The 55,609-nt window shown below is 61.0% G+C and carries 55 protein-coding genes and 1 pseudogene (1 of these 56 running past the window's edge); 23 read left to right on the forward strand and 33 right to left on the reverse strand.

Going from position 1 to position 55,609, the window contains the following annotated elements:
• Positions 1-307, reverse strand: partial view of a helix-turn-helix transcriptional regulator gene (locus IPF76_RS07995; protein ID WP_293842171.1) — the 5' portion only. 209 nt of this gene lie to the left of the window's left edge; only the first 307 of its 516 coding nucleotides appear in the window; it begins with the start codon at positions 305-307; the stop codon falls past the left edge of the window.
• Positions 308-515: 208 nt separating this feature from the next.
• Here IPF76_RS07995 and trbB point away from each other — a divergent pair, with 208 nt between their 5' ends.
• From trbB to IPF76_RS08050, 11 genes are read left to right on the forward strand one after another with little or no spacing between them, the layout of a single operon-like run.
• Entirely contained in the window at positions 516-1,499 is a 984-nt protein-coding gene (gene trbB / locus IPF76_RS08000) for a P-type conjugative transfer ATPase TrbB (protein WP_293842174.1), read from the forward strand.
• Positions 1,496-1,828 (forward strand): TrbC/VirB2 family protein, encoded by a 333-nt coding sequence (locus IPF76_RS08005; RefSeq protein ID WP_037557582.1) that lies wholly within the window; start codon positions 1,496-1,498, stop codon positions 1,826-1,828. The genes trbB and IPF76_RS08005 overlap by 4 nt, the downstream gene beginning before the upstream one ends.
• The gene (locus IPF76_RS08010; protein WP_037557583.1) at positions 1,828-2,097 is read left to right on the forward strand and encodes a VirB3 family type IV secretion system protein; all 270 of its coding nucleotides are present in this window, start codon (positions 1,828-1,830) and stop codon (positions 2,095-2,097) included. Before IPF76_RS08005 ends, IPF76_RS08010 begins: the two co-directional genes overlap by 1 nt.
• Positions 2,094-4,547, forward strand: a complete 2,454-nt coding sequence (trbE, locus tag IPF76_RS08015) for a conjugal transfer protein TrbE (RefSeq protein WP_293842180.1) — start codon at positions 2,094-2,096, stop codon at positions 4,545-4,547. The genes IPF76_RS08010 and trbE overlap by 4 nt, the downstream gene beginning before the upstream one ends.
• On the forward strand, positions 4,544-5,260 hold the full coding sequence (gene trbJ / locus IPF76_RS08020; protein WP_293842183.1) for a P-type conjugative transfer protein TrbJ: 717 nt from the start codon (positions 4,544-4,546) through the stop codon (positions 5,258-5,260). The genes trbE and trbJ overlap by 4 nt, the downstream gene beginning before the upstream one ends.
• A gap of 1 nt (position 5,261) precedes the next feature.
• Positions 5,262-5,504 (forward strand): putative entry exclusion protein TrbK-alt, encoded by a 243-nt coding sequence (gene trbK-alt / locus IPF76_RS08025; protein ID WP_293842185.1) that lies wholly within the window; start codon positions 5,262-5,264, stop codon positions 5,502-5,504.
• A gap of 4 nt (positions 5,505-5,508) precedes the next feature.
• On the forward strand, positions 5,509-6,789 hold the full coding sequence (gene trbL, locus IPF76_RS08030; RefSeq protein WP_293842187.1) for a P-type conjugative transfer protein TrbL: 1,281 nt from the start codon (positions 5,509-5,511) through the stop codon (positions 6,787-6,789).
• A 4-nt stretch (positions 6,790-6,793) separates the two neighbouring features.
• The gene (trbF, locus tag IPF76_RS08035) at positions 6,794-7,477 is read left to right on the forward strand and encodes a conjugal transfer protein TrbF (protein ID WP_293842190.1); all 684 of its coding nucleotides are present in this window, start codon (positions 6,794-6,796) and stop codon (positions 7,475-7,477) included.
• Positions 7,474-8,328, forward strand: a complete 855-nt coding sequence (trbG, locus tag IPF76_RS08040) for a P-type conjugative transfer protein TrbG (protein ID WP_293842193.1) — start codon at positions 7,474-7,476, stop codon at positions 8,326-8,328. Before trbF ends, trbG begins: the two co-directional genes overlap by 4 nt.
• A gap of 35 nt (positions 8,329-8,363) precedes the next feature.
• A complete protein-coding gene (locus IPF76_RS08045) occupies positions 8,364-9,557 on the forward strand; it encodes a TrbI/VirB10 family protein (protein WP_231732775.1) in 1,194 nt (397 codons plus the stop codon).
• Positions 9,554-9,775, forward strand: a complete 222-nt coding sequence (locus IPF76_RS08050; protein WP_293645110.1) for a DUF2274 domain-containing protein — start codon at positions 9,554-9,556, stop codon at positions 9,773-9,775. Before IPF76_RS08045 ends, IPF76_RS08050 begins: the two co-directional genes overlap by 4 nt.
• A 355-nt stretch (positions 9,776-10,130) precedes the next feature.
• Here IPF76_RS08050 and IPF76_RS08055 read toward each other — a convergent pair whose 3' ends face one another.
• Complete coding sequence (locus tag IPF76_RS08055; protein ID WP_293842196.1) at positions 10,131-10,889, reverse strand: alpha/beta hydrolase; 759 nt, start codon at positions 10,887-10,889, stop codon at positions 10,131-10,133.
• Between the two features lie 32 nt (positions 10,890-10,921).
• Between IPF76_RS08055 and IPF76_RS08060 the strand changes: the two genes are divergently transcribed.
• Together IPF76_RS08060 and IPF76_RS08065 are read left to right on the forward strand one after the other, a co-directional pair.
• Entirely contained in the window at positions 10,922-12,082 is a 1,161-nt protein-coding gene (locus IPF76_RS08060) for an IS30 family transposase (protein WP_293842199.1), read from the forward strand.
• Positions 12,083-13,306: 1,224 nt separating this feature from the next.
• On the forward strand, positions 13,307-14,134 hold the full coding sequence (locus IPF76_RS08065; RefSeq protein WP_052182482.1) for a VacJ family lipoprotein: 828 nt from the start codon (positions 13,307-13,309) through the stop codon (positions 14,132-14,134).
• 824 nt (positions 14,135-14,958) lie between these two features.
• On the opposite strand, the gene IPF76_RS08070 is transcribed toward IPF76_RS08065, so the two are convergent.
• The 10 genes from IPF76_RS08070 to IPF76_RS08115 form a co-directional block, all read right to left on the reverse strand.
• The gene (locus tag IPF76_RS08070) at positions 14,959-17,895 is read right to left on the reverse strand and encodes a TonB-dependent receptor (RefSeq protein ID WP_293842827.1); all 2,937 of its coding nucleotides are present in this window, start codon (positions 17,893-17,895) and stop codon (positions 14,959-14,961) included.
• 671 nt (positions 17,896-18,566) lie between these two features.
• Positions 18,567-19,544 (reverse strand): alpha/beta hydrolase, encoded by a 978-nt coding sequence (locus tag IPF76_RS08075; protein ID WP_037557592.1) that lies wholly within the window; start codon positions 19,542-19,544, stop codon positions 18,567-18,569.
• Positions 19,541-21,178, reverse strand: a complete 1,638-nt coding sequence (locus IPF76_RS08080; protein ID WP_052182483.1) for an NAD(P)/FAD-dependent oxidoreductase — start codon at positions 21,176-21,178, stop codon at positions 19,541-19,543. Before IPF76_RS08080 ends, IPF76_RS08075 begins: the two co-directional genes overlap by 4 nt.
• On the reverse strand, positions 21,175-22,788 hold the full coding sequence (locus IPF76_RS08085; RefSeq protein ID WP_037557593.1) for an acyl-CoA synthetase: 1,614 nt from the start codon (positions 22,786-22,788) through the stop codon (positions 21,175-21,177). Before IPF76_RS08085 ends, IPF76_RS08080 begins: the two co-directional genes overlap by 4 nt.
• Before the next feature lie 57 nt (positions 22,789-22,845).
• Positions 22,846-23,937, reverse strand: coding sequence for an acyl-CoA dehydrogenase family protein (locus IPF76_RS08090; RefSeq protein ID WP_037557595.1), 1,092 nt, complete (start codon positions 23,935-23,937; stop codon positions 22,846-22,848).
• Positions 23,937-25,187, reverse strand: a complete 1,251-nt coding sequence (locus tag IPF76_RS08095; protein ID WP_037557597.1) for an acyl-CoA dehydrogenase family protein — start codon at positions 25,185-25,187, stop codon at positions 23,937-23,939. Before IPF76_RS08095 ends, IPF76_RS08090 begins: the two co-directional genes overlap by 1 nt.
• A 7-nt stretch (positions 25,188-25,194) precedes the next feature.
• Positions 25,195-25,656, reverse strand: coding sequence for an OB-fold domain-containing protein (locus tag IPF76_RS08100; protein ID WP_037557599.1), 462 nt, complete (start codon positions 25,654-25,656; stop codon positions 25,195-25,197).
• Positions 25,653-26,744 carry a transporter gene (locus IPF76_RS08105; protein ID WP_293842212.1) on the reverse strand — a complete coding sequence of 364 codons (1,092 nt, stop codon included), beginning with the start codon at positions 26,742-26,744 and terminating at the stop codon, positions 25,653-25,655. The genes IPF76_RS08100 and IPF76_RS08105 overlap by 4 nt, the downstream gene beginning before the upstream one ends.
• A gap of 124 nt (positions 26,745-26,868) precedes the next feature.
• Positions 26,869-28,011, reverse strand: coding sequence for a nitronate monooxygenase (locus IPF76_RS08110; protein WP_037557602.1), 1,143 nt, complete (start codon positions 28,009-28,011; stop codon positions 26,869-26,871).
• A 42-nt stretch (positions 28,012-28,053) separates the two neighbouring features.
• Positions 28,054-28,794 (reverse strand): FCD domain-containing protein, encoded by a 741-nt coding sequence (locus IPF76_RS08115; protein ID WP_037557604.1) that lies wholly within the window; start codon positions 28,792-28,794, stop codon positions 28,054-28,056.
• Between the two features lie 186 nt (positions 28,795-28,980).
• Between IPF76_RS08115 and IPF76_RS08120 the strand changes: the two genes are divergently transcribed.
• Together IPF76_RS08120 and IPF76_RS08125 are read left to right on the forward strand one after the other, a co-directional pair.
• A complete protein-coding gene (locus tag IPF76_RS08120) occupies positions 28,981-30,243 on the forward strand; it encodes a cytochrome P450 (RefSeq protein ID WP_037557605.1) in 1,263 nt (420 codons plus the stop codon).
• Between the two features lie 30 nt (positions 30,244-30,273).
• Entirely contained in the window at positions 30,274-30,600 is a 327-nt protein-coding gene (locus IPF76_RS08125) for a 2Fe-2S iron-sulfur cluster-binding protein (RefSeq protein ID WP_293842220.1), read from the forward strand.
• A 171-nt stretch (positions 30,601-30,771) separates the two neighbouring features.
• Here IPF76_RS08125 and IPF76_RS08130 read toward each other — a convergent pair whose 3' ends face one another.
• From IPF76_RS08130 to IPF76_RS08140, 3 genes are read right to left on the reverse strand one after another with little or no spacing between them, the layout of a single operon-like run.
• Positions 30,772-31,545: an NUDIX domain-containing protein gene (locus IPF76_RS08130; RefSeq protein ID WP_197410089.1), complete on the reverse strand. Its 774-nt coding sequence runs from the start codon at positions 31,543-31,545 to the stop codon at positions 30,772-30,774.
• Positions 31,546-31,605: 60 nt separating this feature from the next.
• Positions 31,606-33,195, reverse strand: coding sequence for an AarF/UbiB family protein (locus tag IPF76_RS08135; protein ID WP_037557607.1), 1,590 nt, complete (start codon positions 33,193-33,195; stop codon positions 31,606-31,608).
• 5 nt (positions 33,196-33,200) lie between these two features.
• Entirely contained in the window at positions 33,201-33,689 is a 489-nt protein-coding gene (locus tag IPF76_RS08140; RefSeq protein ID WP_052182484.1) for a MarR family transcriptional regulator, read from the reverse strand.
• Between the two features lie 131 nt (positions 33,690-33,820).
• Between IPF76_RS08140 and IPF76_RS08145 the strand changes: the two genes are divergently transcribed.
• From IPF76_RS08145 to IPF76_RS08160, 4 genes are all read left to right on the forward strand, one after another.
• Positions 33,821-34,948 carry an HlyD family secretion protein gene (locus IPF76_RS08145; protein WP_037557697.1) on the forward strand — a complete coding sequence of 376 codons (1,128 nt, stop codon included), beginning with the start codon at positions 33,821-33,823 and terminating at the stop codon, positions 34,946-34,948.
• The gene (locus tag IPF76_RS08150) at positions 34,945-36,516 is read left to right on the forward strand and encodes an MDR family MFS transporter (protein ID WP_293842244.1); all 1,572 of its coding nucleotides are present in this window, start codon (positions 34,945-34,947) and stop codon (positions 36,514-36,516) included. Before IPF76_RS08145 ends, IPF76_RS08150 begins: the two co-directional genes overlap by 4 nt.
• Before the next feature lie 7 nt (positions 36,517-36,523).
• Positions 36,524-37,987: an efflux transporter outer membrane subunit gene (locus IPF76_RS08155; RefSeq protein ID WP_037557608.1), complete on the forward strand. Its 1,464-nt coding sequence runs from the start codon at positions 36,524-36,526 to the stop codon at positions 37,985-37,987.
• Positions 37,988-38,342: 355 nt separating this feature from the next.
• Positions 38,343-38,807 (forward strand): hypothetical protein, encoded by a 465-nt coding sequence (locus IPF76_RS08160; RefSeq protein ID WP_293842249.1) that lies wholly within the window; start codon positions 38,343-38,345, stop codon positions 38,805-38,807.
• Here IPF76_RS08160 and IPF76_RS08165 read toward each other — a convergent pair.
• The 4 genes from IPF76_RS08165 to IPF76_RS08180 form a co-directional block, all read right to left on the reverse strand.
• Positions 38,804-39,975, reverse strand: a protein-coding gene (locus tag IPF76_RS08165; RefSeq protein ID WP_088471655.1) for an IS3 family transposase whose coding sequence is annotated in 2 segments (ribosomal slippage) — positions 38,804-39,711 and positions 39,711-39,975 — 1,173 coding nt in all. Because the reading frame shifts where the segments join, the coding sequence is not laid out codon by codon here. The two genes, IPF76_RS08160 and IPF76_RS08165, sit on opposite strands and share 4 nt — an antisense overlap.
• Positions 39,976-40,064: 89 nt before the next feature.
• Entirely contained in the window at positions 40,065-40,232 is a 168-nt protein-coding gene (locus tag IPF76_RS08170) for a hypothetical protein (RefSeq protein WP_293702464.1), read from the reverse strand.
• 295 nt (positions 40,233-40,527) lie between these two features.
• Positions 40,528-41,154 (reverse strand): Arm DNA-binding domain-containing protein, encoded by a 627-nt coding sequence (locus tag IPF76_RS08175; protein ID WP_366499344.1) that lies wholly within the window; start codon positions 41,152-41,154, stop codon positions 40,528-40,530.
• A gap of 442 nt (positions 41,155-41,596) precedes the next feature.
• Positions 41,597-42,310: an EAL domain-containing protein gene (locus tag IPF76_RS08180; protein WP_293842256.1), complete on the reverse strand. Its 714-nt coding sequence runs from the start codon at positions 42,308-42,310 to the stop codon at positions 41,597-41,599.
• Positions 42,311-43,319: 1,009 nt separating this feature from the next.
• On the opposite strand from IPF76_RS08180, the gene IPF76_RS08190 reads away from it, so the two are divergent.
• From IPF76_RS08190 to IPF76_RS08200, 3 genes are all read left to right on the forward strand, one after another.
• The gene (locus tag IPF76_RS08190; protein ID WP_293842259.1) at positions 43,320-44,054 is read left to right on the forward strand and encodes an alternative oxidase; all 735 of its coding nucleotides are present in this window, start codon (positions 43,320-43,322) and stop codon (positions 44,052-44,054) included.
• A 57-nt stretch (positions 44,055-44,111) separates the two neighbouring features.
• Positions 44,112-44,405, forward strand: a complete 294-nt coding sequence (locus IPF76_RS08195; protein ID WP_293842262.1) for a DUF1971 domain-containing protein — start codon at positions 44,112-44,114, stop codon at positions 44,403-44,405.
• A 90-nt stretch (positions 44,406-44,495) separates the two neighbouring features.
• Complete coding sequence (locus tag IPF76_RS08200; RefSeq protein WP_293842265.1) at positions 44,496-44,867, forward strand: hypothetical protein; 372 nt, start codon at positions 44,496-44,498, stop codon at positions 44,865-44,867.
• Positions 44,868-45,062: 195 nt separating this feature from the next.
• Here IPF76_RS08200 and IPF76_RS08205 read toward each other — a convergent pair.
• The 4 genes and pseudogenes from IPF76_RS08205 to IPF76_RS08220 all read right to left on the reverse strand — a co-directional run.
• Positions 45,063-45,650, reverse strand: a pseudogene (locus IPF76_RS08205) (VIT1/CCC1 transporter family protein); the annotation flags it as partial.
• A gap of 97 nt (positions 45,651-45,747) precedes the next feature.
• A complete protein-coding gene (locus IPF76_RS08210; protein WP_293842267.1) occupies positions 45,748-46,272 on the reverse strand; it encodes a helix-turn-helix transcriptional regulator in 525 nt (174 codons plus the stop codon).
• A 9-nt stretch (positions 46,273-46,281) separates the two neighbouring features.
• Positions 46,282-46,941, reverse strand: coding sequence for a cytochrome b/b6 domain-containing protein (locus IPF76_RS08215; RefSeq protein ID WP_293842270.1), 660 nt, complete (start codon positions 46,939-46,941; stop codon positions 46,282-46,284).
• A 244-nt stretch (positions 46,942-47,185) separates the two neighbouring features.
• On the reverse strand, positions 47,186-47,389 hold the full coding sequence (locus IPF76_RS08220; protein ID WP_293842273.1) for a DUF2798 domain-containing protein: 204 nt from the start codon (positions 47,387-47,389) through the stop codon (positions 47,186-47,188).
• A gap of 8 nt (positions 47,390-47,397) precedes the next feature.
• On the opposite strand from IPF76_RS08220, the gene IPF76_RS20740 reads away from it, so the two are divergent.
• Positions 47,398-47,643, forward strand: a complete 246-nt coding sequence (locus tag IPF76_RS20740; protein WP_366499414.1) for a hypothetical protein — start codon at positions 47,398-47,400, stop codon at positions 47,641-47,643.
• Here IPF76_RS20740 and IPF76_RS08225 read toward each other — a convergent pair.
• From IPF76_RS08225 to IPF76_RS08270, 10 genes are all read right to left on the reverse strand, one after another.
• A complete protein-coding gene (locus IPF76_RS08225; protein WP_293842276.1) occupies positions 47,609-48,679 on the reverse strand; it encodes a response regulator in 1,071 nt (356 codons plus the stop codon). The genes IPF76_RS20740 and IPF76_RS08225 overlap by 35 nt on opposite strands.
• Before the next feature lie 2 nt (positions 48,680-48,681).
• A complete protein-coding gene (locus IPF76_RS08230; protein ID WP_293842279.1) occupies positions 48,682-49,128 on the reverse strand; it encodes a response regulator in 447 nt (148 codons plus the stop codon).
• The gene (locus IPF76_RS08235) at positions 49,121-50,623 is read right to left on the reverse strand and encodes a sensor histidine kinase (protein ID WP_293842282.1); all 1,503 of its coding nucleotides are present in this window, start codon (positions 50,621-50,623) and stop codon (positions 49,121-49,123) included. The genes IPF76_RS08230 and IPF76_RS08235 overlap by 8 nt, the downstream gene beginning before the upstream one ends.
• Positions 50,624-51,051: 428 nt before the next feature.
• Positions 51,052-51,213 (reverse strand): hypothetical protein, encoded by a 162-nt coding sequence (locus IPF76_RS08240; protein WP_293842285.1) that lies wholly within the window; start codon positions 51,211-51,213, stop codon positions 51,052-51,054.
• A gap of 243 nt (positions 51,214-51,456) precedes the next feature.
• Positions 51,457-51,975: a DUF1543 domain-containing protein gene (locus IPF76_RS08245; RefSeq protein ID WP_293842288.1), complete on the reverse strand. Its 519-nt coding sequence runs from the start codon at positions 51,973-51,975 to the stop codon at positions 51,457-51,459.
• Complete coding sequence (locus IPF76_RS08250) at positions 51,972-53,633, reverse strand: FAD/NAD(P)-binding protein (protein ID WP_293842291.1); 1,662 nt, start codon at positions 53,631-53,633, stop codon at positions 51,972-51,974. The genes IPF76_RS08245 and IPF76_RS08250 overlap by 4 nt, the downstream gene beginning before the upstream one ends.
• Positions 53,634-53,701: 68 nt before the next feature.
• Positions 53,702-54,067, reverse strand: coding sequence for a hypothetical protein (locus IPF76_RS08255; RefSeq protein WP_293842294.1), 366 nt, complete (start codon positions 54,065-54,067; stop codon positions 53,702-53,704).
• A gap of 12 nt (positions 54,068-54,079) precedes the next feature.
• Entirely contained in the window at positions 54,080-54,457 is a 378-nt protein-coding gene (locus IPF76_RS08260) for a lysozyme inhibitor LprI family protein (RefSeq protein ID WP_293842297.1), read from the reverse strand.
• Positions 54,458-54,505: 48 nt separating this feature from the next.
• On the reverse strand, positions 54,506-54,910 hold the full coding sequence (locus IPF76_RS08265; RefSeq protein ID WP_293842300.1) for a PRC-barrel domain containing protein: 405 nt from the start codon (positions 54,908-54,910) through the stop codon (positions 54,506-54,508).
• 30 nt (positions 54,911-54,940) lie between these two features.
• Complete coding sequence (locus tag IPF76_RS08270; RefSeq protein WP_293842303.1) at positions 54,941-55,111, reverse strand: DUF1328 family protein; 171 nt, start codon at positions 55,109-55,111, stop codon at positions 54,941-54,943.
• Positions 55,112-55,609 lie beyond the last annotated feature (498 nt).

Raw genomic sequence — 55,609 nt, forward strand, 5'->3', positions numbered from 1 at the left:
CGTCCGGGAAATCGGATGGCATCAATCTGGCGGGCGCCGGTAGTATGATCGGATCCCATGGTATTCGGTCATAGGTCCGCTTGAGACGCGCATAGCGGACGGCCGCCTCGGCTCTGCTGTCCGCTCCCAGAATATCGCGCGCGGTCGTGAGCCTGAGATCGACGGCCTGTTTCGAGATGTCGAGCCGCCGCGCAATCTGCTTTGAGGTCTGATGCTCAAGCACAAGATCGAGACAAGCGCGCTGCTTGTCCGTGAGCCGCGCCCAGCACAATTCATCCTCTGACGGCTGCGACACCGAATCAGTCATTGTTACACTGTTGTCAAAATCGGGCGTTTCACAAGTTCCACCATGATTTTTATCCGTTCCGATGCGGATCGACCTACGCCACGGCCTGTCTTTCTACGAGACGGTACGACGGCGCGAAAACCTTGTTGAATTTGGGTTTTCTCTGCGTCTCTTACTCATCCCCGTCGAGCCGGGCATCATCGCCAAGGCTCATGAAACGGGGTTCCCGATGGGCGCAGAACCAATCCGGCTGGAGGCACGTCACCGCAGCGCGCGCATGCTGCGCACCGCGATGGGCGGTGCGATCGCGGATTGGCTCGCCGACCGCGAGGTCATCGAAATCATGCTCAATCCCGACGGTCGGCTGTGGGTCGACCGCCTCGGCCAAGGGATCGAGGACAGCGGTGAAACACTGAGCGCCGCCGATGGCGAGCGCATCATTCGTCTCGTCGCGCATCATGTCGGCGCCGAAGTGCATGGCAGCGCGCCGCGCGTATCGGCCGAGCTGCCCGAAGGAGGCGAGCGTTTCGAGGGATTGTTGCCGCCGGTCGTTGCCGCGCCGACCTTTGCGATCCGCAAACCGGCAATCGCGGTCTTCACGCTCGGCGATTATGTGAACTCGGGCATCATGTCGGCGGAGGCTGCGGACATACTTCGCTGCGGCGTGCGCGACCGGCTCAACATCCTCGTTGCGGGCGGCACCGGGACCGGCAAGACGACGCTGACCAACGCGTTGCTCGCCGAAATTGCGGGCAGCCGCGACCGGATCGTGTTGATCGAGGACACGCGCGAACTGCAGTGCGCGGCGCCCAATCTCGTCGCGATGCGCACCAAGGACGGTGTCGCATCGCTGTCCGATCTCGTCCGCTCCTCGCTGCGCCTCCGGCCCGACCGCATTCCGATCGGCGAGGTGCGCGGCGCCGAAGCGCTGGATCTCCTGAAAGCATGGGGCACAGGTCATCCCGGCGGTGTCGGAACAATCCATGCCGGGAGTGCGCTTGGCGCGCTGCGCCGTATGGAGCAGCTCATCCAGGAAGCCGTGATCACCGTCCCGCGCGCTCTTCTCGCCGAGACGATCAATCTGGTCGCCGTGCTCGTCCGCGACGGAACGGGCCGGCGCCTCGCCGAACTCGCCCGCATCGACGGGTTCGACCGGCTGAACCTCGAATATCGGCTGACCCCGCTCATCACCCCTGAAGGAGAAAATCGATGATCCATGCTCTTCGGCATGGCGCACGGCGCGCCATGCTCTGTTCGACCGCGATGTTCGTTGCGCTTGCGGTATCCGCGCCGGCCTATGCCGGCGGCTCGTCGATGCCGTGGGAAGCGCCGCTGCAGTCGATCCTCGAGAGCATCGAGGGTCCGGTCGCAAAGATCGTCGCGGTGATCATCATCATCGTGACCGGTCTCAGCCTCGCCTTCGGCGACACGTCGGGTGGGTTCCGCCGGCTGGTCCAGATCGTGTTCGGCCTGTCGATCGCCTTTGCCGCCTCGAGCTTCTTCCTGTCGTTCTTCTCCTTCGGCGGCGGAGCGCTCGTGTGATGAGCCGGGAAGGGGAAGTGCCGGGCTTCTTTGCTCCGGTTCACCGGGCGCTCGCCGAGCCGATCCTCCTCGGCGGGGCGCCGCGCAGCCTCGCGATCGTCAACGGCACGCTCGCGGGCGCCGTCGGTCTCGGCCTCCGGCTCTGGATCGTCGGCGTCGCGATATGGGCGGTCGGCCACACCCTCTCGGTCTGGGCCGCCCGCCGCGACCCGCAGTTCGTCGACGTCGCCCGGCGTCACCTCAAATATCCCGTCTGGATGCGCTCATGATGAATCTCTCCGAATATCGCACGAAATCCGCCCGCCTCGCCGATTTTCTCCCTTGGGTCTGCCTGGTGGCGGAGGGCGTGGTGCTGAACAAGGACGGCGCGTTCCAGCGCACGGCGCGCTTCCGCGGCCCCGACCTCGACAGCGCCACGCCCGCCGAACTCGTGGCGGTCACCGCGCGCCTCAACAGCGCGCTGCGGCGCCTCGGGTCGGGCTGGGCAGTCTTCGTCGAAGCCCAGCGTGTGCCCGCGGTGACCTATCCGGTGTCCGAGTTCCCCGATGCGGTGTCCGAGCTGGTCGATGTCGAACGCCGCGAGCAGTTCCGCGAGGAAGGCGCCCATTTCGAGAGCTTCTATTATCTGACCCTCTTGTGGATGCCGCCGGCAGAGGAAGCGGCGCGCGCCGAGTACTGGCTCTATGAGGGCCGCTCGAAGACCGGCGTCGACCCCAAGGAATTGCTGAAAAGCTTCGTCGATCGCACGGGGCGCATGCTCCATCTCGTCGAGGGCTTCATGCCCGAGGCCGAATGGCTGGATGACGGCGAGACATTAACCTACCTCCACAGCTGTGTCTCGACCAAGGTCCAGCACGTCCGGGTGCCCGAGACGCCTGCCTATCTCGACGCGCTGCTCGCCGACGAAGCGCTCGTCGGCGGGCTCGAGCCGCGGCTCGGCGATCATCATCTGCGCACCCTCACCATCACCGGCTTCCCGAGCGTCACCTTCCCGGGCCTGCTCGACGAATTGAACCGCCAGGCGTTCGCCTATCGCTGGTCGTCGCGCGCCATCATGCTCGACAAGACCGACGCGACCAAGCTGCTGACCAAGATCCGGCGGCAATGGTTCGCCAAGCGCAAGTCGGTCGCCGCGATCCTCAAGGAGGTGATGACCAACGAGGCCTCTGTCCTGATGGACAGCGATGCCTCGAACAAGGCGGCCGACGCCGACATGGCACTGCAGGAGCTTGGCGCCGACGAGGCGGGCATCGCCTATGTCACCGCGACGATCACCGTCTGGGATCGCGATCCGGCGCTCGCGGCCGAGAAGCTGCGCCTCGTCGAGAAAATCGTTCAGAGCCGCGACTTCACCTGCACGGTGGAAGGCGTCAATGCGCTCGAGGCCTGGTTCGGGAGCCTCCCCGGCCATGTCTATGCCAATGTTCGCCAGCCCCCGATTTCCACCCTTAATCTTGCCCATCTCATTCCCTTGTCGGCGGTGTGGGCGGGGGCGGAGCGGGACGAGCATTTCGGTGATGCCCCCTTGCTTTACGGCAAGACCGAAGGCTCGACCCCGTTCCGCTTTTCGCTGCATGTCGGCGACGTCGGCCATTGCCTCGTGGTCGGCCCGACCGGTGCCGGGAAATCCGTCCTGCTCGCGCTGATGGCGCTCCAGTTCCGCCGCTACGAGGGCAACCAGATATTCGCCTTCGATTATGGCGGTTCGATCCGCGCCGCGGCGATTGCCATGGGCGGCGATTGGCAGGATCTTGGCGGGGCGCTGCACGATGCCGGCAGCGCCGGGTCGGTCGCTCTGCAACCGCTGGCGCGCATCGACGAGGCCGCGGAGCGCGCCTGGGCAGCCGAATGGCTCGCCGCCTTGCTCGCGGGCGAAGGGGTCGACGTCGATCCGGCCGCGAAGGAGCATCTCTGGTCGGCGCTCACGTCGCTCGCGACGGCGCCAATCCGCGAGCGCACGCTGACCGGTCTTGCCGTCCTGCTCCAATCGCAAGAGCTGAAGCTCGCGCTTTCGCCCTATCTCGTGGGCGGTCCCTGGGGACGGCTGCTCGACGCCGAGGCCGAGCATCTTGGCGATGCGCGTGTTCAGGCGCTCGAAACCGAAGGGCTGGTCGGCGCCTCGTCGGCGGCCTCGGTCCTCGCCTATCTGTTCCACCGCATCGAGGGCCGCCTCGACGGCTCACCGACGCTGATCATCATCGACGAAGGCTGGCTCGTGCTCGACAGCCCCGCCTTCGCGGCGCAGCTGCGCGAGTGGCTGAAGACGCTCCGCAAGAAAAATGCGAGCGTGATCTTCGCGACGCAAAGCCTCGCCGATATCGAGGGCTCGCGCATTGCGCCGGCGATCATCGAGAGCTGCCCGACACGCATTTTCCTGCCCAACGAACGCGCCGCCGAGCCTCAGATCGCGCGGGTCTATGAACGCTTCGGGCTCAACGATCGCCAGATCGAGATATTGAGCCGCGCAACGCCGAAGCGCGACTATTATTGCCAGTCGCGACGCGGCAACCGGCTGTTCGAACTCGGCCTCGGCGACATCGCACTCGCTTTCACCGCTGCCTCTTCAAAGACCGACCAGATCAAGATCGGCGAGCTGATCGAGACGCGCGGCCACGCCGATTTTGCCGAATTCTGGCTGCGTCACCGCGGCCTCTATTGGGCCGCCGATCTGCTCGCGAACCTCGAAACCCCCGACCAGCTGAAGGAGTCCTTTTTATGAAGAATGTGAAGAACCGCGTGCTGCTTGCTGCCCTGCTCGCCGGATCGACCTTGATCGCGAGCGGAGTGACTGTTCCCGCCGCGGCGCAGATCGGCGGCATCGTCCACGATCCGCGTAACTATGCGCAGAATATCCTGACCGCCGCGCGCACCCTCGAGCAGATCAACAATCAGATCTCCATGTTGCAAAACCAGGCGACGTCGCTGGCGAACGAGGCGCGCAATCTGACAAGCCTGCCCGTCTCGACGCTGCAGGAATTGCAGGGCCAGGTTGATCGCACCCGCCAATTGCTGAGCGAGGCGCAGCGCGTCGCTTATGACGTCGGCGATATCCAGACCGCTTTCGATGCCCGCTACAAGGGCGCAGCCTTGTCGGGGCCGCAGGCGGCGATGGTCGCCAATGCCGAGGCGCGTTGGAACGACAGCGTCGGCGCGTTCCAGGATGCGATGAAGGTGCAGGCCGGCGTCGTCACCAACATCGGCGGCACGCGCCAGTCGATCGGAACCCTCGTCTCGGCGAGCCAGTCGGCGACCGGCGCCTTGCAGGCGGCGCAGGCGGGCAACCAGATCCTCGCCGTCCAGTCGCAGCAGATCTCCGACCTCACCGCCGCTCTCGCCGCGCAGGGCCGGGCGCAGATGCTCGACGCGGCGCGCAGCGCCGCCGCCGAGGCCGAAGGCCGCGAGCGCTTCCGCCGCTTCCGCAAAGGCAATTGAGATGGGCCGGGCGGCGAAGATAGCGGCGGTCGCGGTGCTGGGCGGCCTGCTCATGACGCTGGCAATTCTGCATGCGTCTTCGCCGCCTACGCCTCGTGCGCCCGCCCCCCCGATCTCCGCGGCGGGCGCACACCCGGCAGCCGCCGACGTGGCCGAGCGCTGCCGCACGGTCACGGTCGCCGATGCGGACTGTGAAGCGGCCTGGGACGCCAGGCGCCGCCATTTCTTTGGACAGAAGGACTAGCCCGATGGAAGACACCGGCGTTATCGACCAGTTTCTGGCGGTCTTCTCGACTTATATCGACAGCGGCTTCGGGCTGCTCGGGGGCGAAGTCGGCTTTCTCTCCTCGACCCTCATCGTCATCGACGTGACGATTGCCGCGCTGTTCTGGGCGTGGGGCACCGACGAGGACATCATCCAGCGGCTCGTCAAGAAGACGCTCTACATCGGCGTCTTCGCCTTCATCATCGGCAACTTCCAGGCGCTTGCCGTCATCATGCTCGAAAGCTTCGCTGGCCTCGGCCTCAAGGCGAGCGGCGGCGCGATGGCGATCGGCGACTTCATGCGTCCGGGCGTGGTCGCCGCGACCGGGATCGATGCGGCGCAGCCATTGCTCGATGCGTCGGCGAACCTCGTCGGCCCGGTCGGTCTCTTCACCAACTTCGTGCAGATCATGATCCTGCTGATCGCCTGGGTGATCGTCGTCCTCGCCTTCTTCATTCTCGCGGTGCAGGTCTTCGTTACCATTTTGGAATTCAAGCTGGTGACGCTCGCGGGCTTCGTGTTGCTGCCGTTCGCCTTCTTCGGCCGCACCGCCTTCATGGCCGAACGCGTGCTTGGCCACATCATATCCTCGGGCATCAAGGTGCTCGTCCTCGCGGTGATCACCGGCATCGGGGTGACCCTGTTCGACCGCTTCATGCAAGCCGGCCTCGGTCCGGAGCCTGACATCGAACAGGTCATGGCGATCGCGCTCGGCGCACTGACGCTGCTCGGCCTCGGCATCTTCGGTCCCTCGATCGCCAACGGGATCGTCGCCGGCGGTCCGCAACTCGGAGCAGGGGCCGCCGCCGGCACCGCAGTCGCCGCAGGCGCAACGCTTGCCGCCGGGGCGGCTGGCGCGACCCTGGCCACCGGCGCGGCTGCAGCGGCGGCGCGCGGCACAGCTGCTGCCGGTGCCCGCGGAGCGGGGAGCGCGTCGACAGCTTATGCGGCGGGCGCGGCCGGGAAGAGCGGAGCGAAGGCCATCGGCGGGGGACTTGCGAATGTGGCACGTACCGCAGCCAGCGGCGCAGCTTCACCTGTTCGCAGCATGGCCGAACGGGTTCGCGCGAATTTCGCGTCGGGCCGCGACGGTCCCACCGATAGCGCGGCGCCAGCGCAAGCTGCCAGCGCGCCTCCGGCCTGGGCGGCGGCGATGCGGCGGCGCCAGACCATGACGCATGGCGCGACCATCGGCGCGCAGACGCTCAAGAGCGGCGACAGCCACGGGGCCGGCTCGGCGCCGAACATCAGCGAAAAGGACTGATCCCATGTTCAAAAGACCCACCAATCATTATGGCCGCGCGCCTGAGCCGGTCACGCCCTACCAGCGCGCCGCGCAAGTGTGGGACGATCGGATCGGATCGGCGCGCGTCCAGGCCAAGAACTGGCGGCTCGCCTTCTTCGGCTCGTTGATCATCTCCGCTGGTCTTGCCGGCGGCCTGGTCTGGCAGTCCGCCCGCGGGACGATCACGCCCTGGGTCGTCGAGGTCGACAAGCTGGGTGAAGCGCGCGCGGTCGCGCCGGCCGACGGCGATTATCAACCGACCGATCCGCAGGTCGCGTTCCATCTCGCGCGCTTCATCGAACATGTTCGCAGCATTCCCGCCGATCCGGTCGTGCTGCGGGCCGACTGGCTCAGCGCTTATGACTTTACCACCGCGACCGGAGCGCAGGCGCTCAATGACTATGCCCGCACCAACGATCCCTTTGCCGAGGTCGGCAAGGCCCAGGTCGCGGTCGATGTGTCGAGCGTCATTCGGGCTTCGAAAGACAGCTTCCGCATCGCCTGGAGCGAGCGCCGATATCAGGACGGCAGCCTAGTCGAGCGTTCGCGCTGGTCGGCGATCGTGACCGTCGCGATCCGGCCGCCACGCACGCCCGACGCGCTTCGCCGCAACCCGATCGGGCTGTTTGTCAATGCTATCAACTGGTCGAAGGAACTCAGCCAATGACGCGATATCCTCTGCTTCCGATCGCACTCGCAGCCATGCTTTCCTTGCTTGCGGCGCCCGCCGCGGCGAGCGAGGCCGCCGATCCCCGCCAGCGCGTCGGCCGCGCCAACGCCGAGGCGCGCGTGCAGCCCGACCGGCAAGGCTATCGGAACGCCATCCAGCAATATGCCTGGTCCGAAGGCGCGCTCTTTCAGGTCTATGCTGCGCCAGGGCAGGTCACCGACATCGTCCTCCAGGAGGGCGAACAGCTCGTCGGCCCGGGGCCGGTCGCCGCGGGCGACACGGTGCGCTGGATCATCGGCGATACGGTCAGCGGGACCGGCGCGCGGCGGCGCGTGCATATCCTGGCGAAGCCCACCCGATCCGATATCGCCACGAATCTCATCATCAACACCGACCGGCGCACCTATCATGTCGAGCTGCGCGCGACCGCCGCGGCCTATATGGCATCGGTATCCTGGACCTATCCCGCCGATGAGCTGATCGCCTTGCAGCTTGCCGAGGCCGAGGCGGCGAGGGTGGCGCCCGTTGCCGGGGCGATCGATCTCGCCGCGCTCAACTTCCGCTACCGCATCGCAGGCGACAAGGCCGCGTGGCGGCCCGTGCGCGCCTTCGACGACTCGCGCCAGCTAATCATCGAATTCGGTGAGGATATCGCCACCGGCGATATGCCGCCACTCTTCGTCATCGGCGGCAGCGGCGAGGCCGAGCTTGTCAACTACCGGGTGCAGGGCCGCTACATGATCGTCGACCGCCTTTTCGAGCGCGGCGAACTCCGCTTGGGCGCCGGAAAGCAGGCCCGCGTCGTTCGGATCAAGCGTGAAATGCCGCGCCGCCGGGGGCGGTCGTGACCGGGCCGGCAAGCGAGGCGGTGGCGCCCGCCGACGTGCCGGAAGCGGGCGAGCGCACGGCGCCCGGCCCGGAGGTCGATCCTTTTCGGCTACGCGGCGACACGCCGCGGGTCATGCGGCTTTCGCGCAAGGCGCTCGCGATGATCGGCGCTGCCGGCGGCACCGCGATCGGCGGCGCTCTGCTCTGGGCGCTGCAACCCGTAGCCCCGAAGACCGCCGAGAATCTCTACACGGCCGATGGAGCGAATCGCGCCGAAGTCGTCACCGGTGCGCCCGCCGACTATGGCAAGGTGCCGAAGCTCGGACCGCCGCTACCCGGCGATCTCGGGCGACCGATCGTCTCGGCGCAGCAGAACGGCGAGACGATCCCGGTGCCGCCGATGGGAAATCCGCCCGCCGGCGGGCGCTCACCCGCCGACAAGGCGCGCGATCGGGCGCGGCTGGAGCGCGAGGCCGCCACGGCGAGCCGGATATTCCTTGGAGGAGGGACCTCGGGCGCGCCGGTGGCAGACGCGCAGCGTGGATCGATCGAACCGTCCGCCGCGACCATGTCGGCACCCGAAGGCGGCGCGCGGACTCCGGCGGCGGCGCGGCGCGCCTTTCTCGCGGGCGGCTCCGCCGAACCGTTCGAGAGTGCCGAGCGCCTTCATGCGCCTGCTTCGCCATACATCCTTCAGGCGGGAAGTCTCATTCCGGCCGCGCTGATCACTGGGATCAGGTCCGACCTTCCCGGACAGGTCACGGCGCAGGTGACCCAGAATGTCTACGATAGCCCGACGGGTCGCATTCTCCTCATTCCGCAGGGTGCCCGGCTGATCGGCGACTATGACAGCGAAATATCCGTGGGGCAGGAGCGCGTCTTGCTGGCCTGGAACCGGTTGATCCTGCCCGGTGGCCGATCGATCCGGCTCGATCGTCAGCCCGGCGCCGATGCGCGGGGCATGGCGGGGATTGCCGATCGCACCGACCATCATTGGGGGTCGATGCTGCGCGCGGCGCTCGTCTCTTCGTTGCTCGGCGTCGGAGCCGAACTTGGCTCGGACGGGGATGATGCGCTCGTGCGGGCGCTTCGCGACGGGCCGCAGGATACGGTCAACCAGTCGGGACGGCGGCTCGTCGAGCGTCAGATGAACATCCCGCCAACCCTCACGATCCGCCCCGGCTTCGCTTTGCGGGTCCTTGTCACACGCGATCTGATACTCGAACCGCCGGCGGGTGCGGCCCCATGAGCAAGCTGCGCCTAGGCCCCATCGCCGACGACAAGCCCGTGAAGCTGTCGATCGAATTGCCGGGATCCCTCCATCGCGAATTGCTCGTCTATGCCGAGGTGCATGCGAAGGCTAATGGCCTCGCGGCGCCTATGGCGCCGGAAAAGATCGCGGTGCCGATGATCGAGCGCTTTATCGCGACCGATCGTGGATTTGCGACGGAACGGCGGCGGCGCTGAGTGTCTGCGGCGTCATCCTCACGTCGGTCAGGCGTGATCACCCATATGTGTTCGTTCAAACCGCTGGCGGCGGTGCGCCAAAAAAAAGACGCCCGCGCGATCGAAACCGTGCGGGCGTCAGATGAAGATCTCTGTTTCCTGAAAGGAAGAGCTCTTCTGGGTCGCACCGCGCGGATAGCGTCGCGAGCCGACCGATAATTGTACGGCAGCGCCAAAGATACCCTGGAGCTCAAACCGTTGTCGGCTTTCGGTTAGTTTCAGTCAGAAACCCGGCGATCTCCGATCGGCCAAGACCAGCGATTCCCCTGAGTAGCGAACATTCCGGGGAGAGGGGGTCATTTCTTGCCCTATTTGCTCAAAGAATTCCTGTGTCCTTTAGCCAATCTTCCACGAGCGTCGGCCATCGCTCAACGGGATGACGCAGCGGGCGCATGGCGAAGGCGTGCCCTCCCTTGGCAAAGAGATGGACTTCCGCTGGAACACCTGCCTCGTCCAGCGCTCGCGCATAGACTATGCTATTGCAAATCGGATCGACGGGATCGTCCCAAGCCTGAAGAAGAAATGTTGGCGGGGTCATCTTGGTAACTTTGATACCAGGATCAAGCGAGCCCCCCGATCTGCACAGGTGGCCTGGGAACATTGCGATGGCAAAATCGGGCCGGCTGCTCACTTTGTCTATTTCGTCGACCGGCTCATAAGCAGGTTCGAATATATTGCTGGTCTGCGCGACCAGATACCCTCCGGCTGAGAAGCCTATGACACCGATCTTGCGGGGGTTGATCTTGAGCTCGCTGGCGCGCGAGCGCACCAGGCGTATCGCACGCTGGGCGACCTGCAACGCAAGGAGGTGCTTGGGCGTCACTGCACAATGGCAGTCTTCATCATAATGGTGGCCGCTTTTGGGAACATGGTATTTGACGAGCACGCAAGTGGTGCCTCTTGAAGTCAGCCAGTCGCGAACTTCACTACCTTCCAGATCGATCGCGAGCTTGGAGAATCCTCCGCCGGGAAAAACCAGCATCGCTGTGCCATTGCCTGGTTGTTGGGCGGGAAACACCGTGAGAGTGGGCACAGTGACGTTGAAGGCGCCGGTGGGTTCAACGGATCGTCGCAACACTTTATTCTTTGAGGAGAAGGAGTGTGGGGATGAAGCAGCGTCAGCGGATTTATTACTCGGCGGCACAGCGATCCGAGATCTGGGACCGGTGGCAGCGCGGGGAGTCGATGAGTTCGATCGGGCGGCGGTTTGATCGGCAGTCGTCGTCGATTTTCTCGGTGCTGTCGCCGTCGGGCGGCATTCGTCCGTCGGAGCGCAAGCGGTCGGAACGATCCCTCAGCCTGAGCGAGCGCGAGGAGATATCAAGAGGTCTTGTCGCCGGCCGCTCGCTCAGAGCGATCGCAACCCAGCTTGGTCGGGCGCCTTCGACGATCAGTCGGGAGGTCTGGCGGGGTGGCGGTCGCGATCGGTATCGCGGGATCGTTTCGGATCAGGCAGCGTGGGACCGCGCGCTGCGGCCCAAGCCGTGCAAGCTGGCTTGCTATCCCGCGTTGCGCCGAACAGTATCGCGCAAGCTGCGCCGCAGTTGGTCACCCGAGCAGATCGCTGGCTGGCTCAAGCGCGGCTTTCCGGACGGAGAGCAGCACCGCGTGTCACACGAGACGATCTACAAAAGCCTGTTCATCCAGGCGCGCGGCGTCCTGAAGAAGGAGCTGCTCGAGCATCTCCGGGCGAAGCGCACGATTCGCCGCTCGCGCCACGCCAGCCTGAAGCGCGACGGGCTTGGCCAGATCAAGGATGCGATATCGATCAGCGAGCGCCCCGCTTCGGTCGAGAACCGCGCCGTGCCCGGACATTGGGAGGGCGATCTCATCTCGGGCGCGCGAAACAGCCATATCGTGACGCTGGTCGAACGCCAGTCGCGCTACGTGATCCTGGCCAAGGTGGCGAACAAGGAGACCGCCAGCGTCGTCACGGCCCTGATCAAACAGGCGCGCAAACTGCCTCGCGAGCTCTATCAGTCGCTGACCTGGGATCGCGGCAAGGAGCTTGCCGATCACCAGCGCTTCACCTTGGCTACCGAGGTCGAAGTCTATTTTTGCGATCCCCAAAGCCCGTGGCAGCGAGGCACCAACGAAAACACCAATCGTCTGCTGCGCCAGTACCTGCCCAAGGGAACCGATCTCTCCCTGCACAGCCAGGCCAAACTCAGCGCCATCGCTCGCCAGCTCAACGAGCGCCCCAGAAAAACCTTGATGTATCAGACACCGGCTGAAATGTTCGCGGAGCGTGTTGCGGCGACCCGTTGAACCCACCCCGGTAACCGGACGTCCGGCGAAGCGTTTCGGATTCGTTGCCGTTTCGCTATACTCTGGAGGAAGTTTGACATCCTCCATGTTCGGCGCCGCTCCAGGCCACGGTGGCGTCTGCTGATGGCCCGCTGGGGTTGCCACACGCCCTCCTCCCTGCCCTCAACGCTTGCCGTCTCGGGCATCTTTGTCGGGCCCTTAGCGTCAGGATCACGCGTCTCGGCCTCGCTGCAGCCAACAACGAAGCCTTGAAAGCACAAAAGGCCTGCTGGAATCACGCTTCGCTGCAATGAAATTCCGAACCGCCCCACATTCCGCATTTTCCTGCTTCCTCCCTCGGATCGCCACCGGAAAAATTTCTCCTGACGACATCCAACCCCTTAATTGACCGGGTGACCAAAGGATGATTTCTCGGGCTAGCGTCCAATTTTTTTAGGGACATGCCGTGGGTCGGCGATCAATCTCGCTAAACACGCGCCGCGCCTTTGAAGCCGCAGCGCGGTTGTCTGAACAACCTGAATAGTTCGATCGGGCAAGCACTGCTCGCGTCTCAGGCAGGGTGCGATACTTTCGTCATCGGGTTGCGCAATGTGGTTGGGGGCAAAGCATTGATCCGGAGCATGTTCGGCTCGCTCTTGACGGCGGTACTGTTGCTCGCGCTGAGACCGGGCGCGTCCGCAGAGTTAGTTTTCGAGCCGCTTCCGCCCAGCCCGGAACTAAGCGACCGTCGGCAAAGTGCCTATGCCGGGTCCTCCAGCGAAAATCGTACCTGATAGAACAGGTTGGTCCCATTGCCCGTCCGTACGGACGTTGCTGGGCTAAACGGCAGGCCGAGCTTCTTTATGTTTCCCTACTCATGGGGGAGTATTAAAGCTGGATTGGCCGCATCGTGGGTCAGCTGACATGGGTCGATGGAGGGAGCGTCGTCGGTCGTCGTTTCGGGCCCTTGGCCGAAGCAGGAGTTTGGCAAATGGAATTAATGTTCGCCCCTCTCATGGTGGCGGGATCGCGCGCGCGATGAGCCCTGCAACCGTCGCCGCGCTTCTGTTTCTGTCCGGGGTAGCGCCGCCTCCGACCGACCTCGCATCCGAAAGCCAGACTGAGACCGAGTTGCAGCGGGTAGATGATCCCTCGGCCCCACCCGAGCCGCCGATCGTTGTGCCAGCACTCGGCAACACCCCGCATCCCTCTTTAGCCGCGCCAGCAACCTCCGACGACGAGACTATGGCCGAAATGCCCTCGGCGCCCCATGATATTGTGGTGACGGCCCGTGGCGATGCGCCGCCGGGAGATCCGCTTCAAGCGGTCAATATTGCCTCTTATCGGGCGGTCCAGTCGATCGATGCGGCGCTCGTGGCCCCAGTCGCGATGGGCTATCAAGGTATCGTACCCGAACCTGTTCGCGACGGGCTGGGCAATGCACTGCGTAACCTCAGCGAACCCGTCAATTTTCTGAACTTCCTGTTACAGTTCAAGATCGGCAAGGCTGCCGAGACGCTCGGCCGTTTCGCCGTAAACACGACATTTGGTGTCGGCGGCCTTTTCGATGTCGCGAAGACAATGCCTTTCAATCTGCCTTACCGACGCAACGGCTTTGCCAATACATTGGGTTTCTACGGCGTCGAGCCCGGTCCCTATTTCTATCTTCCGCTTATCGGGTCGACGACATTGCGCGATCTGGCGGGCAACAGCATTGACTTGCTCGTCGTGCCGACCGCGGTCGGCGCGCCTTTCGACCGCACGGCATATGCCGTTCCGACAACTGTGGTCAGGCAACTCAATGACCGCATCGAGGGCGACGCTCAAATCCAGCGCTTGCAACAGGAAAGCCTTGATCCCTATGTCGAGACACGGACCCTCTATCTGGAACTGCGCAAACGCGAAATCGACGCATTGAAAGTTAGGCGCAGCGACCGCAATGGCGAGGCTGGACCTCAAACAGAAATCACGGTCAGCCAGACCGGGCCCTTGTCCGATCCAGAAGGTCTCATCTCCGTCGGCCCCCTTGAACTCGAGACGCCGACCTCGGACGGTTTGCCACCGCGACCTTAACGCCAATGATGCACATTTGGCGGGCGCGCAGAGAAGCCAAAGCGCTTCGAAATTTTGCTCGCACGGAACTCAAGCCGTCAACTGCAATCGCCGCGGTGAATCTCAATAAGCTTCCTCGCTGAAGTTTGGTCTTCCGGTTTCGGACGTGTCGAGACAAATGCCCACAACCGCTATCGGTTCGGCCATCGCGGATGAGTTTTTCGATCATGAACGCGTGCCTCGCGCTGTCTCCGACTGGCGTTCCCGAACTCGCCGATGGTCCCATGTCAAATGCTCGTCGCTTTGCGTGGGAACCGCTGGGCCTTCGCGTGGCAAGATGCGCCGCGCGTCAGATGGGTGTTTTGCTCGCCGAATGGCTCAATTACCGCGCAAACCAGGCTGCCAGATTGGGATCTGGATATCTCTTTTCTGTTCAAAAATTATAGGTTCGCAAGCAAGCTTGGGAATATCGTGATCGATGCGGCGGCCAAGAGTGTCATGCTGCACTCGGCAATCAGGGGCCACAAACCGCCGCGATGATCGTGCCGCCTCCGAACGCTGCCGGATTGATCGCGAGCTCGCGGTGCCGGAGACCAGCGTGCTTCCTACAAGTGCCCGTGGGCAACGGTCAGCGCGCCGTTCGCGTCGGTCGCATGCGACATCGCAAGCACAGGCCGCGAAATTCGGAGATCCTTGAGATGGCTCCAGATGACTTGCCTCTTTCCGTCGCAGATGCCCCCGTTTGGTGCCTTGGGCCTGGCGCATGGAAACCGGCGTCGGAGAAGGTTCCCCCGTCTCTCCGACGCCGCGATTTCTATGCGAGTTAGATTGGAACCGCTAAATCGTCAGAATTTTGCTCCGATGGCGACACCATAACGCCGCGGATCAAGAGTATAGATGTTTGTAAAATTACCGGAAGATGCATCGGTGACATAAAGTCCGGTAACCGAGTTGCTATCGAAAATATTCTGAACGAACCCCCGGACAAACCAGCGCTCGTCGGCGCCATTCAACTGTAAAACCGCATTTGCCTGGACGAAAGGTTCGATACGATTAATCCTGCCGTTGAAGATATTGCCATATTGCTTTCCGGTAAGGGAAATGTCGACGCGGGGGACGAGTGTCATACCATTCCCAACCTCTGCCGTGTACTGCACGCCCATCGAGACCTTGACATTCGGCGCTTGGGGCAATGTGTTGCCCTTGATGTTAACCTCGACGCCAGGACTCAATACCTGGATCCCGCTGTTCGCAGGGATAGCGCTCGCGAGGACACCGCAAATGCCGAACGCGCCGCTGGAGGCGATATTGCCGTCCGAAGGAAATTCCTGCGGTGCGCGAAGGCCGAGAGCCGCATTTACTCCCGCAACGAACGCATCAGCAACGCCAGGCGCAGGTCCCGTGACAGCGCAGTGCGCACCATTGCTGATGTCCTTGATAATCACGGCATCAGGATCTCCGCCGCCCGGATCACGCGGATTGGAGAAGAATTGATCGCCGGCGACCTTGGCATTGAGATAGCTGAAGGACAGATTGATAAGCCAGTTCGGGTCCGGCCTGATGACAGACTCCAGTTCGACACCCCAGATATTGGCGTCAACCGTGTCATTCACAGACGTTCTTGCCACGATGCGGCTGAGCTGCAGTCCACTATATTTGTAGTAAAATGCGGTGGCATTCAGTTGCAACGCGCCGTTTGCGAAGACGTTCTTGGAGCCAATCTCGAAGGCATCGATCGATTCAGAGCCGAAACTCTCGCTGACGGCGAAAATCGGAGAAAGCGGAGGATTGATACCGCCGGATTTGTAACCCCTCGAGTAAGATGCATAGAGTGAATTGTCCGGCGTAACCTCGAAGGCCAGAACTGCTCGTCCGGTAATTTCGTCGAAGCTTACTTCGCGAAACTGGGCGAGCTGTTGGCCCGGTGTCCCCGGGTCGGCATCGAAAAGTCCAGACGGCCCGGTGAGAGGCGTTATCGGGGTATCGAACGGATCTCCATCGTTGGCATAAGGGTTCAGGAAACTGATCAGTGTCGTACGCGCCGTTACATCCTTCTTGTCATTGTTGTAACGCAGCCCCCCGGTCAACGTCAGCCGGTCGCTTAGATCGAAATAGACCTCGCCGAAAATCCCATAGCTCTCCAGATTCGATTCCAGCGAGTTGTTCCGATACATCGACGTCGCGAAATAGGATGGCGGAAGGCCGCCCGACAAGGAGCCGAATGAACCCAATATGGCACTGGCGTAATCGAGCGCAAACGAGTTCACATAATAGCTATTGTCGGTGGTTTTCGATTTCGCGTAAATTCCCCCCAACAGGAAATTGAACGGCCCGTCGAAGTCACTCGTAAGGATGAGCTCTCCGCTCCACGATTCGCGTTGTTCCGAAGATCGATCGAAAGAAAGCGGCGTTTCGGAACACAGCGAGTTCCCTTCGAAAGCGCCTCTGCTTCCATCATCATTATCCGAGGTGCACAGCACGCCCTGCGGACCGTCCGGGATGAGAGCGCCGGCAATCGGCGAAAAATAGGCCGAGGAGCCGGGAATGAAGGCCGGCGCCGGCGGAGCAAGACCCGTCGGCAATCCGTTAGCCGCAAAAAAGGCCAGCGTATTGAGCGCCGGGGCGAAACCGGCACGGCTTTGAATTCCAAGAAAATAGTCCTGCCTGGAATCGACTTCAGTATCCTGATAAATGCCGGTGGCCGTCAGGGTCATCGCGCCGAATTTTTGCTCAAGGCGCGCCTGCACCTGTAGCTCTTCCGCAAAATAGAAGGGCGTATAGGCCGTGTTGACGACACGCACATCGCCAGGCTCCTGAAACCCGGAAAACCCGTCAGGGCCATAAAGGCTGCCAAGGCCGAGTACGGCGGGAATGCCCTGAATGGCGAAGAACTCGGAAGAACTGAGCGTCGCACCGACCGTGGAATTTGCGTTCGTGGTATCGAAATCACGTCGATTGTTCAGGCATCCGAGCACGCCCAATGGATCGCGTTGGCACGTTTGTTTCTGGTTTCTGAGGCGCGTGTCCTTTTCCCGGAAATAATAGCCCATGAGATCGATCGTCGTATCAGGACCGGGTTCGAAACGAAGTGAGCCTCGCAACGCATAGAGGTCCCGAGCGTCAATGTCCGATCCATCATAGAGATTCGTCGTATAACCGTCGCGGTTCACATATATGCCCGCCAGTCTCACGCCGATCATATCCCCGATCGGGACATTGACCATGCCACGCGCTTCGATGCTGTTGAAATTGCCATACTCGAATTGCGCTTCAGCCTCGAAACGGGAGAGTTTGGGTTTCGCGGTCACGACATTCACGACCCCGGAGGTCGCATTCCGACCGAACAGGGTGCCTTGAGGTCCGCGAAGGACTTCAATCCGTTCCAGATCGAAATATTCGGTCTCGAACAGGCGTGTTCCGAACAAGGGTGATCCATTGACATGAATTGCGGTCGCAGCATCGCAGGTGACGCCGACGCACAGGTCGCCAACGCCGCGAATAGTGAATGAAGCTGAGGTGAAATTGCCTTTCGAGAAAGATACATTGGGCAGCGTCAGCTGTAGATCCGAGGCATTTTCGATCTGCTGGCTTTCAAGCGCCTCAGCGCTGAATGCGCTGACAGCTATCGGCACGTCTTGCAAGCTTTGCGCCTGACGTTGCGCCGTCACGACGATGACATCGTTACCGCCATCTGGCTCTTCAGCTATGGCTTCCTGAGCATTTGAGACCTGTGGCAACGCCATCAGGACGGCGCTTGCCAACAAATAAGCTTTGTTATTCATCACCCTTCTCTCCCTGTCTCGATTTTTTAGTTTCTTACGCGAACCCGTCCTTTTCCCCGGTAGTCGATGTTCAAAAATGGGGCAGCTCGCCGAGCTGCCCCGAGTTTGAGAGGTGGCCAGAAGGAGATTTCCGGAGAGGAAAAGATTCTCGCCGCCCGGCTTGAAGCTGAGCAGTTTTTCGGTATTTGGTAAAGAACTTTATTATGGCACTTTATTATATTGCTCGGGGCGCTGGGAGGTGTTCCATCTCAGATCCGAAGAAATCAGTTTATACATCCGATGCTTGCTGTCAGCGCTTCAGCCTTGGCACGGTCGAGCGCGCGCCGACGACTTTTGGATGCGGCTGCGGTACGGCACGCCCGATCCCGAGCGCATGTCCCGCCGAAGCTGGACAGCCTTTTGTGGCTCCATGACCTTGCCTTGCTGTTTGCCTCCGGAAGGCATATCGACCAACTGTGCCACGATAGATTTCTTTGTGGCGCCAAGCAACACAGGCAAGAGAAGAAGATCTAAACAGAACATATGAACTCTGCTTGGTTATTTCTGCCTCGGCCTTAGTATTTATGTCTTGCTGTGCAAAAGAGGCCTCATCGTTTAACTAAATGTTGGATCGGCAATTCTCGCATCGCCATTACGGTCGCATGCAACCATAAAATCGCGCTAGACGTTGCTCAAGTCGGCGCTTCCCAAAGCCGGAGAAGGCTCCTCAACGCGGTGACAAAGGCCAGCGGCTGGTCGAGCATCAGATGGTGGCGGGCTTGAGGCACGGCAATGATCGGAATGGCTCCTCCCCCCAGTTCACGAACATATGCCACGGAATCCCGGTTGAAGAGCTGGCTCTCCTCGCCGTGAACGATAGCCTTGCGGCCCGGCGCGTTCACTAGGCGCTCGCCGATGGTGAGCCACTCGTCGGGCCGGTTGCTCCTCCGGAACACTTCGGGAGAGAATTTCCACGTCCAACCCTCCCCGTCACGCCGCAGAGAATGAAAGGCCATATAGTCCAAAAGAAATGGCTCACCGACAGGCTGGGGTGGGGAAAGGACGTATCGACTGCGCGCCGCGTCGTAGCTGGGATAGCGACTTTTGGCTTTGTCCGGGTCGCCGGATCCGGGGCTGGCGCGGCGGAGATTCCAATACGCTTGCAAGAGCGCAGGTCGCATGACCATCAGGTCGCAAACCACAATGCCGGAGAAGGTATCGGGCGATTGGGTGACGGCCGTCAACGCTGCGCCAGAACCGAAACTGTGGGCAATGATCGTGGGCTTGTGGCCATCCGCAAACAGTCCAAGCGCTTCGGCAATTTCGCCGAACTCGCGCCCCCTGGCCAAGGGGTCGGCGTGCCCTCGCATTTCGCTGTCGCCCATGCCGGCAAGATCGAAGGCCACCACATCATAATCTTCGGCCAGAAACGGCGCGATGAAGGAAAAGCAGCGGGCATGCGAGAGAAAACCGTGCGTCATCAGTACCTTGGGTTTCGCCCGGTCGCCCCAGCGAAAGTAATGCGCTTTGGCACCCTCGATCTCTACATAGCCTTCCTCGCGCGGCACCCTGAGAGCGGAAACGAACCATTCGGGCAGATGCGAACCATCGCCCGCCCAGAGAGCGTCGATGTCCTCGGGGCAATCTTCAATCTTTACCGCCTCGTTCATATTGTTGGGCCGTCCTTGCGTGTGAGTTTTTCGAAAGCGAAGCCAGCATAGCTGCCGGCCGCCTCTTCGTCGCAGAGCGCGGCATAGCCAGACACGCTCGGAAAATTGATGAGCTGGCGCTTCTTTCCCGGAATATTCGCGCCCATGTACCATGAGGCCGCCTCGGGAAAGAGCGTCATCGCGCCAGCCGCGGCAACCATTTCAGTCCAGCCAGTTTCGGCAGCCGGTTTGCCCTCGAAAAGATCGATGTCCCTCCTACGCAACCAGACCATGAAATCGCAAATCCAGTCGCCCTGTATTTCCGCGCTTGTCGGGCCATTGGCGAAACCCGACGGGCTGAGAGGACCATAAGCGAACAACATGTTGGGAAAACCCGACACCGCCATGCCGAGATAGGCGCGCACACCGTCTTCCCACGCCTGCCAAAGGGGAAGCCCCTCCCTCCCGGTGATGTTCATGTCGATCAACCCGCCACGCCCGGCATCGAAGCCGGTCGCAAAAATGATCAGATCGCATTCGACCTCACCGTCTTCCATCTTGATGGCCTGGGGCTCGATACGGATGATCGCGTTTGCCTTCAGATCGACCAGCGCGACATTATCCTGCTCGAAAATTTCATAATATCCCTGTTCGAGCGAGGGTCTTTTCGTGCCGAAAGGATGCGGCGGCTCCGCAGGCGCAAGTTTCTCGGCCAGAACGGGGTCGATAATCCGCGCGAGAACCTTTTTGCGCCAGAACTCATAGGCGTAGCGGTTCGCTTCGCGATTGGTCAGTATGTCGGCAAAGTTGTTGTACCAGAATTTGAGGCCGCCCTGCCGCCACAGGGTCTCGAAATGGTTGTTGCGCGTCGTGGCGTCTACATCGAGCGCGGAGATGTCAAGCGACTGGCATTCGAATCCCCCGTTCGTTCGCTTGCGCCGAACAAAAATGGCGGGATAGCCCTGCTTATCACGCTGCTGAATGTCTTCGGTAAGCCGTTCCTGGCGCATGGGCAGGCCCAGAATAGGAGTCCTCTGAAACAAGGTCAGCTTTTCTGCGCATTTGGCGGCCTCCTGCGCGATCTGCACTCCGCTCGCACCAGTGCCGATGACGGCGATCCGGCGGCCCGAAAGATCGATACCCTGTTGCGGCCATCGCGCCGTGTGACACCAATCGCCTTCGAACGCCGCGATTCCTCGCATATCGGGAATATACGGCTTCGATGCGAATCCCAAAGCGGGCAGAAGGAAGTGTGTCGATATTCCTTCCCCGCCCTCAAGCTGCAGGCGCCACCGTCGTCCCTCTTCATCGAACCTTGCGCTTTGGACCCTCGATCCCATCCGCATAAGCGGCCAAAGGCCCAGCGTATCGCAAACATGCCGGAAATAGGCTCTGAGCTCCTTCCATCCGGGAAAGCGCTCGCTCCAGGCCCATGATTTCCAAACCTCGGGTATCGAAAACTCATAGAGCGGTACCTGCGAGTCCACGCGGGCACCGGGATAGCAATTCCAGTACCAAATGCCGCCGGGCTGGGCGGCCGCATCTACCAGCAGCACCTTGAACCCGGCGTCACGCAATTTGTGCAGCAGATAGATGCCGCTGAAGCCTGCACCGACGATCACGGCATCGTAATCGGGAGAGCCAGTCGATCTCACGTCGCGACATTCGATCGTTCGGCAATCGCTTTTGCCGTTGCATAATCGGCCTTGCCGTTCGAGGCTCGCATGGGGATGTCTGTCGGAATTATGGTCTTGGGAGTTTTGTATCCCGCCAAATGTGCGCGCACATGGGTTTTGACCGCTTGTTCGTCGAACTGGGCGTGGTCGTTGAGGTGGACGATCGCGGTTACGGCTTGGCCCCATTTATCATCCGGCACGCCTACGACCAGCGCGTCCCCGATGGCGGGATGGGTCTTGAGCACTTCCTCGACCTCCTCGGGATAAACTTTCTCTCCCGCCGTGTTGATGCAGACGCTTCCGCGGCCGAGCAAGGTCAGGCTGCCATCGGCTTCTACCCGACACCAGTCGCCCGGAATGGAATAGCGCACCCCATCGATCGTGCGAAACGTCTTCGCGGATTTCTCGGGGTCCTTGTAATAGCCTATGGGGATCGCACCCTTCCGGGCGATAAATCCCGGCACGCCGCTCCCCGGTTCGACTTTCTGGTCGGTTTCGTCGAAAACATCGCAGAACTCGCCGATCCCAAATTTCGCGGTGTTCGTGCCGCCCTCCGCAGTGGTGACGGCAAGGCCGAAGCCGAGGCCTTCGGATGCGCCAAAACTGTCCATCAGTACGATTTGCGGAATATGCCGGCACAGGCCGGACTTGACCTCCTTGCTCCACATCACACCGGAAGAGAGGATTGTAACGAGGCTGCTGGTATCCCAGCGGCCAGGGTGGTCGTCGAGCGCGGAAAGCATTGGCTTGGCAAAGGCGTCGCCCACGATCGCTATACCTTCCACCTTGTGCCTTTCCACCGTATCCCACAGTTCCTCGGCATCGAAAGACCATGCCTCCAACGTAACTATCGCGCCGCCAGACATCAGCGTGCCGATCGCAGTGATAAAGCCCGTTCCGTGCATCAGCGGGCAAGAGGAAAGCGTGCGCCTGCCCGGGCCTTCGCGGGCGATCAGCGCGACATTTTCTTCGAGTGTCTCTGGAACGGGGCCGAGCAACTTCTGTGCGTCGAGTTGGGCCTTGCGCATGTCATCATGACGCCACATCACGCCCTTGGGCATTCCGGTCGTACCACCCGTATAGATGAAAAGCAGATCGGCGGGCGAGCGTGTGATGCCGAGCGCCGATCCGTCCCCCTCTTGCGCGAGAGTCTCATAGTGGATCGCAAAGGGCGCGATTGAAGACAGCTCGCCAATTTCGACGAAGGTGCGAACCTTCCTAAGCCGGTCGTTGAGTTCGACGATAGTGTCGCGGAATTCCGAACTGTAAACGATGACCTCGCTGTCGGAATCGTCGAAGATATAAAACACCTCTTCGGCCCGATAACGGTAATTGATGTTCACATGCGTCAAACGCCCCTTGAAGCAGGCCGCCATCAACTCGCCATATTCGGGTCGGTTGCGCATATAGAAGGCGACCTTCGCGCCATCGCGGATGCCGCGTTGGCGCAACCCGCGGGCGATATTGTTCGAGCGCGCCGACATCTCGGGCCAGGTGACGATCCGGTCTCCATGTATCAGAGCCGGCGCATCTTCGGGCATGAAGGGCTCGATCGCGTCGAGAATATCCCCGAGATTCCAGTCGATCACATTGATTCTCCTCTCTGGACGGGGCCGCAGCATCGGGGCGCATGACTCCCGTTACTATCAGGCTGCTCTCGTCCAACCCTGCAGAGCCGCTGCCTCGGCTCGCACCGCTTCGGGGCCACCCAAGACCTGCCGATCGAAGCCGATCCGTTTGAACCAGTAGTGCAGGCCGAGCAGATCGGTGAACCCCATCCCGCCATGCACTTCAGTGGCGGTGCGGGCGACAAATCGGTGGACGTCGCCCGTGAGGGATTTCGCATGGCAAGCCGCGAGAGATGCATCCTCCGGCAGCGCATCGAAGACATGGGCGGCGTACCAGACCAGCGCGCGGCACGGTTCATGGCGTGCGGCCATTTCGGCGCACATGTGCTTTACCGCCTGGAAGCTGCCGATAGGGCGGCCGAACTGCTCTCGCTGACCAGCATAATCGACCGCCTTTTCAATCATGGCCTGCCCTGCGCCTAAGCTGTCGGCGGCAAGGATCACGCGGCCAGCATCGCGCAGCCGAGCCGATGCTGTGCCGCCGTCGTCGGCAAGCGGATCGGTCTCGACAGCCGCAAAGGACAATTCTCCCACGCTGCGCGTGCGATCGATGGTGGTGAGGCGGGTCGCCTTGAGTCCCGATGCTAGGGCTGGGACGAGGTGCAGCCTGCCACCGGCGTCCGCTACGAGATACGCGTCCGCGCCTTCGAAATCGAGGCAGAACAGGGCGGTGCCGCTAAGCTTCCCTTCGACGAATTGAACTCCCGCGCCGTCGCGCGCCTGGACCGTCGCGGAAATCGCGACTCCGATACGGGCCTCGCCACGCGCGATCTTCGGAAGCCATTGGCACTTTTGCTTGTTAGTTCCTGCCTCGCTCAGCGCGATCGGGGCGAGAACTACGCTGGCTAGAAATGGCGCTGGTGTGACCGCATAGGCGAGTTGTTCCGCCACGACCGCAGCGTCGAGAAGGGTCATGCCTAGGCCACCATGCTCTTCGGGGACAAGCATGGCTGGGACCGCCAGATCGTGGAGGGCTCCGAAAATAGTGTCACTTAACGGGTTGTCGCGCCCGGCACATTCGCGGACATGCTCAAGCGGGGAGGTATCGGCAAGACACCGCGCAACTGCGTCGCGCAGTATCTGCTGATCCTGCGAAAGGCCGAAGTCCATCACGCCGCTCCCTGCCTGTCGGTCTGCATGCCTGCCGCTCCCTTCGCTTCGTCGGAAATCCGCGCCAGCTTCGGCTCGCGCGGCATCTCTAGGCCACGTTCGGCGATGATGTTCTTCTGGATCTGCGCGGTGCCGCCACCTATTATGAGGCCGAGTTGGAACATATAGTTCCATTGCCAAGCCCCTCCGTCTCGTTCCCGCGGGCTGCGGTGATACAAAATGCCCATCTCGCCCATCGCGTCGATCGCCAGCGCAGAGATCTGATGCGCGACCTCGCAACTCTGCAGTTTGACGATCAGCTTCGCCATGCCGCCAGGCTCGCCCTTGAGGCTGTTCGATAGAATGCGCATTCCATTACATTTCATCGCCGTCACTTCGGCCTGGAGCGCCACCAGCCGGTCGCGCAGGACCGCATTGTCGATCGCCCGACCTTCGCCGATGGATTCCTGCTGCATCAGGCCAATCAATGCCTGCAGCCGGTTCTCGAGTGCGTCGGGATCGCCCAGCATTCCGCGCTCGTGGCCAAGCGTTGCGTTCGCGACGAACCAGCCCTGTCCTCGCTGGCCGACGATCTGGTCCACCGGAACCCGCACATTAGTAAAGAATGTCTCGTTGAACTCGGCGTGACCGGTCATCGTCTTCAAGGGGCGTACCTCGATCCCCGGTATGTCCATCGAGAAAATCAGATAAGAGATACCGCTATGCTTCGAGGCCTCGAGTTCGGTCCTCACAAGGCAAAAGATCATGTCGGCTTGCTTCGCGGTGCTGGTCCAGATTTTCTGGCCATTTATAACGAATTCTCCATTTTCGATGCGCGCGCTGGTCTTGAGGTTGGCGAGGTCCGATCCCGCACCGGGTTCGGAATATCCTTGGCACCACACGACTTCGCCCGTCAGCGTTGCTGCGATCCACCGCCGCTTCTGTTCATCGGTGCCCAACTCGAGCAAAGTCGGGACGAGCATTGAGATGCCCTGGTTCGCCAAGCCGCTCGGAAGCCGAGCTCGCGAAAACTCTTCCGCGATAATGCGCGATTTGAGTATATCCGGCGCCGCTCCGTAGCCGCCATATTCGGCCGGTATCGTGCGCGCCGTATAGCCGTGCTCGATCAATAGCTTTTGCCATCGGATAGCTTCGGCTGAGGGCCGGGAGAACCGGGTGGCGGAGGGTGGCGCCAAATGTCTGTGCGCATTGATGAAGGCGCGGATCTCCGCGCGGAAGGCGTCATATTGGGGGCCGTAGTCGAGATCCATGTCGTCTCTACCCTTCACGCGGACGAAAAACAGGAAGGCGAAAGTCCCCCCCGATCATTTCGAAATCGAGTTCGACCGGCAGATCGAGTGCGAGGATGTCACGCTCGCAATCCACGAGGCGCGTGGCCATGCGCACGCCTTCCTCAAGTTCCACCACGGCAGCCACGAACGGGACGTCGGCGGCAAAAGCGGGGTGCAGCGCCTGATGGGTCACGGTCCAGGAAAAAAGCGTGCCCTTGCCGCTGCTGGGTTCCCAGGAATAGTCTGGCGAGCCGCATCGTGCACACATGTAGCGAGGCAGGTGGCGAAAGATGCCGCAACTTCCGCAACGCTGGAAATAGAGTTGACCGTCCTGGCACAGCCTCCAGAACTCCTGTTCGATCGGGTCCTGCGGCCGCGGCTGCGGCTTGGCCGGCGTTGCCTGCGCGGAGGGCCGCGCCTTGGGAGGCACATCATGCTCGTCGCTCATGCAAACCTCCTGAGGATCGCGATGCTGCCATCGCCAAGGTCTCCCCAGCCTGTCACAAGGCCGGTCTGGGCTCCGATCACTTGACGCTCGCCGCAGTCATGGCGCAGCTGTCGTACTGCTTCCACAACATGGTTGAGACCCCAGACATGCGCCTCGCTAAGCAAGCCGCCATGGGTGTTGATCGGTAAGCGCCCGCCCAGCTCGATCTGGCCATTGGCGACAAATTCGGCCTGCGCGCCAGGCTCGCAATATCCGAGCGATTCGAGCTGCAGCAGAACGATATAGGTGAAACAATCGTAGATCTGGAGGAAGTCCATGTCGTCGCGCGTGACGCCCGCCATATCGAATGCGCGCGGGGCGGCATCGCTGAGGCCGATCTTGAAGGGGTCGGGGCGGGAAGGGATGTCGTCGGCGGGATAGGGATGGCCTTCGGCCGCGCCGGCGATGCTGACGGGCACATGCGGCATGTCTTTGGCACGGTCCATGCGCGAGAGGACGACAGCACAGGCGCCATCGGTCTCGAGGCAGCAATCGTAGAGGCGAAACGGCTCAGATATCCAGCGCGCCGAATAATAGGTTTCCGCGTCGAGTTCGCGGCCATAGGTAAAGGCGCGTGGATTCAATTGCGCATGACGGCGGCAGGCGAGCGCCACGGCCGCCATCGCATCTTCGCCAACGCCGTAGAGCTTCGAGTGACGGGTCGCCAGCCAGGCGTACATCTGCACCGGCAACAATACGCCGTAGGGGCTGTAGTAGCCTTGGATCGTATTGGTCAGGGTGTTCATGTTCATCGGCCGGGTGGGCGGGGCGCCCGGCTTAGGTCTGAGAGCGGAATAGCCGTTCCAGCCCAGTGTCACGAGCACATGATCGCATAGACCACAGGCGATCGCCATGGCGGCATTCTGTAGTGCCGTTGTCGGGCTGGCGCCGCCCATGTGCACGGTTGCCGCATAGCGCAGCACATCAATGCCCAGATTGGCGGCCATCTCCTCCGACGTCGTATAGATTGGCGGCGGCACCATGCCGTCGATATCGGAGGGTTTCAGTCCAGCATCCGCGATGGCCCGGCGCGAGGCGGTGAGCATCATTTCCACTGCAGTCCGCTCGGTGCCCTTGACGAAATCGGTCTGGCCGACCCCGGTGATTGCTGCCTTGTCGGCAAAGGAAAGGGTGGATGAAAGATTCATGCCGCGTCCCTGTCTCGCTCGCCGGTCAGAAATGAGTTCCGGCGCCGGCCAATGCTCTCTCCGCGCCCTCTATAAGGTCGCGCATCACGACTGCCGCTGGGCGGATCGCATCGATCAGACCAATCCCCTGGCCTGCGAAGCCGGGCATGATGTCCTTGCGTGCGGCCTTGATGCCAGAAGCCATGACAGGCCCCGAAACCATCGACTGATAAGGCATCGGAAGCGGCTCTTTGCCGGCCGCCACCCAAGCATCGGCCCATTTGTTCCGAATCATCCGGGCAGGCTTGCCCGTTAGCGATCGGCTGACCACCGTATCGGCATCGCCGCTTTCGGTGATGGCTTCTTTCTGAAATTGTTCGATACCTGCTTCGTCGGTTGCGAGGAACGCCGATCCGATCCACGCCCCCTGGGCGCCGAGCATCATCGCTGCGGCGACTCCGCGACCATCGGCTATTCCTCCCGCACCGATTACGGGAACACGATCGCCGACTGCATCAACCACTTGCGGAATCAGCGAGAAGGTTCCGACAGGAGAGTTGTGGCCGCCGCCGTCGTGACCCTGCGCGACGATCAGGTCGATACCCGATTCCACTACCTGCAGGGCGTGCTTGACCTTTCCGATCACCGCCATGACCTTGGTGCCATTGGCATGAAGGCGTTCCATCCACGGTTCGGGATTGCCAAGGCCTGCGGCATAGACCGGCACTTTTTCTTCGATGATTACTTCCATCTGCGCTTCGAAGAACTCCCGCGAGAACAGCTGCAGTCCGCCCTTGCCCATGTCCGGGGCGCCCGCCGCGCGCATCGCAGTGGCGGCGTCCACTGCGGGCAAATGCTCGCGCTCCATGAATTCGCGGGTGAACTCCTGATATTCGCCGAGCAAAGCCAGGGGGTTTTCTGCTACACCTCCGCTCTCCGGCGCCGAACCGCGCCTGACAGACGCCGGCAGCAAGGTATCGACCCCAAAAGGCATGTCGGTCATCTCGCGGGTTTGCCTGATCCAGCTACGTAACTGGTCGGGCGAGCATGCGGCAGCGCCGAGAACACCAAGTCCGCCTGCGTTCGACACCGCGGCAGCGAGTGCAGGCACGCTCGCCCCGCCCATTCCAGCCAGAAGAATCGGATATTCGATCCCGAGAATTTTGCAAACAGGGCTCTTCAGCGCCATTATCCTACCCTCTCCGTTCCGCGCCCGATCAGACGCAATTTTCTAAATCTGCCCCCACCTGACACGCTGGGATACAAGCTCGGGGCTTCGCTCTGCCAGATAGGACGCGGATCCCGAGACGAGCCGGGCCATGGCCTGACGCGCCGCTTCGGAATCCCCGGTGCGTACTGCTTCGAGGACACGGCGGAGGAATCGCAATTGGACCGCTCGCTCCTGCGCCGAATAGCCAAGTGAGTGAGAGAATTCGCGCGTAATTAAATGCAGCGTCGACGTTAATAGCCCGAACAATGGATTGCCGCTGGCCCAGCCGAGAAGGTCATGAAAACGACGGTTCAGTTCCTCGAACTGGCCTCCGGCTTCATTTCGTTCCAGCTCTTTGAGGCAATCGGCGAGTGCGCTCAGGTCGCCGGTAGTCGCGCGCTGGGCGGCGTAGGCGGCAACATCCGCGGCGATCGCTTCACGTAGTTCGAGCAGGCCTCTGAGGTCGGCGTCCATGAAATGCAGAATTAGCGAGAGACTGTTTGCAAAGTCGCCGGTCTGCGGACGCGCAACCACCGGACCGCCGCTACGGCCCAGCTGAAGATGGATAACGCCCTGGAGCTCAAGGAAGCGGAGCGCTTCGCGCAAGGTCGCTCGCGCGACATCATATCGCGCAAGCATTTCTTCCTCACGCGGCAACCTGTCGCCCGGGGCGTGTGCACCTGCCTCGATATCGCGAACGATGTGCTGGGCAAGCGAGAGTGCGCGCTTAGCTTTCTTCGCGTTTTCGACTTTCAGCAACATCACTCTGCCTCACCCCTGTCACGAAGCCTTATAAGATTTAAGTTCCGTTTATGTCCATGGTCGTGAGATAAAAATGTTTCAGATGCAAAAAAATGATAAAACCTTATAAGCATTATTGACTGAGCCTCAGAAGGGATTTACGATTTCAAGTAGGGCAATTGTGCTGTTATCGACGAAGGGCGCGACATGGATACCGACATGGTGGAGCCGAATATCCGCGAAAAGGTCGCTTTCATCCCGATCGACGAGATTGATGTTGCGCGTCCGAGCCTTTTCCAGAAAGACACGGTCGGCCTGTTCTTCGAGCGGCTTCGCCGAGAGGAGCCGGTCCACTACTGCCGCGAAAGCTATGTCGGACCATATTGGTCGATTACAAAGTTCGACGACATCATGGCCGTGGACACCAACCATAAGGTATTTTCGTCAGAGGCGAAGCTCGGCGGTATCGCCATCGAGGACATGCACTCGGCGAAAAGCGCGCTTGAACTTGAAATGTTCATCGCGATGGACCCACCAAAGCACAACCAGCAACGAAAGGCCGTTACTGGTGCGGTCGCGCCGTCCAACTTGCTGCTGCTTGAGCCAACTATCCGCGAACGAGCATGCCAAATCCTCGACGACTTGCCGGTCGGCGAAGATATTGATTGGGTTGATAAGGTGGCGGTCGAATTGACCACAATGACCCTTGCGACCCTGTTCGACTTCCCGTGGGAGGAACGCCGCAAGCTCACGCGCTGGTCCGACGTCACAACGGCCGCCCCTGAAACTGGGATCGTCGCATCCTATGAGGCGCGGCGCGCAGAGCTGATCGAATGCGCAATGTATTTCAAGGGTCTGTGGGAGCAGCGCATCAATGCGGAGCCGAAGAATGACCTGATCTCCATGATGGCGCATTCTCCGGCGACACGGGACATGCCCTTCCTGGAGTTTCTGGGCAACCTCTTGCTGCTTATCGTGGGCGGCAATGACACCACGCGCAACTCGATCAGCGGTGGTGTCCTGGCACTGAACCAGAACCCGGACGCGTATTTGAAATTGAATAACGATCCTGGGCTCATCACTAGCATGGTGCCAGAGATCATCCGCTGGCAGACACCGCTGACCCATATGCGCCGCACGGCGCTGCAAGATTGGGAGATCGGCGGCAAGAAGATCAGAAAAGGCGACAAGGTTGTGATGTGGTACCTGTCGGGTAACCGCGACGAGACGGTCATCGACAGGGCGGACGAGTTCATCATAGACCGTAAGAACCCACGGCATCATCTGTCTTTCGGCTATGGCATTCATCGCTGTATGGGCAACCGGCTCGCAGAACTGCAACTACGGATCATCTGGGAAGAGATCCACAAGCGGTTCGCGAAGATCGAAGTGACCGGTGAACCCGAGCGCCTGTTCTCGAACCTAGTGCGAGGGATTACGAAACTGCCGGTGAGGCTCCACGCCCGCTGATTGGCTGATTCAAAAAAAGCGGAGCTTGATATGGTCAAAGTGACGTTCGTTTCCAGCGATGGAACGCGGAGGGCAGTCGACATAGCCGAAGGTGAGACAGCGCGCGAAGCGGCGCTGTTCAACGATGTGCCGGGCATCGACGGTGATTGCGGCGGGGTGTGCGCTTGTGCAACCTGCCATGTGTTTGTGGATCCGGCCTGGATCGACAAGGTCGGCCGCTTGGCCGAAGGCGGTGCGGAGGCAGACCTCCTGCAGTTTGCGGAAGGGGCGAACGAATATAGTCGCCTCGCTTGCCAGATTCCCATCGAGCCCTTGGTGGAAGGTCTGATTCCGCATGTTCCCGAGCAGCAATACTGACATGCCTGCGTGACGCGTGTTTCACACGACGCTCGACTGTCTGAAATCGCGAGTAGAGCTCAACCAGGAGGTACTCGCTACCTTTCAGAGGTCCCAGCATCAAATGGCGGATCTGTGCTGACCTAGCTCTCGTGCGCCCGCGAGTCGAGGGGGGCGTGCCAACAGTGCCTTTCAACTTAAAATTTCATACGCTGCGCCGTATCCCGCGTTGGCGGGAATAGTGAGGATGTTCGTGCCGTCTCGCTGGATGACTTCTGGAAGGACCGGCACGATTTCGCGAGCCTTGGCCCGCGCGACGCAATCGTCTGCGCTCGCAGCTTCGGCTAGCAGTTGCAGGTTCAATCTCGTAGGAAAGATGATCGTTCGTTCACCGCTGACACCCAGTTTCAGGGCTTTGCTTGGCGAAAGCCATTCCGCATCAACGGTTTCATATCCATCACATGCTGCGATCTGGCGCTCTGGGGCGCGAACGACGAAGAAATGAGTGTCGAAGCGCTTTTGCATAAAGCTGGGCGTGATCCACCGCGCGAACTCGCTCAGGCGATCAAGGCGCAGTTGCACATCGGCCTCACGCACAATGTCGAAAAATTCGCGCTCGCCTCGCTCGACGGCTTTGCGGCTTTCAAGATCGCAAATATCCTCGAACTCGCTACCGTCGCGATGATCGGCCAGCAGGATGCCTGCTTCCTCAAAGGCTTCACGAATCGCGGCAATCCGGAGGGTGCGCTGCGTAGGATCTAGCGTTTTCCAACCCCTGCAATAATCGGCCCATTCAGGCGCTTCATCGGCAGCAGAAGGCTTTCCACCCGGAAAGACCAGCGCGCCGGATGCAAAATCGATCTGGTGATGCCGCTTGACCATCAGCACCTGGAACTCCGGCTCGTCGCGAAGCAACAGCATGGTGGCTGCGGGGACCGGATTGACTGGCTTCTGCAGGGTCATCATAAACTCCAGTTTGAATTGGCCTGATATTGGACGCTGGCCCGTTCAGGCTGAGCAACGATCTTATCGCCATTTGCGCAGAAGAACCAACCCGGCAAGAGCCAGTGCAACACTTGCAAGCACCCAGGACTGATTCGCAAGCAGCGCCGCGGAGACGATAAGTGCGGCCGCCACAGGACCTTTGACAGGCTGGCTCGCGCGGCGAATGGCTGCAAGCCGTTCAAAACTGGCCGGATCGATCTGGACAGGCACGTACCCGGACTTGGCGATCACGGCGGCGTTATCGAGAAGGTCGGGCATGACCGCCGCCAAGGCGAGGAGTTTTCGGCGAACTTTTTTTAGATTGGGCTGATTTCGGCCGAGAGAGAATCTTTCCGCGAACAGCTCCAACATGATGGGGCGTGTTTCCTCCCCAATATTATAACCAGGCGCAAAGGAACGCGCAAACCCCTCCGCCGTGAGCAATGTTCGAAGAAGGATCGCCAGATCAGGCGGAAGTGCGAGCTGATAGTCTCGCAGGAGATCGAACACGCGGCTGAAAATATGCGAGAACTCAATCCCCGAAAGGACGGTTCCTCTGAATTCACCTATCAGCTGGTCCAAATTCTGGGTGAGCCCATCACGGTCAACTTTTGGATTTCCGGCCCATTCGAGCAACACGTTCGCGACGTCGGCTGTGTCCTCGTCGGCTATAGCCATGACAAGTCGCACCAGCTCCTCGCGTCTCGCCTTCGTGAGAGTGCCGACCGATCCAAAGTCGATAAAGCCCACATCCTGTTCCCCGATAAGGAAAACATTGCCCGGATGCGGATCGCCATGGAATTCGCCATTCAGAATGATCATGCGCAGGACTGCATTCGCATATTGTCTCGCGAACGCCGCCACGCGTGGGTCGGTCGAGCCGGCCTCGAGCGCAGACGCGGGCGTTCCATACAGCCGCTCCTGGACGTTGACCCGTATCCCCGTCAGTTCCCAATGAATTGTTGGAGTCTTGATCCCAAGCGTGTCAAGATAGCCACCGATACGCTCGCATGCACGAGCTTCGGCTGCCAGATCCATTTCCCAGGCAAGATTTCTGCCAAAGGTTCGCAGGAACTCTACGGGGCGATAGCGGGCGATTTCAGGGGATCGATCCTCGGCAACGGCGGCGAGGCGCGACAGCAGCCGCACATCGGCCTCCATTCGCGCAGCAGTGCCCGGACGCCGCACCTTTATGATAACGCCGGCGCCGTCGAGCAGCGAAGCAGAGTAGGTCTGCGCTACCGAAGCCGAAGCCAGTGGTTGTTCATCGAATTGGGTGAATTCCCCTCGCCAGTCAGCTCCCCAGCTTGCGGCAAGGATGGGCTCGATTTCTTCGAATGGCACCGGAGAAACCTGATCGTGGAGCGTCGCGAAGGCAGCAATCCAGGACCTGGAAAACAGATCGCTGCGCGTCGCCAGCAGCTGTCCAAGCTTTATTCCGACCGGACCAATGTCGCGCAGGAGTGCGACGACCGCCGCCGGCCGCAATTCACCTGGATCGATTGAATTGGCAGGATGCGGAATGACGCCGAGCGCGCCCGCCAGGCTTTTGGCGCCGTGCCGGACAAGAATCTGTCCTATCTCGGCGGCGCGTGCGATGTCTCCTATCGGTTTATCTCGGAACCCAGGCATATGTCCTATTCCGCATCGGTCCGGCTCTGATCGAGATTCGACGCAATCCGCACAAGAATGTCCAGCAACGTCCGTTTTTCGTCGCGCGTGGCGTTCCGCCATAAGACCCTATGCAGCCCGTCCGCGGATTCTCTCAGTTGGGGCAACAACCTGTCGAGCTCCTGGGTCAGGATGAGCTGCCATGCCCGGCCGTCCGTTTTGGCTCGTCGCCTTTCCATCAATCCTTTCTCACAAAGGCCAGCGACGGCTTGACCGATCGTGGCGGATTCCAACTCTAGTCGCTTGGCAATTCCGGCCTGCGTCAACGATGGTTCGCGGAGAAGTTGTCCGATGATGCGCCACTGCGTCTGATTGAGGCCGCTCTTGGCAATCCGTGCGTCATAAGCGCGCCTCGCCCCCCGACTAATCTCGTCCATCAAATATAGCATACGGTCGTCGTCGGTGAGGGCGCCTTCGCGAAGCCGTGGCGGCATTGTGTCGAGATTTGCGTTCATACCGCTGCCTAGTCCGTTTCGTGGGAATGCCAAAACGCAAATTACTAAACGATTTTACTAACTGGATGGAACGGTCTACGCCACGCCATGAAGCGACTTAGCACATGTCCAAAATCCTTCGAAAGAGGCAGATGACCGACGAACCAAATGAGCGGGAACAGGATCGCGCGCCCGCATCCAGCCTGAAATCGCAACCCAAATTTCGCCTCATCCTCATCATAGCCATCACTGCTGCGCTGATTGCAGGTGGTTGGTGGTATTACAGGCATGTCACCTATGGGCAGTACATGCAGTCGACCGACAACGCCTATGTCGCGGCCGACAGCGTTGTGGTTTCATCAAAAGTGGCCGGATACGTGGACGCGGTGCTCGTCTCTGAGAACGGGTGGGTCAGTCCCGGCGAGGCGCTCGTGCAACTGGATGTGCGAGATTATAGAGCCCAGGCGCAACAGGCGCGTGCGCAGATTGCGGCGACGCTGGCCGGCGCCGACACAATCCGCTCGCAAGTAACCGAACAGGACTCAGCGATTCGACAGGCGCGGGCCCAACTCGCCGCCAAGCGCGCGGCGCTCGACCTCGCCAATGAGCAGGTAGCGAGGTATCGCCCCCTCGCCGCGACCGGTGCGGAGCCGCGAGAAAAGCTTCAACAATATGAGACACAGGCGCAGCAAGCGCACGCCGACTTTGTTGCTGCCCAGGCAGCAGTCTCTGCCGCCAACGGTCGGAGGGCCACCTTGTTCAAACAGATCGACCAGACCGAAGCCCAAGCTGACGCGGCCCGCGCGCAGCTGGAAGCGGCCGACCTAGATGTCACATCGACTCTGCTGCGAGCCAGCAAGGGAGGTCGCGTTGGCGATCTAACAGTAAGGGTCGGCCAATTCGTTCAGCCCGGCCAGCGATTGATGACGGTGGTTCCGGTAAACGAAATCTACGTCATCGCTAATTTCAAGGAGACGCAGGTCGGCCTTTTGCGGGCGGGGCAACCGGTCAAGCTCGAGGTCGACGCACTTCCCGACTTTGAGATTGCCGGACGCGTTGAGAGCATCTCCCCCGGAACCGGAGCAGAATTTTCAATCCTGCCGCCCGAAAACGCCACAGGGAATTTCACCAAGATTGTTCAGCGGATAACGGTTCGTATCGCGATAATAGCCTCGCCCAAAGTGCGTCGTCTGCTCGTCCCGGGCATGTCGGTTGTGGCAGTTGTCGACACGCGAAATGCTGCCGGAGAGCTGAAAGAGATCTCGAGTACCGACAAATGACCGCCGAGTTGGCATCGAACAGCGCCTCTGGTACTCCGACTGCAGACAGGCGGAATGCCGATATCACCGCGTGGATAGCGGTCGCAGCGGGCGCACTTGGCGCCATGCTCGCAACACTCGATATCTCTATCGTCAATTCCGCGCTTCCGGTGATCCAGGGCGAAATCGGAGCCAGCGGCACCGAGGGAACCTGGATTGCCACCGCATTTCTCGTAGCCGAAATCGTGGTAATTCCGCTTAGCGCCTGGCTTGAACGCCTTTTTGGACTGCGAAATCTGCTCATCATTGCGGTTTCCGCGTTCACCGGCTTTTCAATTCTTTGCGGTATGGCGACCGACCTCACGACCATGATCATCGGTCGCACGGGTCAGGGTTTCATGGGTGGTGCGCTGATACCGACTGCGATGACCATCGTGGCGAAAAGATTGCCGCCCCATCAACAGCCGATCGGCATGGCGCTGTTCGGCATGACAGTGATTCTGGGTCCGGTCATGGGGCCGCTGATCGGTGGCTGGCTGACCGAAAATTTGAGCTGGCACTATGCCTTCTTTGTCAATGTTCCAATCTGCGCTGTGCTGCTGCTGCTGCTATTCGTCGGGCTTCCTCACGAAGAGCCGAAGTGGGAGTATCTGACCGATGCTGATTGGGCGGGCATTGCCGGCCTGATTCTGGGGTTGGGCGCTTTGACTGTGTTGCTTGAGGAGGGGCATCGCGAGGAATGGTTTGAATCCGCTCTTATTCGCTGGCTGGCCCTCATTGCCGTCATCGGTTTCGCTTCACTGATCTACGGGCAGCTGAATGCGTCCAAGCCCGTCCTGAAACTCCGCCTCCTTCTCAATCGCCAATTCGGAAGCGTTGCGGTGATGGCTCTCGCCTTGGGAATGGTGATGTATGGTTCGACCTACGTCATTCCCCAATTTCTTGCGATCATATCGGATTATAACGCTTTTCAAACCGGGCTCGTTATATTTTGGATGGGTATTCCGGCCTTTGTGCTTATGCCGATCCTGCCCTTAATGATCCGTAGGCTCCACATCCGCATTGCCGTCGGAGTCGCAATGCTTCTGCTGGCGGCCAGCTGTTTCGTCAGCATAAGCCTCACCGCGGAATCCGGGGGCGCCGTATTCATCGAAAGCCAGCTTATTCGGGGTGTTGGCATGATTCTGTCCATGATGTTCCTGAACCAGGCTACCGTAGCCTCAGTGGCAAATACAGATGCTGGCGATGCCTCCGGTATTTTTAACGCCGCTCGAAATCTCGGAGGATCTTTCGCTTTGGCCGGACTGGCTTCGTTTCAGGACCAGCGGATCTGGCACCATAGCCGGCGCATGGAAGAGACGCTGAATGCCAACAGTGTTTCGCTCCAGATTTATCTTGATGAACTCGCGAAAAGCTTCGGCGGGATGGAGGGTGCCATGTCGATGCTAGGCCGGACCATCCAGCGGGACGCGTTCGTAATGACCTACAATGATGTGTTCTTGGCGATGGGCGTCCTAACCTTGATGACCGTTCCTTTGGTCATCTTTTTGAAGCCGCTTCCCAGGAATGTTTCCCTTTCGATGCACTGAGCCTGATATGATAAAAAAATCTGTAATATCGCTTCTCGCCTCGTTTCTGCTGGCCGGTTGTGTCGCGGGCCCAGACTACGCCGGGCCTCCAGAAGTATTCTCGGCGAACCGAAATGACGGCTTTGTCCGTGCCGGCGGTAACGTCAGCGATGCCGAGCCCGAGCTGGCAGATTGGTGGCTCCTTTTGAACGATCCGGAATTGAACAGGCTTATCGAGGCCGCGTTATCGGACAATCCTTCGCTTCAGGCTGCGCAAGCGCGGATCGCGCAGGCGCGGGCATCCGTGAGACAGGAGAAGGCCGGAAGATTTCCGACGCTTGGAACCCAGGCGACGGCTATTCAGGGCCGCTTGCCGGGCCTTGATATTCAGAACAGTGCCCCGCCTTCGGCGAGCGCGCCTGTTAGTCCGCAGGGACAGGCGGATGATAGCCTCAGTGTCTACAATCTCGGGCTCAACGCTAACTGGGAGCTGGATTTCGCAGGAGGAACGCAGCGACGGATCGAGGCCGGCAACGCTCAGGCAGCGGCAGCGGTTGCCAATGTGGAGGATGCCAAGGTCCAGCTGACCGCCGAAGTCGCCAATGCCTATGTCAACCTGCGCGAGGCCCAGTTTCGAGCCAAAGCGTACCGAACCGAGTGCGAGTTGCAGCATCAAATCCTCTCGCTAACCTATCAACGGTATCAGCAAGGCGTTTTGCCCCTGTTCCCTCTCGGCAATGCAAATGCCGAGCTCGAGTTGCTCAAGTCTCAGCTCGCCGAGGCCGAAGCTGACACGGCGGTATTGCTCGATGCGCTTGCCATTTTAGCTGGGCAGATCCCAGGGACAACGGACGAAGCGCTGAAACAGATCTTCGATGTTCCCCTCCCGCCGGAACAGGTCGCGGTGGGCGACCCCTCAAACCTTGTCGCACGTCGGCCCGACATCCGCGCGGCCGAACGCAGCCTGGCGGCAGCAACGGCTCGGATCGGTGTTGCGGAGGCTGCACGATTTCCGAAGCTGTCATTCATGGGAATCTTGGGACTTGGCGGAACGTCGCCAGACGATCTCTTTGATGTGAGCAACCCGTCAATTCTCGCTATTCCGCAGCTGCAGTGGAACTTCCTCGATTTCGGAAGGGTCGATGCCTCGGTCGATCAGGCGAGCGCCGCCCGTGCCGAGGCGGTTGCCAACTATCGACAGACAGTGCTTTCTGCACTTCAGGACGCCGAGCGCGCGTTGTCGCGCTTTGGCCAGCAGCGCTCTGCCCTGGTGGCGTTCGCGCAGATCAAGTCCCAGGCAGATGGCGCAGCCGATCTTGATCGACAACGATTTGCCGGCGGAGTGATCTCGCGCGCTGACCTAAATCGCACGCTTCGCAAACAGGAGCAGGCGGCAACCGACCTCGTCCGGGGAAAGGCGGCGCTCACGCTGTCATGGATCGCCCTGCAAAAATCACTCGGCCTGGGATGGCAAATGCAAGCAAAGATTTAATGTCACCTACGAGTGTTGTTAATATAAACTCCAAGGTGCGATATCGGTTCAGAAAGAATCTCATAGGGATTTCACCTGACAATTTTATCTAACCTTAGCAAGAGTATCCTGTGCTTATTCAAACGATCTGTCGGCCGATTTGTGCGCAGCATACTCCTTGCAAGCGACCTGATATAACGCTACGCTGACGTCTACATAATGTCATTGAGGCAAGGCGCGATGTGTGGATCGGCATGGTTAAATGTGTGGGGTCAGTGGTCCCGCTTGCTGGCATGATCCGCTCGACGACGGGCTATGGGAGAGGAAGTTGCCACGGGCGATCCGCTCTCCCGACACCGGTTGGAGACTTGCTGCGATGAATGCGCGCACAGCACCGAACATCTTCGTTCGCGAAGGAGATGGCATTTCAACGTTGGTCGTTGAAGGTGACTGGACAGCGATTTCGATCGCAGGCCTTTCCGGGCATGTTCTGAGTCCCTCGAACCTCTCCTTCTCAAGCGACTTCGGAAACCTGGGAAGGATAGACAGCGCAGGCGCGCTCGCCATCCTGACTCTCGCACCCAATGCGGCATTTACCGCAGACCTGCCCGCCAATCTTGCTGATCTGTTCGCGCTGGTGGGCTCGGCCATGGCCGACCGCGATGTCCCGTCTATCAAAACTCCCCCATTTCACGTGCGTCTTGGCCAAAAAGTTTATCGAGCTGTCCAGGAAATCGGCGCAAGCGCTCGATTTCTCGGGCAACTTGAGGTGGCGCTCATGAAATCTCTTGCACATCCCAAAATGACCGGCCCCCACCGAGTGGTCCGCGTGGACTGTTAGTGCATTGACGCCTCCATCGCCAGTGTTGGCCGTAGGTGGAGCGAAGCGGAACCGGAGGGCGACACTGGCGATGGAACGGCCTCCGGCGCGGGTGGCCGATATCCCAGCGAGCTGTGCGGCCGGACGGTGTTGTAATGGCGCCGCCAAGCTTCGATCAGGATCTGGGCCTCGGTTAGTGAGTAGAAGATCTCGCCATTGAGCAGTTCATCGCGCAGCGACCCGTTGAAGCTCTCGCAGTATCCATTCTCCCATGGCGATCCGGGGGCGATGTAGAGCGTCTTCACGCCGACCTTCGCCAGCCATTCCTGCACCGCCGTCGCGATAAATTCCGGGCCATTGTCGGACCGGATATGCGCGGGCGGACCGCGCGTGACGAACAGTTCGGCCAGCACCGCCAGCACATCGTCGCTCTTCAGCTTACGCGCCACGGGCAACGCCATGCACTCCCGGCTCGCCTCGTCGATGATCGACAGGATGCGGTATTTGCGACCATCGTGGGTGCGACCCTCGACGAAGTCATAGGACCAGACGTGCCCGGGATATTCCGGCCGAAGCCGGATGCACGATCCGTCGTTCAACCAGAGCCGCCCGCGCTTCGGCTGCCTTTGCGGCACCTTGAGCCCCTCGCGTCGCCAGATGCGCTCGACCCGCTTGCGGTTCACATGCCAACCGGCATCGCGCAGCAATGCCGTCACCCGGCGATAGCCATAACGACCATATTGCCGCGCCAGCGCAATGATATCCTCGGTGAGAGCCGCTTCGTCATCCGCCCCGCAAGGCGCCTTGCGCTGTGTCGATCGATGTTGCCCGAGCACGCGGCAGAGCCGTCGCTCGGACACCGGCATCATCGTTCTGATGTGATCGATACAGCGCCTTCGGCGCGCGGGGCTCAGAAGTTTCCCCGGGCAGCTTCCTGCAGGATCAGCTTGTCGAGCGTCAGGTCCGAGATCGCGCGTCGAAGCCGCACATTCTCCTTCTCCAGATCCTTCATCCGGCGCGCCTGGTCGGTCTTCAGGCCGCCATATTCCTTGCGCCACCGATAATAGGTCTGCTCGCTGACAGCGATCCGGCGACACGCCTCCGCGGTCGTCGCGCCCTGCGCCAGCACAACCTCCGCTTCACGCAGCTTGCCGATAATCTCTTCCGGGCGATGCTTCTTGCTCGGCATTCCATGTCTCCTTCGTAATCCAAAATATCATCAATTTTGGACCACTCAGAAGGGGCAGATCAGTGGACAGCAAGTCTTTTTATAAGCGCTTACCATGCGCGATCACGCGCCATATTCGCCAAACGAATGATCGCCGCCAGATGATCGTTCCAACTCTTCATTGCTTCGCGCTTCTCGTCCTTCCAGTCGTGGCGCTGGTAGATACCGGCGACGCCCGCGCGGGAACCTCCGACGTGATTGAGCACAGCTTCGGTCACTTCAAATCGAACGCCTAGCCGTTGAAACCCGGTTGCAAGAGTTCGTCTCAAGTCATGCAGTCGCCAGTCCGGTAACGGTTCGCGGCGTCTTGCGACATAAGCAGGTCGAGCTTGATCTTGCCTTTGCTATATCCGGTGAACCTTCCGCCCTGGAGGTCGTGAACATCCTGCCGCTACGCGGCCAGATAGCCGACCCGGCAACCTCGTCGAGGATCGCAACTGCAAGTTCGTTGAGCGGAATTCGGTTGGGCTCGCCATTCTTTGCCCGTTCGCCGGGCAGGGTCCAGGGAGATCTTTACGGTTGAGTTCCCTCCGCGACGACCTCTCTCGTCGCTGACCGGTGACGATCAGAAGGCGGATGATGGGTCCGAAACAGGAATGCGTGTTTGGCGCCGCCATCCAGATGCGGCCAAGCTCCTCGTCTGAAAGCCAGCGATCGCGAGGTTTGACCGGGGGCGGGGTTTCCAGCCTTCCATCGGACTCCGATCGATATCTCCCCGGCTGACGGCCCAGCGCAAAGGCGGCGCAAAACAGCGAAGACGTTACGGATATTTGCGATCTGCGCGCGCGGCATGCGGTCGAAGACGGCAACGATGTCGATCGCGTAAGTTGGGAAGGGCTTTGATCCCAAGACCGGCTTTACATGCAGCTCGAGGCTGCGCTTGACGAGGCGCCTCCAGCCTTCTCCAACGCAGGCCTCAGCGAAGCGATCAGAGTAATTATCGAAGGCTAGATCGACCGACTCTCGCCGTCGTTGCCGCTCTGCTTCGCCTGGATCGATTCCCTGGGCGATCAGAATAGCCAGTCGCTCCGCTTCGGCTCTGGCGGTGGCTGGCGTCCATGGCGAGCCATGGCTGCCTATCGTGTAGCGACGCGTCTTAGATTCGCGACCGCCCATTCGGAATTGCAACACGTAAGACACGGCGCCAGCTTTGGTTCGCTTTGCGCCAAAACCCTTTATGCTATCATCCCAAAGAATGTCATGTTGCCGCTCGAAATGAGAGCATCGACCGACCGTTTTGTGATCTTTCCGCTTGCCATAAATTGGTCTCCCAATACGGCGTTTCCAGCAATCACCCGGCAATCACCGTGGCGGAAATTGCCGCGTAATTGGGAAAAGATAGCATAGGGAGTGGCTATAAAAAACTAGCCTTTTCAACCCTATAGCACTCCTATATACGCCTCCAGCGAAAATACCAGAATTGCGTGGGGTTCGTTCATTCTCGGAATGAAAGCTAACAGTCTCTTATCGGTCATTTGTTGAAGTCTAAACGGACGTCGTCTTCGCCGCTTATCCTGCCCTGATCGCCGACGAACAGGCAAATTCGTGCCGGCAGCTTGCACCCGCTTGAGCAACAAGCTTGCTAAGCAAATCGCCGTTCTTCGCTCAAGTGCAGCGCAACCGGGGGAAGCGCCTCAAATTCTGGTTTGGCGAAATAAAATCCCTGGACATACCGCACGCCCATCGTTCGCAGTGCGTCGAGTTCCCCGGCAGTCTCAATTCCCTCGGCGATCACCGTCACGCCTAGCGAGTCACACATTTTGACGACCGCGTTGACAATCATGCGCCGCGGCATGCTTGTATCCAGTCCCCGGATCAGCTCCATATCGAGCTTGATGATGTCCGGCTGGAAGCGGGCCAATAGGTTCAAACCCGCGTGCCCCGCTCCGAAATCGTCCAGCGCGGTTCCGAACCCCATTTGCTGATATGTCGCGATTATGTTGGCCACATGGTCAGGATCGACCATTTCCTCATTTTCGGTAAATTCGAAGATCAGGCGGTTGGTCGGGAAATCAACCTTTTTTGCTGCTTTGAGCGTCACTTGGATGCAAGCCGCAGGCGAATACACGGCATTGGGCAAAAAGTTGATGGAAAGGCGCGCGCCCATCTCAATCAGCCCCGCCGCCGCTGCGGTTTCGATGGCTTTGACGCGGCACTGCTGGTCGAACGCATAGCGATTGCTGTCCGATACCTGCGAAAGCACGCTCGCCGCGCTTTCTCCCGCCGGTCCGCGAACCAGTGCCTCATATGCAAACGGAACGCCATCGAGGACGTCGACAATCGGCTGGAAAGCCATCGAAAACTCAAACGCGAGTTCGGTACCGTCACGGCCCAGCGCATGGAGATTTGGAGGACTTTGTCACGCCCTTGCTATTACAGCGAAATCTTAAGAAACCGCTCGTGGTTGCTCCACTGCGACCCATCGATCTTGGGCAGCTTTGCTCGTCTTCTGGCGACAACCTGCCGGTCCGCCATTCGGCCAAGTCAGGTCCATTTCGATTCTACCTCCATGCTTGCCGATGGGATCAAGGCCGTGGCGAAGCCCCATAATTGCTCTTCGCGACGCTGGACCGAGTAAGGGGAACTACGGATAGGGTTGTTCCGCGCTCTGGTTCATAAGCGGCTGGATAAATTTGGCAAATGACCGAGCCGCATTGAAGCACGAAATTGAATGTCCACGGCTGGAGCGGGTATCTCAAAACCCGGACGGGATTCAAATTCAGTGTCCCTGGGCGTCAGCGTGCGGCTCTGTCCGGGCGATGCTCCGCTCGTCCCGTCGAGCGGAAACCGCCGCTCCCGGTTGATGCATGATCGATCTTGGTGGGTCGGAGGATCGCGAGATCGCCGTGCATATAACCATCGCATTAAGGAGCGAGATTTGGATAACCGCAACAAGGTGAGCGAGGCGCAGCTCGAGCGCCTGATTCCAAGCTTTTACGCGCGCGTCCGCGACGACGCGCTAATTGGTCCGGTGTTCCACGGCGCGATCGGCGACTGGCAGCAGCACTTGGGAAAGCTCGTCGACTTCTGGTCGTCGGTGATGCTCACCAGCGGTCGCTACAAAGGCAGTCCGGTGGCAGCGCACCTTAAACATCTGTCCGCAATAACACCGCCGATGTTCGATCGCTGGTTGATGCTCTGGGCCGAAGTGACTGCCGAGTTGATGCCACCAATCACTGCCTTCGCGCTCCAAGACAAGGCGGCGCGGATCGCCGAAAGCCTCAAGCTCGCACTATATTTTCGCCTCCCGCCGGTGCAGGGAACCCACCCTGGCCGACCCCCACGCAGTCCTGAAAGGACTCACGATGACGAATACGATTCTGGTCCCCGACAAGCTCGCCCTCGCGACCGAACGAAAGGTCCAGCCCGCGGTGCATCACAAGCCGACCGGATTCTCCGATCGGTTCGCGCTCGGTTTCACCAAGCTTTTGCGCTTCAGCGCCGACAGGTTGTTCGCCAAACGCTACGGCCACCGAGCGATCGTTCTCGAGACGGTCGCAGCAGTGCCGGGCATGGTCGGCGCTATGCTTACCCATCTGAGTTGCCTGCGCCGGATGCGCGACGACGAGGGCTGGATCCGGACCTTGATGGAAGAGGCCGAAAACGAGCGTATGCATCTCATGACTTTCATCGAAATCGCCAAGCCCACCTGGTTTGAGCGCATGATGATCCTGTCCGTCCAAGGCATATTCTTGGTGGGATTCTCGATCCTCTATCTCATCTCGCCGCGTACCGCTCACCGCGTTGTCGGCTATTTCGAGGAGGAAGCCGTCACCAGCTATACATTGTACCTCCAGGAGATCGATGAGGGCCGGTCGCCGAACGTGGCCGCTCCTGCCATCGCCAAGCATTATTGGAAGATGGCGGATGATGCCAAGCTGCGCGATGTCGTATTGCTGGTGCGCGCCGACGAGGCGCATCACCGCGACGTCAACCATGGTTTCGCAAACCAGCTAAATGGCGGGTCGGTCGATCAATCGCGGGTCGCAGCCTATCCCGACCACGCTACCGATATCCGGTTGCATGCTCGAGATGCGTGACGGAATTCAGGCTCGCGGAATGCGTTGCGCTGCGGCCGAGGCCCGGTCTGCTCTGTGATGACCGGCGCACCGGAACCGTACAAGTGCACCCCCATTTTTGACGAGGCCACGCTTCCGGCCGGGCTTCGCGGGGAGCATCGTACGAAGGTCGGCGTCTGGGGCGTCATTCGGGTGCTCGAAGGCCGGCTTCGCTACCGGGTTCTTGATCCGGTTTCTGAAACCATCCTCGACACCGAGCATCCGGGGATCGTTATTCCGGACCAGCCCCATTTGGTCGAAACGATTGGCCCCGTCCGCATGGTCGTCGAATTCTACGATCGGGAGCCGCAGATAGCCAGAACAGGAGCCTGAGCCATCCGCGTTTGATTGCGGCGCCGCTTTGCAACAATGCCCAGAATAGCGTAGCAAGGTCTCGCTATCCGGCCTCCAGAAAGGCTCGCCATGCAGTTTTCACGATTGCTCTTCGTATTGACAACGACTCTACTGTGCGCATGCGTGCCTGCCGAGCGGGACGTTACCACTTCAAATTCGGCTGCCCGAGCGCCTGCGCTGCAAACTCAGGACGCGCGCGCACTTTCTTTTGTCGAAGAGCGATGTAGCGGTTGTCATGCATTGCGCCCGGGCGTTGAGCCGCCCAATTCGCAGGCACCCAGCTTTGTGGCCGTCGCTAATGATATGGGGTTTACCCAAGATACGCTGCGCGAATTCTTTCGCGACGGACACGACACACCGGATGCGATGTCGATCATGCTGACCAGAGAAGAGGCTGAGATGGCCTCCGCTTACATCATGTCACTTCGCTCTCCTCGCTGACACGACGCGATGGCTTTCGCAAAATTGACCGATTGGGAGCAGTTCCGGCGAAGCGGGGACTAGCCGTGAGGCTCACCGGAAAACGCTGTGATTGCCCGATTTTCAATTGAGCGGGGATAGGACAGCCATCCAATACGTGATCGCGCCGGACCGAAAGTTCGGCGAGCATGCGAGAAATTGGTGCGCGCAGTTCGAGATCGCGGTTCCGACCAGTCGCCCGATACCTGCCGTCAGCGCCATGGCCAAGGCGCCCCAGAAAAGGACGCGCGCCACAGGATAACGGGGCCGGGATCCGCCCGCCGCCGCCCCAACTCATCCGAGCAGGACGAGAAACAGGAGCGACGCGACCGCCTCGCCGGGGACAAGTAAGGTCTGGGGAAGCAGGGCTGCCGCGACAACCGGCGGAAGGGCGCCCAGGGTGAAGGTGCCGGCGGAGGTGAACGCCGCATTGATCGGCCGCGCCGAGGTCATATCGCTAATGTGAAGCTCGTCGCGGGCGTGGGTGCCGAGCGCACGAACGCGGTCATCTGCGTGGCGACGGTTCTCGCGATATCGGCATCGAGGCCGCGTGCCCGGTAAATGCCGGCAAGTTCCTCAAGGTTCGCGTCGGGGCTTGTGGCCAGTTCAAGCCGTTCGCGTCCGAGGTCCGCTTGCTCGGTGTCCGACTGCGAACTCACCGAAACTTATTCTCCGGCCGCCATCGACACTGCACCGGCCAAAAATTGCGGCGATACCCGCCACAAGGATTGCGGAGCGTGGCGCGCCCGATGCGGCAACGGCCATGATCAGGCTCGCGGTCGCGACGATGCCGTCGTTGGCGCCATGTACGGCGGCACGCAGCCCGCCGATGCGCGAACAAGATGGCTTTCGCCTTGGCTTCTCATGCCAGCGGTTTGGCTTCGGCCGGTTTGATCGCGACGCCGTCGACAAGATCCTCGACCATCAGGGCCATCAGGCCGACTTGCGAATGCACATCGGCCTTGGCGTAAATGCGCGCGAGCTGCGCCCGGATCGTCCCCGATGCCGCGCCGCGGAGGCGTGCAATTTCGGCAGCATCGAAACCTTTGAGCGCGAAGAGCGCGACATCGGCCTCGGCACCGGTCAGTTGCCAATCGAGAAACCGCTGCCGGATAAGGTCCGCCATGGCGCCGCGCGCCGTTGCGACGCCCGTCTCGTCGAGTCGGGCGCGCAGGATCAGCCAGCGCAGCTGGAGCGCGCCGAAAACAACGCCGGCGATAAGCGCGACGGTCGCGCCCGTTTCGACAAGCAGGTGAATGCTCCAGCCATCATCGCCGATGTCGCCAGCGACGTCAGCGATGAAGAAGATCGTTGCCAGAGCCTGGAGGATCACCAGAAAGGTGGTCGCGACCGCCCGACGTTCCAGCGCTCTGCGTCTTTGCTGCATGGCCACGGTTTACGCGCGCCCCGGCAACATAGCCAACAGGATTTCCCGGCCGCTGCGGCGCGTCTCGAAGACCACCCCGGCGATATGCAGCGCGATCAGAACGTAGAGCAGATTGACGGCCGTCTCATGTACCTCTTCCCACTCGCTTTCCTCGCCGCCCGCGCCTTCGGTCGCTTCATCGGCATCATGATCACGCCGTTCCGCGAGAACCTTCTGGGTAACCTCGTCCGACCGCTCCGCTCGATCAAGGAAAGTCGTTGAGGGTGGCCCCGCCATTGCTATTCCGCTGGCGATGATGACCCCGAGCATGCTCCAGATCGCATAGACCATCAGCGCGCCGAGCGGATTGTGCGAGCGATGAACCTCCTTTTTGCCGGCCCTTATGTCGCGCAGGTGGCCCAGCGCCCGGCCGGGGCTCAGGGGGAAGGCCGAGAAGCGGGCCTCAGGGGGGCCTATCGATCCCCACAGTAGCCGAAGCGCGAGGATGGCGGCCAGTGCATAGCCGACCCAGATATGCGTGCCGGATCCTTCCTCGGTGACCAGCGCGTTGGCGAGGATGGCCGTGACAATCGACCAATGCGTAATTTTTACGACAGGATCCCACCTTCGGCGCGTGCGAACAGGTTGCTTGGCAAATTCATCGGAATCGAGACTGGGCGAGACGGTCATGATCTTTTCCTTCGTTGCTCGAAGCATCTGACCATCATGAGAGACCCCCGCCATTGGCGAACCGCTTATTATCGCAAATGTAAGCATTTGCTTATGTCGGCGCCTCGTTGCACGAAATTTATCGACGCAGATTCGTCGGTTAGCCGCCTAATGATCCCAGAAGCCGACCGTCTCCCACCGGCCCAGTTTCGGCTGACTAACTGGCTGTTTTCGATACGAAATTGCAAGCGCACGGTCCGCCAGATCAGCTTATGATCCTGTCCACCTGCGGCTGCAGACGAGGACTAACCGAGAGAATGATCGGAATGACGATGAGATAGGCGGTCGCCCATGACCGCAACCATGTTGCGACAAAACTACCAGAAAAAGCCGAGGTTAATAGCGATGAGGAAGAGATGCTATGGAGACAAAACGAACCCCGCCTAACTAACGGATAGCGTTGCAGCATCGCTTGGTCTGAGCACGGCCGACTCCAAGAAGACTGTCGCCACTGTTGTTGCCGCGATTACCGATGCGGCGGCCATCGGGGACGAATTTTCGGACGATGGATTTGGAAAATACGAGGTAGGGCAACGCCCGCGCTTGAAGGCCGCAATCCTTCGACCGGCGAACGGCAGAAAGATCATCGTAAACACCATGCCGATGATCAGCACGACAGGCGGAGCTCTCAGGCGGTCTTCGCGCCTGTATCGGCAGGTTTGAGCGGTAGGATCGCGATCGCGCGCGTGCCGGGACGGGCGCTCTCGGGATGCGTCTGCTCATAGCGGATCTCGGCGCGGTGCGGCCGCGCGAGCGCGGCAATAAGCTTTGTGCCGAGCCCCGTACCACGCGCGGCGGCGCCTTGGGGCCAGCCGGCACCATCGTCTTCGACCGTCAGCTGGACGCTCGCATCCGTCGTTGCGAGACGGATGCGGACTTCGCCGGGGCCACCTTCATAAGCATATTTGCAGGCGTTGCTGACCCACTCGTTGACGATCATGCCAAGCGCCACCGCCTTGTCAGTCGCAAGCTTCAGCGGCGCGGCGCTTGCGCGGACCCGCTGTTCGCACGCTTCGGTCGACCAGGTCGCGGCGAGATCGGCGGCAAGCGCTTCGAGATATTCGTCCATCGCCACATATTCGACATCGTCGCTCGTGTAGAGGCGCCGGTTGACGTGGGCGATCGTCGCGATCCGCTGCTGCGTCTGCTGGAGCGCGTCGCGCGCAGCGGCGTCGGTGAGCATGCGTGCCTGAAGCGCGATGAACGACATCACCATCTGGAGATTGTTCGCGACGCGGTGATTGACCTCCTTGAGCAGCGCCTCGAGCCGCGCGTTGCTGATCAGAAGATCCGCCTCGGCGCGCTCGCGGTCGCGGCGGAGCTGCGCGCGCTCGAGCACCTGCTCGAAGCTCGACGCCAGGAGGTCGAAGAAATCCTCGCCGACCGACTTGACGACATAATCCTCAGCGCCCGACTTCAGTGCGGCAACCGCGATCCGGCTCTCTTCGGAGCCCGTTACATAGACGATCGGCGGACAGGCGGGGAGGGCGCGCAGCGCCTCGAGCGTCCCGAGCCCATCCATTCCGGGCATATAATGGTCGACCGCGCAGAGGTCGAACGCCCCCGCGGTGACCATCGCGACGCCCTCGGCGCCGGTCGCAGCAAGGCTCACCTCATAGCCCTTGCGGGTGAGCGCGCGCGAGACGAGGCGCCTGATGCCTTCGTCGTCGTCGATATATAATATGCGCGTCGGCGCCATTCTCAGACGGGATCCGGGTCCGGGACCTGGATCACCGAGAGGAACAGGCCAAGCTGGCGGATCGCATCGGCGAAGCTCTCATAATTGACCGGCTTGGTGATGTAGACGTTGCAGCCCAGATCATAGCAGCGCTGGATCTCGATCTTGTCGTCGGTCGTCGTCAGCACCACGACCGGCGTCCGGCGCAGCGCGCTGTCGTCGCTTTTGATTTTGGCGAGAATATCGATGCCGCTCATGTCGGGCAAGTTAAGATCGAGCAGGATCAGCGCCGGGCCGTTGCGCACCGGGCCGTCCTCGGCGTCGTAAAGGAACGAAAGCGCGCTGCCGCCATCGGTGAAATGGTGGATGCTGTTCGAGATGCCCGCGCGGCGGATATTCTTCTCGATGAGCCGGGCATGACCTTCGTCATCTTCGATCATCACGATATTGACTGCCTGATGATCACTCATCGTTATTTTCACCTCGCCATTCGCTCGGCAAGATCAGGCGAAAAGCCGATCCTTCGCCGAGCGCCGATTTCACTTCAATGAATCCGCCGAGGCGATAAGCGAGCGCCCGGGCATGCGCAAGCCCGATGCCTTCGCCCGGCTGATCCTGAGTGCCCGAGCGGCGGAACAGGTCGAAAATCCGCTCATGGTCGCGCGGATCGATGCCGCGGCCATTGTCCGCGACTTCGACCACGACCCGGCCATAATCCTTGCGCCCCGTAATGGCGATGATGCCGGGCACGCCGGGTCTCAAATATTTGAGCGCATTCTCGACCAGGTTCGAGAGGATCTGCTCGACCGCGACGCGGTCGTTGACGACGCCGGGCAGCGGTTCGATCGTAAGGATCGTGCCGGTCTCCTCGATCCGGTGATGGAGGCTGTCGCTGATACCGTGCGCGATCGCGGTGAGGTCGAGCGTCTCGGGCGCGAGGGTCCGCCGTCCCTGCCGCGAAAGTTGCAGGATCGCATTGATCAGCCGGTCCATCTTCTGGGTCGAACTGCGGATGAAGCCGATGGCCTCGGGCAGATCCTCTTCGATGGCAAGGCGTGTGTCCTTGTCGGGCGGGGCCCAGCCGTCGCGATCGCTTCTTTCGGCATAGCCCGCGATTGCCTTGCGCGCCGCCTCGAGCTCGGCGGTGAACCCCATGACATTGACCAGCGGCGAGCGCAGGTCGTGCGAGACGATATAGGCGAAACGCTGGATCTCACTGTTGGCGCGCTGGAGTTCGGCGGTGCGCGCGTCGACGAGCTGTTCGAGGCCGAGGTTGAGATTGGCCAGTTCCTCCTGTGACGCGCGAAGCGCCGCGAGATTGCGGCGGATGAGAAGGAGGGTGGCGGCAGCCACGACGAGGATAAGCAGACCGGTCGCTGCAAGCATTGCGGTGAACAGGAACTGGGTCTGTTTCTGGCGGGCTTCGCGTTCGCGCAGCAGCTGGAATTCCTCGGCCATCATCGTATCGACGATCCGCCTTGTCTGTCGGACATAGCCGACTCCGGTATCGTTCATGAAGCCTGCCAGCATGGCGCGCCGCGCCTCGTCGGTCAGGCCGATGGAGCGTTCGTGATAGCCATGATAGGCGCCGAGCAGCGCCTGCATGCGCGCCACGCGCTGCTGCTGCCGTGGATTGTCGCGGGTCAGACCGGCGAGTATCGTGAGATGTCGCCGGGCGCTGGTCTCGGCTTCGTCCATGATCGTCTGAAAAGCGGGTTCGCCGGTGAGCAGCAGACCGCGGCGCGCCGTTTCGAGCCGCTCGTTCGCACTGGCGAAGGCGCCTAGCCGGGCTTCGACCGCGAGCGTATGCGAGACGAGGGCAGAACTGGCTTCATTGTCGCGCTGAACCCAGAACACCGCGGCTGCGGCCGCGAGCAAAGCAATGAACCCAGTGCCGAGGAGCGTCAGAATGATACGGTTCGCCCGCGTGTCGCGGCCAAGCGGGCCGACCATTTTCGTCGCCATATGTTCCTGTTCCCCAGAGTGGGACAAAAGCCCGCAGCATTCACTCTTACGGATGGGCGTTCGCTCCGCAAGTTCAGCTGCACATTATGACTGCACGCCCTGCATTTTGCCAGTCTCGCGAGGGTAAAATTCAGCGGCACCAATCGATGCTGATGAGGGCAGCGAACACGAACGCCGGCGCTTCGAAGCCAGTCGCGGGCCGCGACATAGGATGGGCTGGCGAAGAGGACAGCGACAAGCAGCTCGGGTTCGGACACGCCGCGAATGCACGTCCATTCCAAGATAGACGCGGGGCTGCTGGGCCGATCCGTTGTTCGGCGGAAAGATCGGAAGGTGTGGTGCAATCGCTTATGATCGGTCTTCATCGATCGCCGGGACGCGTGCCGGGCCGCGACGCGGTCGCAGCCCGGCTTTGCGAGGCAAGCGGATCAGCTCTTGCCGCCGTCCTTCTTGTCCGCTGATTTGTCAGACGACTTGCCTCCCCCCGCCTGGCTGCCGCTGCCGCCCTTTTGCTGCTGCTGGCCGCTCTTGTCGGAGCCGCTGCCCTGCTGCTTGGCGCCGCTGGACGCGCTTTTCTTGTCCTGTGCCATGCTGACTTCCTCTCACTGCTTGCCCGGAATGGGCAGCTAAGAGACGAGCCCACGGAGTGGATGTTCCGGCTTTCGCTCCCAAGTTAACCTGCGTCATATCGATTGTTCGCTACGGGCTCCGCCTTTGGCACTGGCCGCCATCCGCGCGAGCTTTTAATCCCTTGCCGCGTCCCTGAGCCGCGCCGACGCGGGCTTCTGGACGGGGAACAAAAGCTTTTGCAATCGCACGACGGACGCGTGAATTCAGCGCGGAGACCGCGCACGGATCGGCATATAGTCGCAGGTGAATTCAAGCTCCTTCACAAGCGCGCCCGGCGTGAGATGAATATGGAGCGCGTGCTCGCTTCCCGCGGCGCCGATCGCGAAGGCCTGCTCGGCCTCGAACATGTCGTCGCGGTGCGCCTCGCGCCAGCCTCTCACGCTCGCCAGCGCGCGGGCCTTGGCCTTGGGGACACTGTCAGCGACAACGAAGACATTCATGTGTTTCTCGAGAAATTCGCCCGGCGCATAGCCGCCGAGGTTGACATAATAAAGGCGCTCGGGCCCGAGGAAGGGCTCGGGCTTCAAGGCCACATCATAGCCATCGGCATGGTCGATCACCGCCCAGCAGTCGATATGAAGGCTCTTGGGGACACCCCACCACTGGCGGCGCAACGCGTCATAGGTCTCGGTGAGCGAGGGCGCGGCGACGAAGCGCATGTCGTGCAGCTCGATATTGGCGCCTTCGAGTTCGCCGCCGACATAGATAGCGAACAGCTTCATGCCGCGACCGCCGGTTGGTCCGCCTCCCCACTGCCGCGTTCGATGGCAGCAGCAAGCTGCTCTGCGACGACAAGCCCCATCTCATGCGAACTTGTGATCCCCTGGATGAAAGGATGGCGGCCGAGCAGGAAGGGGAGGCTGAGGCAGAAGAGCTGGTCCGCGGGAATATCATCCGAGATCGGGTGAAACCGGTCGTCGATCGCGATGCCGCGCGATTCCGCCGAAGGCGCAGCAGGCTGCGCGTCGCGGACGATGCCTTGGTCGAGCAGCGACGGGAAGGGGAAGGCTTTGGCATGGAGCGGCCGCTGTCCGGTTGCTTCGATGAAGACGGGAAAATCATGGCGTTCGCCGTTTGCCGAGACACTGGCACCGCCTTCGGGGCGATGGCTGTCGATCTGGTAGGCGTCTCCGATTGCGATCACGTCGAGTTTGCCGGCGCGGTGCAGTGCGAGCATCCGCTTGATCGATTCATGCGGCACCGTCGCATAATCGTCGACGAACACGGGTTTGAAATGCTTTGCGAAGCGCCGATATTCCTCCGCATCGAGATGCGGCACGATGAGCGCGAGCACTTCGTGCATCCGCAGGATCGCGTAGCGCCACGGCACCGTATATTCGGCCGCATAGTTGCGCGCCGCCTCGGCAAGGTTGGCCTCCGCCCAGTCGAATGGGTCGGTGTCGGCGCGGGCCGCGAAATAGCGTTCGCAAAAATCTTCGAGCTCGGCTTTGGCGATCCCGATGTCTTGCGCATAGTCCGGATCCGCCACCATCAGTTCCTGTTTGAACAGAGCGAAGGCAGGATCGAGGAGCAGGCCATCGGCGGCGATGAGCGCGTCCATGGCTTCAGGCGTACAGATCGCGAGCGGCTCATATGGCAGCGGCGCGAAGAAATCCGCTTCGGGAAGGAGGCCCTTGCGCGACATCATCGTCATATGAAATTCGCCGGTGCCGCGAGCGGGCACATAGGTGAGGATGCCGTCGTCGTCGTCGATAAAGTCCCCGTTCGCCACCGCCAGCGCGACCGCCGCATCGATCGCGCTCAGCGACGTGCCCCTGATGCCGACCCGGGCAGGCGGAATCGCAGTCAGCGCCGTCGCCGGCCAGGGGCTGAGGAAATAGCCGGCACGAACCTGCGGGTCCTCCGGCCATTGATGCCCGGTCGCGAGCACGACATGATCGAAGCGGGCTTCGCTCGTCTCGCCGCTGCGGGCGCGGACGGTAAGGCACATGGCATCGGGCTCGCTCACGGCATCGACGACGCGGCAGCGCGTGCGTACATCGACCGCGATGCCTTGACCGCGCGCGCGTTCGAGCAGCGCCTGGAACTGGTCGTAGAAATATTCGCCAAGGGCGAGCCGTGGATAGAAGGTCCGTTCACCGATCTCGGCGGGGTCGATTCCCAGATCCACGAGGCGGCCTGGCGCTTGCGAATTCAGCCACTCGATAAGCGTTTCTTCAAGCGGCGGTATCTCGATACTCGCGATATTCGAAAGCATCGCGGGGTCGTTCCAGCCGGGGCGATACGGCGTTCCACGGCCCGCCGTGGGTTGCGTTTCGAAAATCGTCAGCGCGAAGGGCCGCGGCTTCCTGTTCAATAAGGCATGGAGGGTGTAGATGGTGGTCGGACCGGCCCCGACAAAAGCGATCTGCGATGTCATGCGACTGCAATGCGCCGGACGCCGAAAGGGTGCGCGCAATCGCAGCAACATGGATCAACTTTCCCATTTCATGGCGATTGCCGATCCGAAGGCTGATTGCCTAAAGCAGCGAACCAATCCGCGTAAGGCGTGCCGCGCGCCATGTGCCGATTGAAGTCGGGCGTTCCGTCGTCCCACCAGACCGGCCCCCGTTCGCCAAGAGCACGCTTTGTCCGGTCGACTTCGGCGCGCGCCGCGCGTTCGGCCAGCGTATCGCCCGATCCCTTGGCAGCGGCGATCGCGCGGCGTGCTGTCATTAACCGGTCGACCAGATGGCTGCGTTCGGCATCCCCGAGGCGCGGATCGGAACGCCGCCACAGCCGTCCGCGGACGACGAAATAGCGCCCGTCGGGCGTGACGGGATAACTAGACCTGTCCGTATCGGAGATTGGCATCGCGGCGCGGTTTCAGCCGCGCCAGCGCAGCGCGGCGAGCTGCTTGCCGCGTTCGCGGCTGAAATCCGCGAGGCAGCCAAAGCGCGCCATCACCTTCATCGAGCCGCCGGCATATTCACCGCCCGCAATCACGCACTGGGCGTCGCGATATCCGAACCACGCGCGCTGGCTTGCGAGAAGCGCGGCCGCGTAACCGAAGCCGCCGCCGCGCGAGCGATCCGCACTGTCGCGCTTTTTCATGAAGCTGTTGGCCGCAGTCCATTCGCGCGCTATCGCGGCGTCTGCAGATTTGTAGCGCTGATCGGCGGTGCGTATCACTTGCGCCTGCGTCTGCTCGCCGGTGGGCGTGGCTGCGAACGCCAACGCCAGCGCAGAGGCTTGTTTCAGCATAGGGGCTCCGATCGAACCGGTCCATTGTGCCTGGGGCGTGATCCCGTTTTACGGCGCCGGCAGTTTGACTTCGGGAAGCGCCGCGATCTCGGACTTTGTCATCGTGGTCACCAGATCGGTGTCATCGCCTTTCACCATTGTCTTGAGACCGAGGATCGGGACATGAACATAACGGTCGGGATTGCTATCCTCGATTTCGACGAGCAGGCGATCGACCTTGTCATCGGCGCCGCGCACGACCTGCGCGACATCGCCCAGTTCCTTGCCGTCGGCGCCCACCAGATCCGCATCGAGCAATTGTGCTTCGCTAAGCCCGAGCGCGGCCGGGACGGGGCCGGCAACGGTTGCGCTGGTTTCAGCCGCCTTTTCAAGCTTATCCTCGGCGGCGTCATCATTGTCTGAACAGGCCGAAAGCAGCGCCGCCGAGCAGCCAAGAAGGAAGAGCGCGCGCATGTTTTGATCCTTTTTTGAGCCAGGCCCCACTCAGGGAAGCTTGCGTCCGCCGCGTCCAAAGACGAAGCCCAGTACGAGAAGGACCACCGCCACAACGAGGAGGATCTTGGCAAAATCGGCCGATAGCCCGGCGATGCCGCCGAAGCCGAGCAGCGCCGCCACCAGCGCGACCACCGCAAAGATAATTGCCCATTTGAACATGTATTTTCTCCCTTTTATGGACGCGCGCTGTCGCAACGAAAAATGCGCCCGAATCTGGCGGCCAAGGCCGCCAATTCATCCTGTCCGGATAAACGGTCAACGCCGGTTTAGAACGAAAGTTCCTGCCGAAATCCCGGCAACGGCGGCGCTAATGGCGCGTTGATCGGCCATCGGGGGGACGCCTATCGCTCGGGCCATACGCGATGCAGCTTTTCTCCTTCTCCGCCTCCCCGCCTTTCCGGTCGGTGCGGCCGTACGCGCTCGCATCTGCCCGGGACAGCGAGCCCGGGGCGGCGGAAACGCTCTGAAGCACGATATCTTCGCCCTTTCCCTGGTGGGCCGTTTGCAGCATCGCGCAATGGCCGGATGGCCTCCAGCCGCGAAGTGGCAACACGGCGTCCGCGTAGCGCGATGCCGGCTTGACTACGGCCACAGCGCGCTAACCCGCGGTAGCTTTTGCCGGGGCGACCGCTTCGCGCCGAAACCGCCAGGATGGCC

This window comes from Sphingopyxis sp. (assembly GCF_016704835.1).
Lineage (GTDB): Bacteria > Pseudomonadota > Alphaproteobacteria > Sphingomonadales > Sphingomonadaceae > Sphingopyxis.

What these genes read in the sequence shown, in the direction of transcription:
- IPF76_RS08230 (WP_293842279.1), bottom strand. Translation starts at nt 49,128, where the DNA reads ATGAGTGATCATCAGGCAGTCAATATCGTGATGATCGAAGATGACGAA.
- IPF76_RS08060 (WP_293842199.1), top strand. Translation starts at nt 10,922, where the DNA reads ATGAAGCAGCGTCAGCGGATTTATTACTCGGCGGCACAGCGATCCGAG.
- IPF76_RS08105 (WP_293842212.1), bottom strand. Translation starts at nt 26,744, where the DNA reads ATGATGCTCACCGCCTCGCGCCGGGCCATCGCGGATGCTGGACTGAAA.
- IPF76_RS08010 (WP_037557583.1), top strand. Translation starts at nt 1,828, where the DNA reads ATGAGCCGGGAAGGGGAAGTGCCGGGCTTCTTTGCTCCGGTTCACCGG.
- trbK-alt (WP_293842185.1), top strand. Translation starts at nt 5,262, where the DNA reads ATGGGCCGGGCGGCGAAGATAGCGGCGGTCGCGGTGCTGGGCGGCCTG.
- trbJ (WP_293842183.1), top strand. Translation starts at nt 4,544, where the DNA reads ATGAAGAATGTGAAGAACCGCGTGCTGCTTGCTGCCCTGCTCGCCGGA.
- IPF76_RS08135 (WP_037557607.1), bottom strand. Translation starts at nt 33,195, where the DNA reads ATGCCTGGGTTCCGAGATAAACCGATAGGAGACATCGCACGCGCCGCC.
- IPF76_RS08110 (WP_037557602.1), bottom strand. Translation starts at nt 28,011, where the DNA reads ATGGCGCTGAAGAGCCCTGTTTGCAAAATTCTCGGGATCGAATATCCG.
- IPF76_RS08140 (WP_052182484.1), bottom strand. Translation starts at nt 33,689, where the DNA reads ATGAACGCAAATCTCGACACAATGCCGCCACGGCTTCGCGAAGGCGCC.
- trbG (WP_293842193.1), top strand. Translation starts at nt 7,474, where the DNA reads ATGACGCGATATCCTCTGCTTCCGATCGCACTCGCAGCCATGCTTTCC.
- IPF76_RS08065 (WP_052182482.1), top strand. Translation starts at nt 13,307, where the DNA reads ATGGCCGAAATGCCCTCGGCGCCCCATGATATTGTGGTGACGGCCCGT.
- IPF76_RS08200 (WP_293842265.1), top strand. Translation starts at nt 44,496, where the DNA reads ATGCAGTTTTCACGATTGCTCTTCGTATTGACAACGACTCTACTGTGC.
- IPF76_RS08150 (WP_293842244.1), top strand. Translation starts at nt 34,945, where the DNA reads ATGACCGCCGAGTTGGCATCGAACAGCGCCTCTGGTACTCCGACTGCA.
- IPF76_RS08090 (WP_037557595.1), bottom strand. Translation starts at nt 23,937, where the DNA reads ATGGACTTCGGCCTTTCGCAGGATCAGCAGATACTGCGCGACGCAGTT.
- IPF76_RS08075 (WP_037557592.1), bottom strand. Translation starts at nt 19,544, where the DNA reads ATGAACGAGGCGGTAAAGATTGAAGATTGCCCCGAGGACATCGACGCT.
- IPF76_RS08070 (WP_293842827.1), bottom strand. Translation starts at nt 17,895, where the DNA reads ATGAATAACAAAGCTTATTTGTTGGCAAGCGCCGTCCTGATGGCGTTG.
- IPF76_RS08120 (WP_037557605.1), top strand. Translation starts at nt 28,981, where the DNA reads ATGGATACCGACATGGTGGAGCCGAATATCCGCGAAAAGGTCGCTTTC.
- IPF76_RS08155 (WP_037557608.1), top strand. Translation starts at nt 36,524, where the DNA reads ATGATAAAAAAATCTGTAATATCGCTTCTCGCCTCGTTTCTGCTGGCC.
- IPF76_RS08255 (WP_293842294.1), bottom strand. Translation starts at nt 54,067, where the DNA reads ATGCCAATCTCCGATACGGACAGGTCTAGTTATCCCGTCACGCCCGAC.
- IPF76_RS08190 (WP_293842259.1), top strand. Translation starts at nt 43,320, where the DNA reads ATGACGAATACGATTCTGGTCCCCGACAAGCTCGCCCTCGCGACCGAA.
- trbE (WP_293842180.1), top strand. Translation starts at nt 2,094, where the DNA reads ATGATGAATCTCTCCGAATATCGCACGAAATCCGCCCGCCTCGCCGAT.
- IPF76_RS08195 (WP_293842262.1), top strand. Translation starts at nt 44,112, where the DNA reads ATGACCGGCGCACCGGAACCGTACAAGTGCACCCCCATTTTTGACGAG.
- IPF76_RS08145 (WP_037557697.1), top strand. Translation starts at nt 33,821, where the DNA reads ATGACCGACGAACCAAATGAGCGGGAACAGGATCGCGCGCCCGCATCC.
- IPF76_RS08210 (WP_293842267.1), bottom strand. Translation starts at nt 46,272, where the DNA reads ATGCAGCAAAGACGCAGAGCGCTGGAACGTCGGGCGGTCGCGACCACC.
- IPF76_RS08005 (WP_037557582.1), top strand. Translation starts at nt 1,496, where the DNA reads ATGATCCATGCTCTTCGGCATGGCGCACGGCGCGCCATGCTCTGTTCG.
- trbF (WP_293842190.1), top strand. Translation starts at nt 6,794, where the DNA reads ATGTTCAAAAGACCCACCAATCATTATGGCCGCGCGCCTGAGCCGGTC.
- IPF76_RS08220 (WP_293842273.1), bottom strand. Translation starts at nt 47,389, where the DNA reads ATGCTGCAACGCTATCCGTTAGTTAGGCGGGGTTCGTTTTGTCTCCAT.
- IPF76_RS08215 (WP_293842270.1), bottom strand. Translation starts at nt 46,941, where the DNA reads ATGACCGTCTCGCCCAGTCTCGATTCCGATGAATTTGCCAAGCAACCT.
- IPF76_RS08270 (WP_293842303.1), bottom strand. Translation starts at nt 55,111, where the DNA reads ATGTTCAAATGGGCAATTATCTTTGCGGTGGTCGCGCTGGTGGCGGCG.
- IPF76_RS08240 (WP_293842285.1), bottom strand. Translation starts at nt 51,213, where the DNA reads ATGGCACAGGACAAGAAAAGCGCGTCCAGCGGCGCCAAGCAGCAGGGC.
- IPF76_RS08235 (WP_293842282.1), bottom strand. Translation starts at nt 50,623, where the DNA reads ATGGCGACGAAAATGGTCGGCCCGCTTGGCCGCGACACGCGGGCGAAC.
- IPF76_RS08125 (WP_293842220.1), top strand. Translation starts at nt 30,274, where the DNA reads ATGGTCAAAGTGACGTTCGTTTCCAGCGATGGAACGCGGAGGGCAGTC.
- IPF76_RS08245 (WP_293842288.1), bottom strand. Translation starts at nt 51,975, where the DNA reads ATGAAGCTGTTCGCTATCTATGTCGGCGGCGAACTCGAAGGCGCCAAT.
- IPF76_RS08050 (WP_293645110.1), top strand. Translation starts at nt 9,554, where the DNA reads ATGAGCAAGCTGCGCCTAGGCCCCATCGCCGACGACAAGCCCGTGAAG.
- IPF76_RS08250 (WP_293842291.1), bottom strand. Translation starts at nt 53,633, where the DNA reads ATGACATCGCAGATCGCTTTTGTCGGGGCCGGTCCGACCACCATCTAC.
- IPF76_RS08115 (WP_037557604.1), bottom strand. Translation starts at nt 28,794, where the DNA reads ATGTTGCTGAAAGTCGAAAACGCGAAGAAAGCTAAGCGCGCACTCTCG.
- IPF76_RS08260 (WP_293842297.1), bottom strand. Translation starts at nt 54,457, where the DNA reads ATGCTGAAACAAGCCTCTGCGCTGGCGTTGGCGTTCGCAGCCACGCCC.
- IPF76_RS08130 (WP_197410089.1), bottom strand. Translation starts at nt 31,545, where the DNA reads ATGATGACCCTGCAGAAGCCAGTCAATCCGGTCCCCGCAGCCACCATG.
- IPF76_RS08100 (WP_037557599.1), bottom strand. Translation starts at nt 25,656, where the DNA reads ATGAGCGACGAGCATGATGTGCCTCCCAAGGCGCGGCCCTCCGCGCAG.
- IPF76_RS08265 (WP_293842300.1), bottom strand. Translation starts at nt 54,910, where the DNA reads ATGCGCGCGCTCTTCCTTCTTGGCTGCTCGGCGGCGCTGCTTTCGGCC.
- IPF76_RS08095 (WP_037557597.1), bottom strand. Translation starts at nt 25,187, where the DNA reads ATGGATCTCGACTACGGCCCCCAATATGACGCCTTCCGCGCGGAGATC.
- IPF76_RS08160 (WP_293842249.1), top strand. Translation starts at nt 38,343, where the DNA reads ATGAATGCGCGCACAGCACCGAACATCTTCGTTCGCGAAGGAGATGGC.
- trbB (WP_293842174.1), top strand. Translation starts at nt 516, where the DNA reads ATGGGCGCAGAACCAATCCGGCTGGAGGCACGTCACCGCAGCGCGCGC.
- IPF76_RS08180 (WP_293842256.1), bottom strand. Translation starts at nt 42,310, where the DNA reads ATGGCTTTCCAGCCGATTGTCGACGTCCTCGATGGCGTTCCGTTTGCA.
- trbL (WP_293842187.1), top strand. Translation starts at nt 5,509, where the DNA reads ATGGAAGACACCGGCGTTATCGACCAGTTTCTGGCGGTCTTCTCGACT.
- IPF76_RS08225 (WP_293842276.1), bottom strand. Translation starts at nt 48,679, where the DNA reads ATGGCGCCGACGCGCATATTATATATCGACGACGACGAAGGCATCAGG.